The sequence below is a fragment of the Thalassospira sp. UBA1131 genome, from assembly GCF_002311515.1.
In the GTDB taxonomy this organism is placed as follows: domain Bacteria; phylum Pseudomonadota; class Alphaproteobacteria; order Rhodospirillales; family Thalassospiraceae; genus Thalassospira.
Genome location: NZ_DCAO01000132.1, coordinates 15,286 through 72,956, shown reverse-complemented (window position 1 = coordinate 72,956; position 57,671 = coordinate 15,286). Strand labels below are relative to the sequence as shown.

The window sequence follows — 57,671 nt, the reverse complement described above, 5'->3', positions numbered from 1 at the left end:
CATTTGATCAATCCGGCGATCAAATTCGTTGAACTCGACAATCGTCATCTCGTCTCGATGCTTTGACAAAAGACCGATTAGATGGCGCATCTGACTTCTGTGCGATGTACTGGCACGCGCGCTCGCCAGGGACACAACAAACCTTTCCATATCGCGGCGCAGCCGCAGCAGCAAATGTGTACGCGTAAGATCAATCGGCGCAATCTGAATACCTTGACGCGGCTGAATGATCATCAGCGTATCCGCGGCCAAGCGTGTTACCGCCTGATGGACTGGCGTGCGACTGATGCCGGTTGCAGTTTGCAAATCCTGTATTCGCAGATAACTGCCAGGCTTCAACTCACACGTAACAATAAGCTCTTCAAGCTTGTTATAGGCTACCTCGTTCAGGTTTCTTCCACTGCCGGAGCCTGCTTTACCCGGTTCGGAAGGAATACCCGAAATGACCTTATGTTTTTGTTTTGATGCCATTCTTTGTCTCTGTAATTTTATAAAAAGTCACAATATATTTGTTTTTATTCAATATCATATACACATTTTCCCACACACGAGAAAGCAAAACTATTGAAGTTATCGCGCATTGCATGTTACTGATGTTTCGTGAAATATCACGACATGTCACATAAGGGAGGAACCAACGACATGAAAAAACTAACAAAAACACTGACCGCCTTGGCCACCACCGGCTTTCTGGCTTTCACGGCATCACAGGCACTCGCGTCCGACCCGACCCCGCTGCAATTCCAGACACACCACAACGCCTCCTCGCTGCAGGGCAAAGCTTTGCTGCGATTTGCTGACCTTGTAAAAGAATATTCCGATGGCACGGTGCAGGTCGAAATGCACACCAGCTCGTCGGTCGTCAACTCGAACGAGGCCTTCGAAGCATCCAGCATGGGTATCATCGATGGTGACGCAACGGGTGCTGGCTATATCACGGGCAAGAACCCGGCCTTCCAGTTCTATGGCGACATCATGGGCGGATATAGCACCCCGGAGCAGCTTCTTGGCTGGTACGAGGATGGCGGCCTTGATCTTGCCAACGAGCTTTATCACAAATTCAACATGCATCTTGTCGGGGTGTTCATCGCAACCCCGGAATCGCTGAGCTCAACCACGCCGCTGGCGGGTATTGAAGACCTCAAGGGTTGGAAATTCCGTTCGCCCCCTGGCATGGAGTCTGAAATTTTCCAGAAACTTGGTGCAGGCCCGGTTGTCATGCCGTTTGGCGAGGTATTTACCGCCATGTCGACGGGCACTGTTTCCGGCGCAGATGCATCCACGCTTGCTGTGAACAAGAAACTTGGCCTGTATGATATCGCAAAATATGCGACCTATCCTGGCTTCCATTCCATGCCGATCGAACATATCGCCATTAACCTGGAAAAATGGAACGCGTTGAACGAGTCACAGCAAACGGCCATGGAAAACGCGATTGCAACCATTGCCCCGGAAGTCATTGCCGAATCAACCAAGCTTGACAAAGAAGCTGCCAAAGAGCTGACCGAGGCTGGCATCACCCTGGAAGATTGGAGCGACGCAGACCGCCAGGCATTCCGCAAAGCAGCCCAGGAGGTTTGGGCCGACTGGGCAACGCGCAGCCCAGAAGCCAAAGCGGCTTATGACGCACATATCGCGTATATGAAGAAAAACGGCATCCTCGACTAACCAGCAAGTCCATCATTTTGATCCTCGGGGGATATCCCCCGAGGGCTTTTCTGGAGGTCCGCGATGCAGGCAACCCCGAAACGCGTGCGCAGCTTTCAATTCATCGTCGCACTATTTTCCCTACTTCTATTGATTATTGTCGGGGTGACTTTTTACGAAGTCATCGCACGCTACATTTTCAAAACTCCGACAATCTGGGCCAATGAACTGGCTTTGTGGCTATCGGCAATCCTGTTTCTGGCCGCTGGTCTCTATGCCATGCAAAGAGACCAGCATCTCAGAATTACAGTCCTTTATGACGCGTGCCCCGCATGGCTTCAGCGCATATTCGATCTCATCACGCTGGCTTGCTGCCTGACATTTTGCCTTGGCATTGCGTGGTTCGGTGCGCCCAGTTCGTGGCAATCTCTGATGAATTGGGAACCGTTTGGTACCGCATGGAACCCGCCGATCCCGGCAACGGTGAAGCCCCTTATTGTTCTGACAACCGGATTGATGGCGCTTTACGCGGTCATCAACTGCGTCAAAAGATTCCTTGGCACTCCAGCCGACACCGCAGAATCAGTCACGGAGGACAACCGTGTCGATTGAACTTATATCAATTATCCTCGTCGGCGGTGTCTTTGCCCTAATGGCGCTGGGTGTTCCGCTGGCTTTTGCTGCGGGCTCACTGGCCGTTCTTGTCAGCTATCTGAAATTTGGCCCGGCGGTTATAGCACTTGCACATAAAACAGTTTACGGACTTGCGACCGAATACTCACTGCTGTCTGTGCCGCTTTTCATACTGATGGCAACATTGCTTGAACGGTCCCGGCTCGCCCAGGATCTTTATGATGCCCTGTTCAAGATTTTCGGGCATTTAAAGGGCGGCGTTGCGACCGTGACCCTGATCATTTCCGTTTTCATGGCCGCGATCAGCGGCATCATTGGCGGCGAAATCGTTCTGCTGGGTCTGATTGCCCTGCCACAGATGATGCGCCTGAAATATGATCGGAAACTTTCTATCGGGATCATCTGCGCCGGCGGGTCACTGGGCACCATGGTTCCGCCGTCAATTGTCCTGATTATTTATGGACTGACCGCTGACGTTTCGGTTCAAAAACTCTTCTTGGCATCCTTCGTACCGGGCTTCGCACTTGCCTTTGCGTACTTTGCCTATATCTACATCCGCTGCACACTCAACCCGGCGCTGACCCCAAAAGCACCGGAAAGAACCGAACCGTTTACAAAACAGGACTTTTTGCGCGGCATCCTGCCGTTACTTGTCCTGATCGGTATCGTATTCGGCTGCATTTACGGTGGGGTAACGTCAATTACCGAAGCCGCAGGCATTGCGGTCGGCATGTCCATTCTGATCATTGCCCTGCGCTCTGAACTGAACATCACAATGCTTTGGCAGGCCCTGACACGTACTCTGCAATCTTGCGGGATTATCCTTTGGGTCACGTTTGGGGCGGCATCACTGATTGCCATTTACAACCTGTCAGGTGGACAGCGCTTTGTCACTGGCATGATCACCGGTCTGGATATTGCGCCTGTTGTTACAATCATGCTGATGATGGCGATCTTCATCGTCCTCGGGTTGTTTATGGACTGGATTGGCATCCTGCTTTTGACCATTCCGATCTTTGTGCCAATCGTCACCCAGCTCGGCTATGACCCGGTATGGTTCGGGGTTCTGTTCTCACTGACCATGCAGGTGGCTTTCCTGTCACCGCCATTTGGCCCGGCCGCTTTCTATCTAAAAAGCGTCGCTCCGCCGGAAATCACCCTTCAGACGATTTTCGCATCTCTTTGGCCTTTCATGCTCATTCAGATCGCCTTCCTGGCGTTGATGCTGACATTCCCGTCCATCGCGCTATGGCTCCCGGAAATACTCAATTAATCTGAATTCGGATAAGAAAATGAAGATCACAGCTATCAAAACCTACCGCGTGGACGAATTTGCCAATGTACTTTGGGTCCATGTCGAAACAGACGCCGGGATCACTGGCCTTGGCGAAACCTTCTATGGTGCGGGTGCGGTCGAAGCCCACATTCACGAAACGCTGGCCGGGCGCCTGATCGGGCAGAACCCGCTTCATATCGAAGCCCTGCACAAGGAAATGGTCAATTTGCCGATGGCACAATCATCGACGGGGGCGGAATATCGTGCCGCCTCTGCCATCGATATTGCGCTTTGGGACATCTTTGGCAAAGTATGCGAACAGCCTGTCCACCAAATGCTGGGTGGTTTGTGCTGGGATAAAATCCGGGTTTACAACACCTGTGCTGGATATCGCTATGTCCGCACCAACAACATCAAGCCTGTCTCTAACTGGAACCTCGGCGAGCCGGAAGGCCCCTATGAGGATCTCGACGGTTTCATGAACCGCCCGGCCCAACTGGCCGAAAACCTTCTGGAATCCGGCATCACGGCAATGAAAATCTGGCCGTTTGACCCGATGGCTGCCGAAACACGTGGGCAGTACATCACCGCCGAACAGATGAAAAAGGCGATCCATCCTTTCGAAGAAATCCGCAAGGCTGTCGGCGACAAGATGGAAATCATGGTCGAGTTCCATTCTCAGTGGAACCTGCCGACCGCCAAAAAAATTGCCCGCGAACTCGAACAGTTCAGCCCGACCTGGTACGAAGACCCGATCCGGATGAACTCCCCGCAGGCCTTGGCAGAATTCGCGTCATCGACCGATGTCTGGACCTGTGCCAGTGAAACACTGGGATCACGCTGGCCCTATAAGGATATGCTTGATCGTGATGCAACCCATGTTGTCATGGTTGACCTGTGCTGGACCGGCGGCCTTACCGAAGGCAAAAAAATCGCCGCTCTTGCGGAAACATGGCACCGCCCGTTTGCCCCGCATGACTGCATCGGTCCGGTTGGTTTTGCGGCCGCAATTCACATGTCGTTTAGCCAGCCCAACACCCTTATTCAGGAAAGCGTCCGCGCCTTCTATAAGGGCTGGTATAACGAACTGGTGACCGCCGTTCCGAAAATCGAAAACGGCTACGTCTATCCGATGGAAGGCCCCGGCCTTGGTGTCGAACTGCTGAAATCCTTCTTTGATCGCAGCGACCTGACCGTTCGCGAAAGCAAAGCCTGAAAATAAAAGCCCGTTGGAGGAACCATGTCTCTCGAACTTTTCTCGCTCGCCGGAAAAACGGCGCTCATAACCGGCTCTTCACGTGGACTTGGCCGCGCCTTTGCCGAAGGCTTGGCCGCAGCCGGTGCCACAGTAATCCTTAATGGCACCAATGCAGACCGACTTTCACAGGCACAAAAAGAAATGTCGGCAAAGGGCATGAATGTCGATACGTCTCTGTTTGACGTAACCGACGAAGCCGCAATCAAGGCTGCTTTTGACCGCTTGGACGCCGCAGGTGTGCAGGTCGACATCCTGATCAATAACGCTGGTATCCAGTTCCGCAAACCCATGCTGGAACTGGACACTGCCGACTGGCAGCGCGTGATTGATACCAACCTGACATCGGCCTTCATGATTGGCCGCGAAGCCGCCAAACGTATGGTCAAACGCGGTTACGGCAAAATCGTTAATATCGGATCCCTCACAAGCGAACTGGCACGCGCAACCGTCGCCCCCTACACCGTTGCCAAGGGTGGCATCAAAATGCTGACCAAGGCGATGGCGGCCGAATGGGCCGAACACGGTCTTCAGGCGAATGCGATTGGGCCGGGCTACATGCTGACCGACATGAACGAGGCGCTCACATCCAACCCGGAATTCGACGCATGGGTCAAAGGACGCACGCCGGCACGCCGCTGGGGCAAGCCCGAAGAACTTATCGGCACGGCGATTTATCTCTGCTCGGATGCGTCGAACTATGTGAACGGTCAGATCATCTATGCCGATGGCGGCATGATTTCTGTTCTTTAGGGTGATCTTACATGTACTCTGTTGTCATACACTCACCCCATGATCTGCGGGTGGACCCGATCGATCAGCCCGGTGCACCGCAACCGGGCATGGTCACCGTCCAGATTGACAAGGGCGGCATTTGCGGTTCGGACCTGCATTACTACCATAATGGCGGTTTTGGGACGGTTAAAATCCGCGAACCCATGACGTTGGGGCATGAAGTCGCTGGCAAGATCGTTGCCATTGGCCAAAACGTCACTGACCTCTTTGTAAATGACAAGGTCGCGGTCAACCCCTCCATGCCCTGCAACGAATGCCAGTATTGCCGCGCAAATATGCGCAATCAATGCACGGACATGCGTTTCTTTGGCAGCGCAATGCGCTTTCCCCATCAACAGGGCCTGTTCCGCCAGCAGATCAACCTGCCCGCAGAACAGTTGGTCAAACTGTCCCCGGACATCAACATGGAACACGCCGCCTGCAGCGAACCGTTGGCCGTCTGCTTGCATGCTGTGCATCAGGCCGGGGCGCTGTCGGGGAAAAAAGTCCTCGTTTCCGGCTGCGGCCCTATCGGTTGCCTGACCATTTTGGCCGCTGCCCATTCCGGAGCGCACTGGATTACAGCGACGGACCTGTCACGGGCGGCCTTGGATATCGCCCAACAGGCAGGTGCAAATAGCTGCATTGATGTCACCCAGAACGCCGATGACTTTAAAACGCTTGGCATGAACAAGGGCACTCAGGATGTTGTGTTCGAGTGCTCCGGCAGTCCGCAGGCACTTGCCAAGGCCTTCGACGTGGTAAAACCAGGTGGCACGATCATCTCGGTCGGGCTTGGCGGCAACGGCGAACTGCCGCTTAGTCTTGCAGTCACCAAAGAAGTCAGAATGATCGGAAGCTTCCGCTTTGATGCGGAATTTGCCCAGGCCGCAGAACTGATTGACCGCAAGGTGATTGATGTTTCGCCGATCATCAGTTCGGTGCTCCCCTTCCGGGACGCGCAAAAGGCCTTTGACCTTGCATCGGATCGCAGCCAATCCATGAAAGTACAATTGGATTTCAGCTGATGAAAACCTCAAACAAAGTGCTTTGCATCGGCGAATGCATGGTCGAACTTTCTCCTGCTGAAACAGGCCTTTGGCAACAGGGTTTCGCCGGAGATACCATGAACACTGCTTGGTATCTCCGGCAATTGTTCGAAGAAACATGGGACGTCGAGTATTTTACAGCACTTGGCCAAGATCGCCTTTCTGACGAGATGCATGCATTCTTGCAACGTGCAGGATTTGCGGTGGATCACATCGTCAGGATCGCGAACCGTCAGCCCGGCCTCTATGCAATCCATTTGCAAGATGGCGAAAGGAGTTTCTCTTATTGGCGTGAAAACTCGGCGGCAAGACTGCTTGCTACTGATCCTGATATTTTGCAGCAGGTCATGACCGAGCAGGATGTGATTTACTTCTCGGGAATAACCCTTGCGATACTTCCGCCAAAAGACCGCGAAACTTTCCTTCGCCTCATCGGAAACGCCCGCAAAAACGGCCAGCAGGTTATTTTTGACCCGAACCTCCGCCCAAAGCTCTGGAAAACACAGAATGAGATGTGTGAGACGGTTGAGCGTGCAGCCGCTCTATCAAACCTCGTCATGCCTAGCTTTTCAGATGAGCAGGACGCGTTTGGTGATCCCTCGCCTTCTGACACCGCGCACCGTTACCTTGCGCTGGGATGCGAGGAAGTTGTCGTAAAGAACGCTGATTCAGAAATCATACATCGGGCTTTGGAAACTGCTGAAACACGTTTCGCACCGCAAAAAATCAAACCAATCGACACGACTGGAGCAGGCGATTCATTTAACGCCGGTTTCATCTACGCAAAATTCTCCGGCAAAAGCCTTGATGATGCCATTTCCCTTGCTCAGAACGTCGCAGGACATGTCATTCAAAAAAGGGGCGCGATTGTGGAGCTTCCTAAATTGGTAACTGCTAAACATTCATAAGGAAAATTAGAGAATATCCGTAACTCATAAAGCGGATTATGATAATTTGAGCAGCTATATCTGATGCGCGGATCTGAATAAACTCAGAGCCGCAAGCGATTGATATGCGGCATTTGAACACCATCAGTGCGCCGATCACCATGCAAGACGATGGCACCCAATCAAGCCGCACCAAGTGATAGCAATCGGGGATGACTTTTTTCAAAGCATGTATCTTCGAACGTTTCCCCTGAGCATTTTATCTGTCTCAAAATCGACATCACTTCGCAAGAAAAAGAGAATGACGCGGTATAGCGAAAACAAACGACTACCAAGCAGATAAATGGGTGCTTCCCTTGATCATAAGACCAGCTTTCACTTAAGCACATTATGGAATTTTTAGATAAACTTATCATATTATAAAAACACAGATAGAACATACCTTGCTCTTCTGTCATGCCTTGGAAGCACGTGTCACCGTGATCTATCCACGCCCCCATCGGCACAGTTTCAGTTGTTTTGCGTTCGCCGATGCGGCTATTTTGACAGGAAACCTCCATGAGCAAGTTTTCCCCTTTTGAGACAACGCTGTGGTATGTGACTGCGGCGCCCGCCCCTGAAACAACCACACTTGTCGGACGCAAACAGGCCGATGTTTGTGTCGTCGGCGCTGGATTTACCGGACTGACGACCGCCCTTGAACTGGCTAAGCAGGGCGTTCGCGTGGTTCTGGTCGAAGCACAAGAAGCTGGGTTTGGCGGGTCTGGGCGCAATGCCGGTCATTGCACGCCGACCTTTAGCTATTACAGCTTGCCATCCTTACACAAAATGCTTGGTGCGCCTTGGGCGGAACGGTTGATTGCACGTCAGCTTGGTGCGAATGAGCGCGTCAAGGATATGATCACGCGATATGACATCAAATGCGACTGGGTTCAGAATGGCTATGTCATGGGGGCGTTGCGCCCCGGCGCGTTATCTAAGCTTAAGGTCAAATCGGATAGCTATGTCGAGGCGGGCGCAAAATGCCGGATGATCGATTCCGATGAAGTCGGACAATTAACCGGAAGCCCGCGCTTCTATGGTGGCTGGTATCACGCCGAGGGCGGGCATATGAACCCACTTTCCTATTCGCGTGGTCTGGCGCGGGCGGTGCTGGCTGAAGGGGGCGAAATCTATACCGGATCGCCGGTTTCAAATGTCGTACCCTCGCAAGGCAAATGGGAAGTCAAAACGCAAACGGGTGAGGTATTGGCGGACAAGGTGATCTTTACCACCGGAGCCTATACCATCGATGGCTGGAAAGGGCTTGATCAGAGTTTCAAGATCATGAAGGTCTTTGTTGCCGCAACCCAACCGCTTGATCCCGAGACCCGCAAGAAAGTCCTGCCGCACAACACAACGATGCATGACGGGCGCGGCGATATTTACGTTTACAAATACAATCACGAAGGCCGCATCGTCGCTTCGATGTTCCCGATGGGACGTCGCGGGGCTGATCCGACCTATACAAGACGGGTGATGACAGATCGCCTTAAATTCCTGCATCCACAAATTTCCGAGGATATCCGCTGGGAATATTTCTGGTTCGGCGAGCTGGATATGCAGATGAAAACCATTCCACGGCTTTATGACCTGGCACCTGGTGTGGTTGCCTGTACCGGGCTTTCCGGGCGTGGTGTACCGACCGGATCGATGCTGGGGGGGATATTATCGGACTGGGCAATGGGTAAACCCGAAAGCGATCTCGATCTCAAGGTCGAGCCATTACACAAGGCACCTTTCTTTATGTCTTTCGCACCCAAAATGCGTTTGCGCTATTTCCGTTTTCAGGAAGCCCGTGCGGCCCGCCGCGAAGGTGTCGAACTTCCACCACATGCCTAACAAAAACAGGTTTGAATTTTATGTCTGAAACAAAAACCATTCTGATTTCCGGTGCCAACCGCGGTATCGGCAACGAAGTAGCCCGCACGTTTGCCAAGGCTGGCTGGAATGTTTCCATGGGTATGCGCAAGCCTACTATGCCCGATTGGGCTGGGACGGTTGATCCTGCAAAACTACAGGTCTTTGCATATGACGCGACTGACAGTGAAGCCCCAAAGGAATGGGTGAAAGCCGCGCGAGAACAGTTTGGCGGTATTGATGCCGTGGTCGCCAACGCTGGCATCATGGTACGTAAAAGCGCGGTTGATGTTACCGACGCAGAATTTGATTCCCTGATCGATGTCAACGTTAACGGCCCACGCCGACTGGTTCAGGCCTGCTGGAACTCCCTGCTTGAGAAGGGTCGCGGTCGGGTTGTGATTGTTTCTTCTCTGTCAGGGAAGCGGGTGAAATCAGCGATTTCCGGTGCCTATTCAGTTTCCAAGTATGCGGCCCTTGGCCTTAGCCATGCCTTTCGTCACGCCGGGTTTGAGCAGGGTGTACGTACCACAGCCCTGTGTCCAGGATTTGTCGCAACCGATATGGGCACACCGCTTGCTGGCGGAAATCCGGATGGGCTGACAACAGCAGGCGACGTGGCTGAATCTATCTTCCACGTCATAAACCTGCCAAACAGCGCCAGTGTTTCAGAGCTATGGATGAACTGCTCTCTTGACGATTCCTATTAGGGTGACGCCTATGCGGTAATTGCTGCAATTTCCTTCTGCAGCAATGCCGCATAATGCTCAAACATGCCTGGACTCATTTTGGCACAGAGCAAAGTGAAACCGAGCGACGCAGTCGGCTTCTCTCCATCTTGCATGATTGGCATGGCCACCCCGGCGATCCCGGGGATCAATTCGCCGTCATCAATGGCATAACCGCGCTCTCTGGTTCCAGCGATCAGGTCACGAATTTTTTCCCGCGTCAGGTTTTTGTAGGGAGCATAGCGCCCCATATTTGCACGGATGATGAAGTCCTGCTCGTCCTCGTCAAGAAAGGCCAGCATGGAAATGGATCCCGGGCCGACACCAATCGGTACCGAGCCGCCAATAGTACCGGTCAGAGTCGGAACGATACATTCGCCATCGCGACGATCCAGACAGACCGAGTCGTGATTGAAACGCGCCATCAGGTGAGTTGTATCGCCGGTTTCTCGACGTAGCCGTGCAAGAGCGATTTCGCAGCGACTGACAAGTCCTGGGCCACGCGCAGCGCGAGCACCGTAAACAGCCATACGTGCTCCCAGCCTATAGCTTCGACGTTTATCATCACGTGCCAGCAGCTTGTGACCAACTAAGGTATTGAGAATACGGTGACATGTCGCTGTGTTTAAACCGGAAAGTTCGACCAATTCCTTGAGCGAAACTCCCTCAACCTTGCCATTAGCGATCAAATCGATCAGCAAAACGGCCCGATCAAGCAGTTGGGCCCCCCCGGATGATGCTGCAGTTTTTTGAGTCATTTTCTCATATTGTAAAAAATAGAAACTACATCCCTTGTATTATGAGAAATACATCGGTTCAATGCTCAAAATTAAATCGCCATTAAAAACCTGATTACGAAATGAGCGATTTAATTTCGATGGGCAGGAACCCTTCTCGGAACTTGTCGCCACCAATAAAACGCACGTTTGTGTGTACTCTCTCAGGGAAGTAAAAATGAACAAATTTGGAAAGCTTGCTGTTTCGGCTATAGCCCTCGCATCCGCTGTTGCATCCAACACAGTTTTTGCAGACACGCTTGACGACGTAATCGCACGTGACAAGTTGATCGTCGGTGTAAAAAACGATTATCCGCCCTACGGATACCTGAACGATGCCGGTGAAACTGTCGGCTTCGAAGTCGAACTTGCAAAATATGTCGCAAGTGAACTGTTGGGCTCGCCCGACAAGATCGAACTTGTTCCTGTCGTTGCTGCAAACCGCATTCAGTTTCTTGAGGCCGGTCGTGTTGACGTCATTTTCGCAACCCTTGGCGTAACGGATCAACGTGACGAGGTCATCGACTTTACGGTTCACTATGTCAATGCCGCGGGTCCGTCGGTTCTGATGCCCAAAGCAGCAACCGTAGACAACTGGGAACAGCTCAAAGGTCAGTCGATCTGCGGCATTCAAGGTTCTTACTACAACAAGAAAATGACCGAAGAGTTCGGCATTAATCTTGTGAACTTCAAAAACCAGCCAGACGCCTATCGCGCACTAAAAGATAATCGCTGCATTGGCTTCGTTTTTGACGACATGACCCTCCAGAAGAAACTCGAGGAAGCTGATTGGTCTGACTACAAAATCGCTGTCACCCCTTATGAGTATCTGCCTATGGCCGGCGGCTTACGCGAAGACGACGCTGCATTTGCTGAGGCTGTCAACAAGGCGATCGTCAAAGCAGAAGGCGAAGGCAAGCTGATCGAGTGGGAAACCGTGTTCGGAATGCCGCATTCGGAATATATTGCCGAGCGCGCAAAAGCCGCTGCGGCACAGAACTAAGCATCGGAGTAGCCAGTTGTTCGGACTTGATTATTCCTGGCTCGCCGACCCGGCCTATCAAAGCTGGCTGGTCACCGGTGTGATCAATACCTTGGAACTTGCGGCGCTCTCATCGAGCGTCGCTATCCTCATCGGTATGCTTGGGGCCCTTGGCCTTTCATTACGTGTCTTCTGGCTTGATGCCCTGATCGAACTCTTTGTTGAAGTGTTCCGCAATACCCCACCACTTCTGCAAATGCTGTTTGCCTATTTCACCCTGTCGACCCTTGGGTTGGAAACAACCGATCCGGTCACAGGACTTAAGATGCCATTGCTCAGTGCTTTTGCCTGTGCGTGCATTTCGCTCAGTCTGTTTGGTGGCGCACTTGCTATCGAGGCATTCCGGTCCGGTCTAGAAACCATGCCAAAGGCCATCACGGAAGCCGGGCGGTCGCTTGGATATAGCCGTTGGGCCCGCTTCTGGCGCATCGAAGTACCGATTGCTTCGCGTGTTTGCCTGCCTTCTTTGACAAACATTCTGACCAACCTGTTCAAGACCACATCACAGGCATCGGTGATCACCGTGCCGGAGCTGATGTATTACGCAGGTCAGATTTATAACGATACGTTCAGAACGCTCGAGGTCATGATTCTCATCCTGATCATCTATGTGGTTCTGGTGTCCATCCTGTCTTATGGCATGAGTCGCCTTGAGGCCTACCTGACACTGCCCGGCTATGGAAAGGAACAATGAACATGACATTTGAACTTTCCTACGACAGCAAAAAACGTCTTGTGATCGGCGGTGTTCTGGTTGCGGTTGCCGGCTGGATTATGGTAGATGCCATGGCGGGTGGGGCAGAACATTGGGGACGTGTTTTAGTGCGTTTGCCCCTGCTTCTGACCGGTCAAGGCGATGGTTGGCCGATCACGGGCGGTTTTGCTCTTAACATTCTGCTGTCAATTGCATCAATGGCCATGGCAACGGTTCTTGGCACGCTGCTTGGTATCTCGACCCTTGCCCAATCACCCTATTTACGTTTGCCGGCGTTCTTCATCATGAACTTCCTGCGCAACTCGCCCTGGCTTGTCTTGCTGTTTGCCATGCTCTTCATCCTCCCGTTCCAGGTGGAGATCTTTGGCCTGCGCATTCCGTTCCCGCCCTTTGTCAAAGCGGTGATTGGTCTTGCGTTGCCGACCGCTGCCAACCTTTCGGAAGTCGTGCGCGGTGCGGTTCAGTCCATCCATAGCGGCCAGTGGGAAGCGGCACGCGCACTTGGTTACACGACGCCGCAAATCTATCGCCATGTCATTCTGCCACAAGCATTGCGCCGGATGATCCCGGGCTGGATGAACCTTTATGCCCTGCTGACCATTGCAACAGCACTGGCAACCGTGACCGGTATTCAGGACGTGCTGACGATCCTCAACACGTCGCTCGCAATGGAGAGCGAACGCGTGCTGGTCTACTTCTATCTTACAACTCTCTTCCTGTTCTTTGCCTATTGCTACCCGATCGCGATCTTCGCGCGCCGGCTGGAACGTGCTGTGAAAGGTGACAACATATGAAGCGCTCCGAAGCTTTGATCGAGATCGATAACATCCATAAGTCGTTTGGTAACTTCGAGGTTCTCAAGGGCATCTCTCTTTCGGTCAACGAGGGTGAAGCTGTCTGTATCATCGGACCGTCCGGTTCGGGAAAGTCGACCGTGCTGCGCTGTATCAATGGCCTGCTTCCGATCGATGAAGGTTATATCCGTGTTGGCAAACATCGAGTGCATGAACTGCGTTCCGAAAAGGAAATGCGTCCCTTGCGCCACCAAGTCTCGATGGTGTTCCAGCAATACAACCTATTCCCGCACAAGACGGCCCTTGAGAATATCATGATGGCACCGATCCAGGTGCTGGGCCATGAGCGTGCCGAGGTCGAAGATCGCGCGCGCAAATTGCTCGAAAAGGTGCGTCTTGGCAACAAGGCGGACTCGTATCCCGGCATGCTTTCGGGTGGTCAGCAGCAACGTGTTGCGATTGCCCGGGCACTGGCGATGCAGCCGGAAATCATCCTGTTTGACGAAGTCACAGCCGCCCTTGATCCGGAAACTGTCAAAGAGGTCCTGCTGACCATTCGCGAACTGGTTGATGATGGCCTGACCTGTATTCTCGTCACTCACGAAATGAAGTTCGCCCGCGAGGTTGCCGACCGGGTCTGCTTCACCGATCGTGGACTTATTGTCGAGAATGCCCCTCCGGCAGAACTGTTCGACACCCCGCAAGACCCACGCACGCGCGAGTTCCTCGGACAAGTTCTCTAAGATCTTAAAGCCGGGTCATTGAGGCAAGTTTTGACCCGGCAATCCTTTCAAGAAATCTGCAGTGCCAGATGGCGCTGACGCCACCCTGTTATCCACAGAAAGGCGGGCAACTGCCCGACGCATCATGCCTCGTTTTGACGATATCTATGCCCCAGACTTTAAGGAAAAGCCATATTGGTGGGAAGTCGGAGAACCGGAAACCAACTTGGATCCGCTTCCAACCCGAGCTGATGTGGTGGTCATTGGATCGGGTTATGCCGGCCTGAATGCCGCAACCCATCTTGCCCGTGCCGGGCGTGATGTGGTGGTGATTGACGGGGACCGTATCGGCGAAGGGGGCTCGACCCGATCAGGCGGCATGGTATCAAGTGGGCAGAAACTCGTCGTTGGCGGTGCCTTGACCGGGGTTGATCCCGAACTGATGTCGCGCCTGATCGGTGAAAGCAATGAAAGCTTCGATTACCTCAAGACCCTTATCAACACCGAAGGTCTTGATGCTGGTCTGGCTGTAACCGGGCGCTTCTTTGGTGCGCATTCCAGTGCGAATTTTGAAATCCTGAAACACCATGGCGCCTTGCTTGCCGAAAAGACCGGTGTAAAAGTTAACTTCCTTGATCGTGATCATCAACGCGAAGCCATCGGATCGGATTACTATCATGGCGGCATGGTAGTTGATGATTATGGTGGACTTCATCCCGGCATGTATCACAAAGCATTGCGTGAACGTGCTAAGGCAGCTGGTGTTGTCTTGCGTTCACACGCGCGTGCCGGTGTCATCCGCGAACTTGATAACGGCGAGAAAATGGTTCCAACCGCGCGTGGTGAAATCCGTGCAACCCAGGTAATCACTGCCACAAACGGCTATACTGGGGCTGATGCCACGCCAAGTGTGGCCCGCCGCGTTGTGCCGGTCAAAAGCTATCAGATCGCAACCGAACCGCTTCCGGTCGATCTTCTGGCGGAACTGATCCCCAATGCGCGCATGGTGTCGGATACCCGCCGTGATCTGATCTATACCCGTCCGTCACCGGATGGCACGCGTTTGCTGTTCGGGTCGCGTCCTGGCGCATTTGATATGTCGGACAAGGCCGCAGCCAAACGCCTTTATGCCCGCATGATCACGATCTGGCCACAACTGCGCGGCACCAAGATCACCCACGCTTGGAGCGGCCGGGTCGCCATGACGGTAGATAAAATCGCCCATCTTGGTGATCGCGACCAGAGCAGCTTTGCGGTTGGCTGCAACGGTAACGGCGTGGCTCTGATGACTTATCTTGGCTATCAGACCGCGCGCAAAATTCTGGGTGAACAGAACCAACCATCCGCCTTTGACCGCGACAAGTTTACGCCGGTTCCTTTCTATAACGGCAAGCCGTGGTTCGTTCCGGTTGTTGCCGGATGGTACCGTCTGCGGGATTTCATTGAAAGATCGCGCGGTTAATCAACCAGTAGCCAAACGCACGCTTCACTGTCGAGGCGTGCGTTTGGCGTAAAATCTTCTTTTATCAATAGCTTGGTGTTTAATGGCGATCGTGACTAGCATCACGATTGTGACTTGATGATCCCGGCAGATTACCAATGCACTTTGGCAAGGAGTTTTCAAAGTGTCCGTACCCCATCTCCAGGTATTTGAAACCATTCGCCCATTTCCTGAAAAAGTCGATGTCGCCATTATCGGGGGCGGCATCGCTGGCATCACCACCGCCCTGTTTCTGGCCGAGGCTGGTGTTTCGGTCGCAGTTCTGGAAAAAGGTCGTGTCGCGGCCGAACAAAGTTCGCGCAACTGGGGATGGACGCGTCAGATGGGGCGCGATCCGGTTGAGCTGCCCTTGACGATTGAAAGCCTTAATCTCTGGCGTGATCTGGATCGGCGTTTCCAGATTGACACTGGCTATAGAGAAACCGGCATTACATATGTTTGCCGGACAAAGCGCGAAATCGACGAATTCACCAAATGGGGAGAGTACGCCAAAGCGGCCAGGATGCCGTCGAAAGTGCTCAATGGGCACGAACTGCAAGACCTGCTTCCGGGACTGTCGCCAGATTTCAAAATGGCTCTGCATACCGCCAATGACGGGCGAGCTGAGCCGGGCCAAGCCGTGCCGGAAATGGCGCGCGCAGCAGATCGACTTGGGGCGACCATCGTACAGAATTGTGCGGTACGTGGCATCGAAACCACAGCCGGTCGCGTCAGTGCTGTTGTCACTGAAAAAGGAACAGTAGTGGCATCGTCGGTTGTGGTTGCCGGTGGCGTTTGGTCACGCCTATTCCTTGGCAATCTGGGGATCAATCTGCCCCAGCTCAAAATTCTTGGCACGGCTTGCCGTATTGAAGGTGTCGGCGATGTTTCGGAAATGCCGGTTGGTGGTGGAGACTTTGCTTTTCGGAAACGCCTTGATGGCGGGTATACGGTGGCTGAACGCAGTGCCAACGTCTCTCAGATTACCCTGGACAGCTTACGGCTCTTCCGCGATTATATCCCCAATCTGAAAACCAGTTGGCATGAACTGCGCATTCGCATTGGCAGAACGTTCATAGACGAATGGAAAATGCCACGCAGTTGGCAGCTTGATGAAATGAGTCCGTTTGAAGAAGTCCGTGTACTTGATCCGGAACCGCATCAGCCATTTGTGCGCAACGCATTGGTCAACCTGACCCGCGCCCATCCGGGGTTCGCCAGCGCCAAACTCACCCATACCTGGTCCGGGGCCATGGATGTCACTCCGGATGCAATCCCAGTTATCAGCAGCATTGACAAGATACCAGGGCTTTTCGTTTCAACTGGCTTTTCAGGCCACGGCTTTGGCAGCGGCCCGGGCGGCGGGCGGTTGATGTCGGAACTTGTCCGCGGCGAAACACCCTGCGTTGACCCAACCCCGTTCCGACTGACTAGATTCAGAAACACAGCCTAACTGTCACGTGTCATAAAAGGCGACATCCGACTTCCCTGATGCAAAACGCAAGAGACGCATGAATACGGGTAACAAAATAAAACTCAAATACACATCACAGGTTAGTTTGCGCTTTTAAAACACGTCCATAATGAATTTTCCAAAATGAGAAAAAATCAAAAATCAACCAAAGGAAAATCACATGTTTGGATTTACAGGTGGCGAGACGCCCGAAACGCTTAAACGCAAAAAAGGCTACCTTGCCGACGCCAAAAACAATTGGAACTTCCTGACCCACTATGACCTATCAACTATCAAGACCAAGGGGCAGCTGTGTAACATGATCAAAGTGCGCCGCGCCATTTCCGAGGAAGAAGCCGTTGCTGACGTAGAAAAGTGAATGATTGGCAAAGATTTCTCGTAAGCATCACGATTGGTCAGGATGACTTACGATACAAGTACCGGGCCAACCTGATCGAGGTATCCCATTTCAAACTCAGCAAGTTCGGTCAGTTTTTTCAAATCGTTGAACTGGACAATTCCCTTTTGGAAAGTGACCAAATTCTGTTCGCGCAGTTGGCGCAAAACGCGATTGATGTGGATCGCGCTAAGGCCAAGCGTATCGGCCAGTTGGTATTGCGATAAAGGACACGGATAACCTTGCGCATCACCGACACCGATTGATCTGAGCCGCGCACCTAGTTCCAGAAGGAAGTGTGCAGTTCTTTCAATCGCCGAGCGTCTGCCGATATTGACGAGATGCTCCACAACCATCGCCTCGTCGCAGGACACTGACCACAATATCGACATCGCCAAACGCGGTGCTGATGAGAAAGCTGACAACATGTCTTGCGCTTTGACTTCGCCAACCAGAACATCCGTTACCGCCTCAAAGCTATGGTCCGACGTGCGAAGCAACAAACTTCGCAACCCGAGGAAGTCACCGGGCACCTGAAAGTCAATAATCTGGCGCGCACCTTCGGGAAGCAACTTGTAGGACATCACCCAACCGTCCTGCAAAATGAAGGCACGGTGCCCGCTTTGCCCCTCGTGAACGATTTCTCCACCTGCAGAAATCATCCGCGACGGACCAATCATCCCTGAAAGGGTATCGAGCTCCTGCTCTGTCAGGTCGATATAGTTTTTCAGTCGCTTTGAAACAGCCGCCGTCGAGGAAACCATCAAACCTGTCCTCTCCATTGAATATCGGCACCCCTCATTGTCGCACGGATGTCAGCAACCCCTGTTAAGGCCAACCTGCCGATGCTGCGCCGGACCGAGGGGCGATAGGAAAAGCTGAACCTAAAACACGGCATTGCGTACCGAAGCGCACAGAAGAAAGGGCGAACCATGAATTATTCTATGGATATCCAGGGATCTGCAGCGCTGTCGATTTGCGAATCTACTCTAATATGCTTGAGCGATCTTGGAATTCTCAGCACAGAGGATATCACCGGTATTCTTGAAGATGCGAGAGACGCACATAATCCCGCAACCGCAGGCACTCCATCCCAAACAGATCATCAGGCTGTCCACAGCCTGATCGACAGGATCATCAAGGGTGGGAATGCGCTGAAACTCAAATAGATCACGTTCGCTGGGTAGATTAGCAAAAACAAGTTTACTGAACTGGCGCGGGATTTAAGTGATGGAGACGGCAACGTTCATGTCAATAAGTGCGCCCCTGCCCCCCGTGAACTCACCGGCAACCGGAACTGCCTGCGTCATTTCACGAACCACCGCCACCGAAATAAGATTGCCCGATCCCACACTGCGGTTTGTCGGATCAAAGGCAACCCAACCGGCACCAGGAAGAAAGACCTCCGCCCAGGCATGCGTTGAACCTGACCCATCTGATCCTCTTAAGCTGCTATCTGTATTCACCAGATACCCGGACACAATTCTTGCCCCGAAACCAAGGCAACGGGCTGCCGCAACGAACAAAACAGCAAAGTCGCGACACGATCCTTCCTGATTGTCCAGAGTTTCCAGCGGCGTTTGAGTGCCTTCGCTCTCCCGCCTTCGGTAGGTCGTGCGTTGCGATATCCCGAAGCTAATGTCCTTTAACAATGACAGCGTGTCTGTCGGGCTACTGAAAATAAAACCATTCACCCAGTCTGATAACCGCCCGGTCGGGTCCGGGTAATGCTGTGCTGTCAAAGCACCGAGATCAATCCATTCATCGTCTGAATATGAGAACGGAAAGGTACACGCCGTGGCCGAGATTGTAAAAACCGGCCATTGCGAAGCAGCCATCTCGATTTTGGACCGGCTTTCAATTTTAAGATAGTCGGTCTTGTCCTTGAAATTTGCTGTTGCGATCGCGTTGCCCGCAACATCATGAGTCCAGACCAACTCTGCGTCCGGGTTAATTGTGACCTCAAAGGACACCAACCGGGTATCGCGCGCCTCTCGTGGGCGGAGCATCAAACGATGCGGCCCAAGTAAAACCGGCCAGTGATAGCGGTAGATCGTTGAATGGACCAGATCAAGAGACAGCATAAGCTGGCCCCGCTATCTCTTGAGCGGCTTTTTGGAACCCATCATGAAAAAGCATCACAATTCTTCCGTCCAAACGCGGAAGTCTCGCAAAATGCTTTCGCCAAAGGTTTGCAACAATGGCACATCGGCCGCATCCCGTCCTCTGGCGATCAATACACGACCGACCCGCGGGGAATTGTTTCTGGGATCGAACACCCACCATCGGCCAGAGAGGTAAACCTCCATCCATGCTGCAAAATCGCCGCTCGGATGGGGCAACGGTTCGCCGATATCACTGAGATATCCGGTGCAGTAACGCGCCGGAATATTCATACAGCGACACAGTGCGATGGCAAGATGCGTGAAATCCCGGCAAACGCCACGTCGCTCCTTAAGCGCCTCTGATGCTGTCCGGGTCGCGCGTGCATCAAGATATCCAAACGTAATGTGATCGTAGACAAAATCACAAATCGCCTGGACTCTTTCCGAACCCGGCGGTGTGCGTTCAAAAAGTCGCCACGCTTCGTTTGACAGCAGGTCCGTATCGCAATAGCGACTGCCAAGAAGGTAAATGATCGTATCAGACGGCAAATCCTCGACCGCATGCTGTTTGGCATCCCGGCATGGCTCATCCTCAGTCCCGTCGTCGAAGATAACGCCGTCTGATTGCAAGACGAATTTACCGACCGGCGCAGTCCAACGCGTACAGATGTTGCCAAACCCGTCGACATAACGTGTTTGCGCCAGTTCCGGTACTGTCTGCAGGCGGTCGTCGCCCTCAAGATCATGAACGCGGGAGTGATGAACATTTAGCAGCGCGATCATTGGTGTGATTTGCTGCAATTGATACTGGAAATAATATCCGATGCTTAAACGCATTTAATCTGTCCTGACCGAGTTGAGTGGGACAATGCAACAGCCGTGCAAAGCGCCCTCAAGATAGTGAGAGCTTCGCAAGGGCCTCGGCTGCAAGGGCATGCTCGCGGTCGTGATAGTGCCCGCGAAAAACGCCATCCACACTGATTTCCCAGATGTTGTTCTTTTTGATCAATTGCACACGATCAACCCGGCCGCCGCGCTCGATACGCTGTGCATAGGGTGCATGGACAAAGTCGACACCGCCCTGCTGCCTGACCGACGTGCTCTTGTTCAGCGTGGATTTGTCACGATCGGTCAGACCTTTCGCCTCAAGCAACATCACAGCGCGAATGAAATCTTCGGCATATTCGTCTGTTTCTTTGTAGCGATGCTCATGAGGCGCCCGCGACATCGGCACAACAAACCTGTCTTGCAGATGCTCAACAAATCGCGGATCACTTCGCGACATGTAGGCGATAAGCGATTGCAAAATCCTCTCATGGGCAAGAACCCGCCGCTCCAAGGATGTTGCCTCAGGCGGCAAAGGAGAAGTCGTCCTCTCGTCTGACACTATCTTTGTCTCCTTGGGTTTTGCAATTATGACAACTCCGGCTCAAGCGCTTTGACGCAAGCCTGTGCAAGATCGCGGTTTGGAATTTCAGTGCCTGGCATCGTTGCCCAGCCTGCTTCCATCAGGGCTTCTCTTTGCTGATAACTTGACACCCCCCGGATCGTTTCGAGTTTTGCCGCACGATTTAAATCCGCACTCGCCTTGGCAACACAAACAGGCACCAACGCGGCGATCACTTTGTCATCGGACATTGTCTCTGACATCTGACGCGCGTCACCGCCCGTCACCCAGCCGCCCCAGGTAAAGCCGACAACCGTTGCCAAAGCCGCACCGGAAACCGCACCAAGAACATAAGGCTTCAACCAATCGGGATAGTTCATAATCTTGTCCTCCAAAAGGGCAGATAAAGGGCTAAAATGTCTGGATTGTTTCGCGCAAAGAGGGCTTGATAAAACACCGCTCTTTGCTTTTCGAAGCACGCATAACGACGCGAACGAACATGCGTCTCGAATTTTCAAATGATTGGAAAATTGCGGATTGATACAGCGATCAAATCGGCGCCTGCCAGCAACCCGCAGGCAGAGACCGGCCTTGATGTTAATCCAAGCTGACCGGTTACGAGATGCGATCCAACATCGCAGAACATTTAATGAAGACTACTCTTTTACACCGATTGTGTGCCTGCGAAGCTAACCTCGGTTAGTTTTGGCAAAATGGTCCGTCTGCAATTGAAAGAAATCCGTTCAGATGCGAGATCGATTTTGGCAAAGGCGAGCAGCCATTCTATCCGTGCGCTAAATAGCGTCATGAACGCTCAACTAATCCACATTAGCTCCGCCCCGCATGGGTTGATCTATAATGTCAACCACATGGCATTTCGCCAGGGCGGTTAAATCAGGCTTCTTGCCAAAGATCGAACACCGACATTTGCATGGATTGGTCTATCATGATGGAAAACTATCCAAACGGCCTCGACACGCGATACGACAGGTTTCTGCAAACAAGGATCGGTGCAGGTTTGAACGGAACGCCTGTGACGACACTTTCAATGTTGGCCAGACTTGGACTGGATCCATGGCAAGTCGCACGCGAGCTCAGCGCGATGTCAAAAGAAACCGCTTGGGCAAAACTTGAAAAAGTAATGATCAGTTTCGCAGACCTGACGCACTCACCTAAAAATCGTCAGAACATTGTGACAGGCTTGATCGCGTCCTTGCACTAAACGACATGATCCGGTCCTACGGCACAAATTCTGTGACCGGCATGTTTTTCGAAGGCTGCGATATCAGACTGATTTTTGCGCGAAGATTGAGAGCGATGGAGCAGTGGTTACGTTCTGTAATCACTTGTTAGATGCCACAGAAGATGACAAAAACCTGCAGAATTGACAGAAAAGCTGACAATTTTCTCATCGCATCAAAGTTTCGCCTAGCAATCACCGTCGAATGCACGCATACGTCCAGATTGGTGTAGCATTTCGATAAGGTGGGTTATGCCGAACACGGGCAAGCCTATCGACTTTTGAACTGCGCGGGCATAAGGGGGTAGATTGGTGCATTCAAACAGGACAGCGCCCAGTTCGGGGTTATCCTGTTTGAGCTTTTTGCACTGTGTAACAACCTCCTGTTCGATCAGGTTGATATCGAACCCAGAGGTTCCGCTTGCTGGGAGCCCCAAAATTGCAGAGCGGAAGTTCGGGCAGTCCTCCAGACCACACAACGCAATTCGGTCATGTGAAACACTCTCACCAATCATCAGGTGGCGCTTTGACAAAACGCTGGCATTAGCTGTAACCACTCCGACCTTGCGCGTACCGATCATGTTTAAAATCATCGGAAGCAGAAGCAAGCTTGAGGTCGCCACTGGGATTGATACCGCGGCGGAGAGCTCTTCCTGAACCACTGAAAGAAATCCGCAACTGGTTGCGATCGCGGAAACGCCTTCGCGTTCAAGTTCTTGAGCAGCCTCGATGAAATGAGGCAGCAACACACGCGCTTTATCCGCACCGGTTACAACAGTGCCCTGGGTTGCTTGGGTCACGATCTTATAGCGTACCGGAAAGTCAAATGTTCTGGCGTTTGCTATGTCACCATGAACACGTGGAAACGTCGTGTTCAACACCAGAACGCCAATGCTTTCGCCGTATACCGCTCGCCCTTGGAGCAAATATCCATCTGTCAATTCTGCCCTCCGACAACCGCTAGCGTACTGGCATTACGCACTGTTGCACCGATGCTGTCCTTTTCAAACTTGCTTGCCAGCATCACGCTGGATTCCACCCGCTCAACAGAAGGTAAAAGCGCAATTTCGTCAAGCAGCGCATCGAGATCTTCTAAGTGACTGAATTCGGCCCAGCACACCAGATCGCAAGTCCCGCTTGTCGAGAAGCAACTCCGGACTTCCGGAAAGCTTTCCAATACATTCAAAAGATGCGAGGAGCGTTTCTGCGTTGTATTGAGATATATAAGCGCCCGAGTATTTTCCGTGTCATCGGTTTTGCGCACAATCGCCGAATAGCCAAGAATAATGCCTTTGCGCTCAAGCCGCGAAATCCGTTCGTGAATTGTTGAACGGGCGAGCCCAGCACGTTTTGCAAGTTCGGTTGCAGGCATCCGGGCGTTTGTTTCCAAAAGCGCAACCAGTTGCCGGTCAACATTGTCCAAAGACCTGTACATAATTCCCACTAAGCCTCACAGATGCGTTCATTGTGATCATTTTTTGATTTTGAAAGATTTTTGCACATCGCGCGGGCACTGAAAAATGTGTAAAAATGATCTCATCATGACTAAAAGTCATGATGCCACATTTACGCTAGGTTCCTTATGCGCCGATTTCTTCCGACATTATCCACGCTTCAGGCCTTCGAATCCGCTGCCAGACAGCTCAGTTTCACCAAGGCTGCGGATGATCTTGGCATCACCCAAAGTGCCATAAGCCGTCAGATCAAAAACCTGGAAGAATTTTTGGGAATACAGTTATTTGAACGCTATGGCTCGCGGGTTGTCCTGACGGATTCCGGCAAGGCCTATGCCGAAACCATCCACACTGCCATCGACAAGCTTGAAATCGCATCCATCGATATCGTGCGGGGCAGGCGCGCAGAAGATGCCCTGAAAATCGGGACATTGCCGACATTCGGCTCTCGCTGGCTGACCCGCTATATAGATGCCTTCAGCCGTAATTTTCCGAACGAACATCTGGAATTCACGCGTACCTATAATGATGTGGATTTCAGCAACACCAATATGGATATCGCAATCCTGCGCGGCGACGGCAGTTGGCCCGCCGCCAAATCCTATCCGCTATTTGCCGAAAAGATCGCTGTGGTGTCGTCCCCCGGGCTCATCGCCCCCGGAACCCGACTGGATCAAACAGGCTTTGCAAACTATCGGCTGCTGCAAAATGCCAGCCGGTCAAGCCTGTGGCTGAAATGGCTGCGCGCTTCTGACATCAATTATCGCGGCACCCTTCAGGGGCCACGATTTGATAATACCGGAATGCTGATCAATGCCGCGATTGCCGGTTATGGACTGGCGGTAATTCCGGTTTGCCTGATCGAAAACGAACTCTCCGAGGGCAAGCTCCATACCCCCTTTGGCGCGCCCGTGCCATCCGGCGAAAGCTATTTTGTGGTTTATCCCGAACGCAAAGCCCATTCCATCGCGGTCAAACGGTTCCGTGACTGGGTATTGCAGCTTGCCAAACAAGTGGGGTAGCCCCCGATCGGAAACCGGGGGCTAAGCTGCATCAATTCTGTAATGCCTTCGGAAGCCAGGTCGCAATTTCCGGGAACGCGACAAGCACCAGCACGAATGCACACATCACAAGGAACATCGGCACGGACGCCCGGGCGATGAAGCCTATTCCCTTGCCGGTCATCGCCTGAAGCATAAACAGGTTAAAGCCGATCGGCGGCGTGATCTGCGCCATTTCAACAACGATCATCAGATACACGCCAAACCACAGCATGTCGAAACCCGCCGCCCTGACCATCGGCTCGATCACGGCCATCGTCAAAACAATCGACGACAATCCGTCCAGAAAACAGCCAAGGAATATGTAAAAGACCGTCAGGAAAATGATCAGCGTAAACGGCGAAAGCTCCAGCCCCGAAATATGATTGGCCAAAGCAGCCGGAATACCGGTAAAGCCCATCGTCAGCGACAGAAACCCTGCCCCCATCAGGATCAGCATGATCATGCAGGTCGTTTGAACGGACTGCATGACACTCTCTGAAAAACTCTTCCAGGTCAGGCTTTTTTGCACAAGCGACAGAACCAGCGATCCCAGAACGCCAAGTGCCGCGGCCTCGGTCGCTGTCGCAAAGCCGGAATAGATCGATCCGATCACCGCACCAATCAGACACAGCACCGGCAACAGATCAATCAGGTTCCGAAAAAGGCTGCCTTCCGACTTTTCATTCTCGATCTCGGCAACCTTTTTCGCATTCAGCTTGGACCAGACAACCACATAAAGGCTGAAACATACCGCAAGCAAAATACCCGGGACCATTGCCGCGATGAACAGGCTGGAAATGCTTTCGTTCACGGTCACGCCATAAACAATCATCGAAATGGATGGCGGTATCAAAAGACCAAGCGTCCCGGCCCCGGACAGGGTGCCGATGATCATTTTTTCGGGATATTTACGTCTACGCAGTTCCGGAATGGCCATTTTGCCGACGGTGGCAACCGTTGCGGCAGACGACCCTGAAATCGCGGCAAATACGGCAGACGCACCGATATTGACATGCAACAGCCCGCCGGGCAAACGACCAAGAAAGGGCGAAAGCCCCCTGAACAATGTTTCGCTCAGCGACGTTCGAAACAGGATTTCCCCCATCCAGACAAACAGCGGCAGCGCCGTCAGGGTCCATGAAGATTGCCCCGCCCAGATGTTGATCGCCATCGAATCCCCGACCGGGGCCGATGTGAAAATCATCATGCCGATCACGGCCGTTCCAAGAAGAGCGGCACCAACCCAGACCCCCATGCCCAGCATAAGGAACAGTGATGCCAGAAAGACAATTATCGAGATGGTTTCAATCATAGCTCTTGCGGGCTTTCGTTAGATGAGGTCCCCGACAGCTCGCTCTGCGGATTACGGCCTTCGATCAAAGCCTGAAAAAGGCTATGCACCGCGGCCAGCGCAAACAGGCATGAACCGGCGGCAACAAAAGACTGCGGGATCCAAAGCAACATGCCATCAGCACCCTGGCTACGATCCTGAAACTCATGGCTAAGCAGGGTCATCTGAACCATGTACCAGGCTGTAAAGCAGGTAATCACCGCCAGAACAATCAGACACAGGATTTCAAGAAAATGACGCCCGCCACCGTTTAGTTTTTCGGCAAACAGCGAAATGCGGATATGGCGTTTCGCACGAAGGGTATAGGCCAATGCGGTAAACGTTCCCGTTGCCATTACATACCCGGCAACATCCGATGCCCCCCCGGCATAAAGCCCCAGCGATCGGGCAAATGTGCTGTATAAAACCAGACAGCATAACGCCACCAACAAAACACCCGCCGCAACGGCACCGGCCTTGTAGACCCTGTCTAGCGCCTTCGAAATCATGACAAACATGTCGATCTCCAAAGAGAAACCCTGCCGTTCCCGAAAGGAACGGCAGGTAATCATTCGGACTTACTGCGCACCATAGGCGTCAATAACAGCCTGCCCTTTCTCGCCGGCACGTTCCAGCCACTCCGCGCGCAGCTTCGCACCGACCTTTTCAAAGGCGGCGCGCAACTCCGGGCTCATTTCGGCGACCTGCATACCGTTCTTTTTGAACTCTTCGATATACCATGCATCAAGTTCTTCGGCTTTTGCCCAGCACTTGCTTTCTGCATTTGCCGCGGCACTTTCAAAGACAGCCTTGGTTGCATCATCCAGACCAGCCCAGGACTTGGCATTGGTAAACACCATGTTCCGCGGCAGCCAGGCTTTGACATCATAGTAATATTTCACATGTTCCCAAAGCTTCTGATCATAACCGGTCGAACCCGACGAAATCATCGATTCAGCCACCCCTGTGGCAAAGGCCTGCGGCAGTTCGGCTGCTTCGATTTTGGTCGGCACCATGCCAAGCTCTTCGGCAAAGGCAGAAGTCGTCGCGTTATACGCACGGAATTTCAGTCCCTTGATATCGTCCGGTGTTTTGGCTTCCACCGACGAATAGAACCCCTGTGGTGGCCACGGGCAGGAATACAGGAAGTGCAGACCTGCACCGTCCAGGGTTTCCTCAAGGGCCGGTTTCGATGACTGATAAAGTTTCATCGACGCGTCAAAACCCGTCGCAAGGAACGGGACCGAATCAACGCCATAGATCGGGTCTTCGTTCGCCAAAGCGGAAATCAGCCGCTCGCCGATCGGGATGATACCGCGACGGACCGATGTATAAATCTGATCCCCCGGGAACAGGGAACCACCCGGATGAGGGATCACTTCAATATCCGTACCGGCGGTGATTTCGGCGGCAAACTCGGCCGCGATTTCCGAATGATAGTTCGACGCCGAATAGGCAAGCGCCATATCCCAGGTTTCTGCATTTGCCGCGGAAACCACAAGCGGGAACGCAAGAACGATCCCGGTAATGACAGTATTCTTCAACTTCATAAAAGCCTCCGATGATAGATGTTGTTTTGTTTGTTTTTTATTATCTCAGGTAACGCTCCGCACAGAAGGGCTTTGCGTCGATTGGTGGTGATTGACCGGTCATCAGATCGGCAAGAACCCGGGCCGTACCGGGCCCGGTGCAAAAACCGATATGCTGATGACCAAAGGCAAGCCAAAGACCTTTTCTTTTCGGGGCGGCACCGATGATTGGCCTGCTATCAGGAAGCGTCGGGCGACGCCCCATCCACGGGCTGTTTTCAACCGGGCCGGACAATGGAAATGCCTCTTTGGCAGACGAAACAGCTTGCTCGAATTGATTAAGTTTTCCCGGTGCATCACACGCATCAAGCTCGACACCGGTTGTCAGTCGAAATCCCTGCTCCATGGGGGCAAGGACATATCCACCACTGGCATCACAGATCGGACGCTGCAAATGCCCGCCATTGGCTGATCTGAAATGCATGTGATACCCGCGCTCATACCCCATCGGAACATCAATACCGATGCTCTTTAAAATATGCGGGGTCCATGGACCGAGGGCGACGACCAAATCGTCACTGACAAAACTGTCACCGCCGTCCGCAATGACTTTCCAGCCCCCTGACGTAGTAGACAAGTCTGACAGCGACTGCACTGTCTTCTGAACAAACTTGCCGCCCTTGGCGAGGAACAGTTTGCCATAACCCGCCACCAGAGCACCTGGATTATCAATGCTTTTGGCATCCTTGATCCAGGTTGCTGCAGTAAAAATCCGGTTAAGCGACGGTTCGAGATCGGAAATCTGGTCCGCATTCAGAATTTCGGTATCAAGTTCGAAGTGATCGAAGATATCCCGCGCGAACTGAGAAGCCTCGAACCCTGACTGAGTGCGATATAAGAACATCCAGCCCTTTTCGCTGAGGCGCTGTTGCTCACCAGAAGCTGCAAGCAGGCGCATATGCTCTTGCATGGAAAGCGAGATCAACTGATCAAGGGCGGCAGCCGTTTCAAGAACTTTGCTCTGACGAGCATTCATCAAAAACCGGAATGTCCAGTTCAGGTTACGCATCAGAAACGGCAGATAATATCGCAGCGCCGTCGTGCGGTTTGACACAAACTTTGGCAGGTTCTTCCACAGCGTCGGATTGTTGATCGGCACCAGCGATGAACGGGTCCACACCCCGGCATTGCCATAGGATGTTTCCTCGCCGGGAAACTTGCGATCCATCAGTGTGACATCATAGCCCCGATCAAGAAGCTCCAACGCAGCTGAAACGCCGACAATACCTGCTCCCAAGACAACGACCTGACGCGCCATCTAGCCCCTCCAGTTTTGATTATTCTTCATTGCCGGACTGTCAAAGAAAAGGGACACAATGTCCGGTTTGAGGTGTGATTTCCGACGAAACGTCGGAATCAGATATCCATGACGTTCCCAAACGGGTTGCATGAGGGTTGGCGGATGCCCCCGACCCGCAAGGTCATCTGGGGGCACCCGCCGTGGCACAAACGACTACAGGTAGGGAACCCGCTTCGTTTGCAACTCGAGTGGATCTTCGCCCTTTTTGGTCAGCCACGAGTAAACCGGCGGCACACGATCAGCCAGTGACTCAACATGGATATCGATGAAGCATGGCCCCTGTTTGTGGGCGAATGCCTTTTCGAGGGCGACTTCAAGTTCTTCGGGGGTTTTGGCGGTCCAGGCTGTCATGTCAAATGCTTCGGCTATCGCCTGACCACGCGGCGGCAGGAAATCAACACTAAAGCACTGATTGTGGCCTTTGAGACGGTGCAACCCTTTAATCCAGCCAAAGATACCGTTATTGAACAGCAGCAGGATCGCGGGCACCTGCAAGCGCACAAGGGTCTCAAGTTCGCCGACCGTCATGCCAAATGAACCATCTCCGAACATTCCGATCGGACGGCGGCTTTCATCTGCACACCATGCCCCGACCGTTGCCGGCAAGGCAGAACCAAGTCCGCCAAACGCACGTGGAATGGCAAATCGCGTCTGTGGATCGTTGATTTTCAGGAAGCGGGTCATATAGGGGGTCGGTGTGCCGGCATCCGAATAAATCAGGGCAGGTTCACCGGAGTTTTCCAGCGCTTTGTTAAACTCTCGCACCACCCGCTCGGGACGCAACGGAGAGTCTTCCGCACTCATGTAGGGCTCGGCGCCCTCCCAGAACTGACGGCGCAGTTCGTTGAGATAATCAATCCACGACTTATGATCGCTCCCATCCCTGCCATCGGGGATCATCTCGACGAGTTGCTCGACAACCAGTTGGGCATCACCAATAACCGACAACACATTTTCATAGTTGTTGGCCATGATTTCGGGATTGATATCAATCTGGGCCAGACGCTTGTTCAGCGTCACCTTCGGGAAAGTCCAGCCAATGGTCACAACCGACCCGATCCGTGACCCGATGAACAGGGCGAAATCGGCTTCTTCCAGGGCACGGTTTGCATGGGGATGATAGCCGTTATCGCCGATAACGCCAACCGCCAGCTCATGATCATCGGGGATCGTGCCTTGGCCAGTCATCGTTGTGCACACCGGTATATTGAGCTTTTCGGCAAGCTTAAGAACAGCATTGCCCGCGCAGGCGCGGTTGACACCGCCACCCGATACAATCAACGGCTTTTCGGCCCTTTTCAACAGAGTGAGCAGTTCTTCAAGCTTGCCTGGTGCAGGCAAGGTCGCAAAGGATGGGAAGGTCTTGCATTCCTCTTCGACATGAAGGGATACCTTTGCCGGATCGACTTCGTGTTGCAGGATATCTTCCGGGATTTGCAGGTGAACCGCTCCGGGTTTTCCTGATGTCGCGACCCGAAATGCTCTCCGGATGATCTCGGGCAGCTTTTCGACCGACTTGACCTGAACCGACATTTTGGTGACTGGCTCAAACAATTTGGCGCAATCAAGTTCGGTCAGAACGCCTTTCCCTTCACCCGGGAGCGGAATGTCAATCGTCAAAAGAATGACGGGAACCGAGGACGCATTTGATTCAGCGACAGGTGGCAGCGAGTACATCGCCCCAGCGCCCGACGGGCATTCGAAAACCCCGGGCTTGTCGGTAAAGCGACCATAGGCATCGGCCATAAAACCGGCAGAACGCTCATCCCGGGCCATCACATGACGAATTTTCCCTTCACGCTCCTGAAGCGCTTCGTAAAACGGCACGTTTGTATCACCGGGAACACCAAAGACGGTCTCTACGCCGTAAGCGATCAGCATGTCAGCAAGGATATCTGAACCGCGCATGTGTCTTCCCTTTCGTTGCAAAAAGGCAGAATGGCGGTCTCATCCGTCCGGTAACAACAGACACCCTGTCGGCATTCACGTCAAACAACCGACGAAATGTCAGCAGCGTGCGTAACATCGAATATCGAGGTTCAATTTCGGATCAGAAACACAGATTGGAAATCAAGATATGGCGGCTTGGAACATCCCGCATGTCCCATGCCCCCCGAATTATGACAAACCCTTGGCGGCACCGACGCATATATGCGTCGGTCTCAGGCGGCATAAATTTTTCGGGAAAAGTTGTCAGGTGCCACAAAAGATGACATTCAACTTCCAGCAAAATCAATGCCTTAACATTTTTGATTGCCAGATAAGCTGTCATCGATTGTCACAAAAGGTGACAAAAATCTGCAGAATTGACAGAAAAGCTGACATTTTTCATTTTCCAGCGAAATGCTCAGATCAATCCCCTCTCATCAAATCTTTTGAAGAGACGGGATTGATCTGGTCTAAATGCGTACTAATGTCCTAGTCGGTAATATCGCTAGTTCTGCCAATTTGCGGCAATCACAGTTTGCACATTCGAGAACGCTTCACTGTTACGATCAATTGTATCTGCAATTACATCTCCGACGCCGAACACTGACATGGCATCAACCAAGGCCTGAACATTTGCTCCATCAAGCGATGCACCTGAACCAAGTTCGATGTAATTGACCAAATGGTTACCAGTTCCGTCAAACCAATCTGAGACCGTCAAATTGTCTTGGTGGCCAAGCAATTGGATCACCAGATCTTCACCATTTTGCAGGAACCATACATCTTCAGCATCCACCCCCGATGTCATCTCGATATGGTCGCTGTTGTCTGCGTCCAAAATTACATCTGCGTCGCCACCATTACCAAAGATGAATGTATCAGCGCTATCATCTCCTGACATCATATCATTTCCTATCGGCGTATCGTTTCGATACTGACCCCGTGTCGCCGTATCGCCGGTAAGCGAAGAGTTGACGTGGATCCTATTCAGGCTCGAAGCCGATCCATCTGCGTTGAGATAGGTAACATAGGCGCCACCATCTTCTGCAGGTTCAAGCCGCACAGACATTTCACCGCTAAACCGATCAAAGACCAACTCTTCACTTATCGGCTCTCCATTCGCATCGTAACGTTGCCCATAAACTTCATACTCCGCACCATCTTTGCGTATCATCACCGCAAAGATGCCGCCATCCTCTAATGCAACCATATCTGAAACCAAAAAATCTCTCGGCCCAACATCTCCGGTGTTAATGTCGATCGAAAAATCAAGCGTAATAGCGTTATCTGCATCGACGCTATAAACATGAAATTGGTTTCGAACAATCAAGGCCACTCGCCCATCAACAAGTAGAATCGGCGTTGCATCATAGTTTTCAACTGAGGAATTGCCTACAGGCTCTTGCCATACCGTTTCTGCATCCCCGAGAGCCTCTCCAGCGAGAGAAAATATTTGCGCTGTTACAGACCATTCATTCAGTGCCGACACTACAAACAGCATTAAACGCCCATCAGGCAGCTCAATGCCATTCGATTGATAGTCATGAGAAGATGAGGAAATTTTAAACCCATCCCCCATAGCGTTGCCGTCTGCGTCATAACGCTTCACCAGGATATCATAATCTATCAAGTTTTCCGGCCGCTTGTCGGAGAGCGTCAACAAGAACCCACCACCTCTTAGGGCAATGATTTCAGGGTCTCTTTGCGAATATTCACTGTATATTTGCGCAGGATCTTCACCAGTAGCAGTTTGCCAATCGCTCGTCATATTCCCCGACGCGTCATAAATCGAGAAAGTGACGATATCATTAGTCCTTCCAGCTACAACAAAACCACCATCGGCAAGACCTTCCACATGCAATTGCGTGAGAACTCGAGTTGTTTCTGAAAGAAGTGCAGCTTCCCTCTCGTAAGAGCCATCCGCTCGATAAATAGTGGCGTAAATACCTTCGTCACCAGATGAACGCCATACTGAAACTTCATTGCCATTCGCCAACTGCGCGACGTCCCAAAGATCAATGGTGGTGTCGACCGCTGTACTATTGATTTCTAATGGAACAACATCGACGATCACAGTTGCCCTATCCAGACCTCCGGCTCCATCGGAAACAGTGTAACTGAATGAAGCTCCGCCTGTGTATCCGGCGTTGGGCGTAAAAACGACATTCCCGTTCTCATCCAGCGATACCGCGCCATGTTCGCCAGCCTCGACCGACACAATCTCAAGCGTATCTCCGTCCGCATCCTGATCGTTGGAAAGAAGGTCTGATGCTGAGATCACTGTCGTTAAATCCGCAGTCACCTCTACCGCGTCGTCAGCCGCGACAGGAGCATGCTGTTCGTCTCGGAACTGCGCACGATCAACCGTTTCTCCGGTAACTTCCGGCTCAACATGGATCCGCGTGAGATGGGTACCGTTACTCAGGTAGACAACGTCAGCCCCGCCATCCGTCGAAGGCTCCAAACGCGCCATCGTCTCAGAGCCTACCGACAGCTCTCCGAATACAACTTCGTCACCGACAAGGTTGCCACTTGCATCATAGCGCTGACCAAAGACCTGATATTCATCCCCTTCCTCCCGGGTATAAAGGACAAACACGCCGCCATCAGCCAAGGCAACCAGATCAGAAATGGCACTGCCACCGAGTTCGCCAAACGATACTGTTACATCTTCAACGACACTGTTAGTGCCATCGACACTGTAAATGTGGAGTTCCCCACCAACCGTGAGCGCAATTCGCCCGTCATTAAGGCGGATCGGCGCAACGACAAAATCGTCAATCCCGGAGGTCGAGGAAGCGACGTCAAACGCTTCACCCAATGCTGAACCTTCTGCAGAGAAGACCTGACCCGTAACCTGCCAATTATTGGGAAGCCTGTGGACAGAAAACAGCATCAACCTACCATCGGCGAGCTCAATTCCATTCGCGTGAGTATCGCCATTAATTGGTGCATTTATTTCAAAGACATCACCTAACGCATTCCCATTTGCGTCATAACGGCGTCCCAAAGTGTCCCAGCGTGTAGAGGTGCCTCGATTTCCATGCATCACCAACGTAAAACCACCACCTTGCGTGGCGATGATATCAGGCACTCCATGCGGATAACTCTCGGAAATTACCGGCTGCCATGAACGCGAGAGCAGACCCTCATTATTATAGACGGCAAATACAACGCGATTGTTACTGTTTAATCCCGCAACAACAAAGCCACCATTGGCGAGGCCTTCGACCTTCAATTCCGCAAGATTGGTCGGATCACCTGGCAATCTGTAATGACTTTTGACAACGCTGCCGTCTCCGGCATAGATGTTTGATCCCGTCAGCCCCTCACCATTGTGCCAGATAACAACCTGACCACCGTTGGACAGCTGTGCCGTGTCCCAGACCTCGGAGGCATTCGGGGTGACATTGCCGCCCTCATCCTGGACTTCCGTAACAGAAACCTGCACCGTCGCGCTATCTGTTCCACCTTGTCCATCTGAGACCGTGTAACTAAAGGACGCATCGCCCGTGTAGCCATCTTCCGGCGTGAAGACCACATTCCCGTCCTCATCCAGCGCCACCGTGCCATGCGCGCCAGCCTCAACCGACACAATCTCAAGAGCATCACCATCAACGTCTTGATCATTGGCAAGAAGGTCTTCTGCTGAAATCACCGTCGGCGCATTCGCAGATACATCTACCGTGTCATCACCGGCAACGGGTGCTTCATTCCCCAGAAGCACATCGATAGATGCCGTTCCAGTGGTTTCCGCAGTGCCGTCAGAGACGACGAATTCGATCTGTACATCATCCTGAACATAACCCAGTTGGGGGACAAAGGTCCAAGTCCCGTCACCATTGTCATAGACCGACCCTGCTTCGGCAGCGATAGAGACGGAAACAACCGACAGAGCATCACCATCAATATCGCTGCTGTTTGCCAATAGCTCCGCTGCGGTAATGATACGGGTTTCGTCATCGTCAACCTCACCAAGGTCAACGCCTGCAACAACAGGACTGTCATTCGTTCCAACCACTGTGACTTCAACTGAAGCAATGGCTGTTTCGCCATGTTCATCACGGATCTGATAGCTGAAACTTTCGCTAACAACCTGCCCTTCGGCCAGTTCCTGAACAGCCTGACGCGCATTATCAAGAACATAGCTGTAGCTGCCATTCGCACCGATTGTGATCAGGCCATAAACACCATTGATCTGCTGCCCGACATACCCGGCCTCCCCATTTACGGAAATGACCTCAAGGGCATCGCCATCCACATCTGTATCGTTCGACAGAACATTGCCTGTAACCGGTGAGGTTGTCGTATCTTCGGTTGCCAGCACCACATCTTGAACGGCGACCGGACCATCATTGCGCCCTTCTATGACGATAACCGCAGAAGCCGGCACCGTCGCCGATCCATCGGTCACATTATAAGAAACGGTGATTGTTACGCTTTCGCCTTCCGTCAGGTAATTGAACTGGCCGGGATCAAAGGCCAGACCACCTGTTTCCGAGCTCAGGGAATAGGCCAGAGGACGTCCATCACTTACGCTGATCGACGCATTGTGAACATCAAGGTCATCCCCGTCGCTGTCGCTTGCGTTGGCGAGCAAATTGATAATCGTCGGTGCATCATCTTCAGAAAGAGCAGCACTGATGTCGGCTGAAATGACCGGGGCTGCGTTTTCCGGCGCGCTCAATGTCACGTTCACAGACGTCAGGACAACACCACCGTGTCCATCATCGATCTGCAGCAGGAAATTCTCAATAAAAGTATCGCCAGACGACAGATCGTCCAGTGAACCATCAGAAACGACATAGCTCCATTCAATCACCCCCGTGCCGTCACCTGTTGCGGACTGCACGATGTTGGCAACAAGCTCGCCTCTGTGTCCATATGGCGAAAAAACGGTCAGGGTATGAGAGTCTGTGAGGTCAAGATCATCGAACTCAACAGAACCCGTCGCAGTGTGCGTAGCCTCACCTTCCCCTTCTGAACCGTCAGCCAATGCGGTAATCGTTACATCAGGGGAGTGCGCGATGATTTCCGGCGCATCGTTTTTGCCAGTAACCGTAACAGTTACGTCCTGCGTAACTTCTTCGCCCTGATCATCTGTCAAATGCATGGTGAAGACCTCGGTTACGGTCTCACCTTCGCCAAGATGCTCTGTCGCCGCATCTGGAACAGAATATTGCCAAAGAACCGTCCCTGAGCCGTCACCCGTCGCCGGGTCAGCAACCATAGCGGTAAATCCGCCAATAGCCCCATCAGGACCTGTCACGGTGATACTGTGATACCGGTCAATGTCGACATCGGAAAAGGAAATGAGCCCCAACGCTGAATGGGTAATTTGCGACTCACCTGTGACGTTATCCATCAATTCATTGATGGCTCCGACAATCCCACCAGAACCCCAGTTCAAACTGCTCACTGACATCGACCATTCTCCGGTTAGCAAAGGAAATTTTACATCTCTGATATAAGAACCGTAATTGGTATCCTTTAGACAAAAACCGCCTCCGCCTTCCGGAAAAGCCATATCTATCAGAAGGATAAAAGATACTACGACCTGTAATTAAAGGAGAGTCAAGTTAACAATTAAAGATTGCATTTGAAGTTATGGCTATGCTTTAGGTTTATTATTAGTATAAATAAACACTCATAGGTATAGCGTGAGTTTCTGGCAAATAATAACCTCTAATACTCCTCGCTATGTCAAAATAGCCGGAGCTTAGCAGACCATTGCAATGGGAATTTCTGGTAGCTCCAAAACCACCACATCCCCATATCCCCTAACGTTCACGGAGGGACTCATCCCCGTACTTCATCACGGGCGAAAGCAAGAACTCGATGATACGACGTTTACCGGTTTTCACCTCAACCGACGCTGTAGCAACGAAATAAAGCGTCAGCACGGTAGTGACTGAAATGGGATGCTCGGTGCATAATATCATGTCGGTGCAAGACCAACGACTATCTGAGCATGTCCGCGTCCAATCGGGATTTCCATGTCGCAATCGCAACCGCCGGCGGAAACCCATACTTCAAGCAAGGCTATGCCCGCATGCTCGATGAAGGGCGACGTCTATTGCACATGCATTTTGACTACCTGTCGTCATCACCAGAAGAAGCTCTGCTGACATCAGAACATGCCGACATGATCGAAGCCATCCGCATCAAGGATACAGAAAAGGCCGATCAACTCGCACACGCCCATACCCGCTAGTTTCATGACCGTTTCATGCGATTCATTCAGGCAAAATATCTGGACGGGTTCGATTATTCGAAGAGCCTTCTGACGTAGCTCCAGCAAACGCAGTCACTGCAGGCCCCCGAACTATGACAGGCACTCGGGGAGGAACGGTGCATTAAAGTATGATGATTGGAATGAGGATAAAGGTTACCACGGGAAATAATCATATTATATGACTGTCAGGTGCCACAAAAGGTGAAATTCGACTTCTTGAAAAATCAGTTGGTTAGCATTTTCGATTGCCAGATAAGTTGTCATCGATTGTCACAAAAGATGACAAAAACCTGCATAATTGACAGAAAAGCTGACAATTTCAAACATACGGTTCGTCATACCCTCTAAATTGAGCGAAATGACAAACTGCCGTTGTGCCTCATGGCGTTTAGAGTAGGGAGCGTTTTTGCAGTTCGGCTCAATACTGCATAGATAAATTCTTATTCGTTTTGAGATGTAGTTCTACGCGTTAGTCAGAGCTCTGCTCTCAATTTTCAGCCCTCCCCCGAAGACACGGATTTTGTTCGAGATGCTCAATCAGCATTTCGGTAAGCACTTGGATTTTTCTCACAGGGTGCTGGCCGGGTGGTCGGACAACATACGCCGCGGCAGGCGGCGGAGGATACCCAGTCATAACTGTAATGAGGGCGCCCGACCTCAAATATTCACAGATCAAGCTGTCGGGAAGGTAGGCAATACCAAGCCCGGCTGTTGCCGCAGCGGTAAGAGCGATGCCGTTGTCGGATTTAAAGCGCCCCTGTGGCTGGACCGTGACGACCCTGTCACAATCCATAAATTTCCAGGACTCTGTTCCCTGCATTAGAGCCTGGTGCGCCATGACTTCCTTGGGCGTTTCTGGCGCTCCATGTGTCTCGATATAAGACGGGCTTGCGACCAGTTTCAAATAGACGGGCCCAATGCGTTTAGCGAGCAAATTGGAATTTTCAAGGTAGCCGACCCGGATCGCGCAATCAAAACCTTCGGCGATAAGGTCAACAATGCGGTCGCTATAGCAAGCATGTAGCTGAAGCTGGGGATAGCGTTGCGCCATCTTCGCAAGAACGGGGGCGAAGTGTGTTGGTCCCAATGAGAGCGGCATGGCAATTCTCAGGCGCCCTCGAAGATCCCCCGTGGGCATGATCGTATCCCTCGCAATTTCGATTTCGGCACTCACCTTTGCGGCGTGCTCACGAAATGCAACCCCGGATTCAGTGAGGGCAGCACCACGTGTTGTTCGAGCAAGAAGCTGAACACCAAGCGCTGCTTCAAGCCTAAAGAGCCTGCGACTGACAATTGATTTGGATACACCTAGCCGTCTTGCAGCGGGAGAAACTCCGCCCGCATCGGCAACCACGACGAATGTTTCTAAGTCTTCTATATTCAACTTGGCATTCTCTATTTCACGACACAGCAGCACGACACGGTATGTTGGTTTACTCCGCGCGAAACTGAGCGTATCCATCTCATAGATGTACAGCGGTTACTGGTTGTGATCTCAGAAAAAGACATTTCGAAATGAGTGCTAAAGCAACCCCGGACCGACTTGGCTGTCTTTGAGGTTTATCCTCGACGCCGCTCAATCAGGCATGGGGATGTACTCATCACGATCATTGATAGGCAGATCGAAACGTCCTTTGCCCCAGTTTGCTGCGCGCCATTCGACCTTGGCTTCTTCGATACGCTCTTTTGACGAGGCAACGAAGTTCCACCAAATGTACCGTGGACCCTCAAGGGTGGCGCCGCCGAGGATCATGATACGAGCACCTTTCTCACCAGCCGATACGGTGATTTTGTCTCCGGGGCGGAAAACCATCATTTGAGATGATTGATACTCCTGTCCGGCGATCAATATAGAACCTTCGACGATGTAGATGCCTCTGTCCTCGTGATTGTCGGGCAAAGGCAATCGACCTCCTGCTTCGATCATCACATCGGCGTAAAAGGTCTCGGAGAGCATTGTCGCAGGTGCAACCTTGCCATAGGCGTTGCCGAGAATAAGTCGAAGCTTGACGCCGGAATTCTCGATTATTGGCAGCGTCTCTTGATTATGGTGTTCGAATGTCGGGGCCATATCCTCGTACTGATCGGGTAGTGCGAGCCAAGTTTGTATTCCGAACAAACTGTTGGGCCCGGACCGGGCTTGCGCTGACGTACGCTCTGAGTGGGATACACCGCGCCCGGCAACCATCCAGTTCAACTCGCCGGGACGAATGATCTGGTCTGCCCCTGTACTATCCCGATGATGAAAATCACCGCGGAAAAGGTACGTGACTGTGCCAAGACCGATATGCGGGTGTGGTCTTACATCAACACCTCGGCCGGTCAGAAATTCTGCCGGTCCAGCTTGATCAAAGAAGATGAAGGGGCCGACCATCTGCCGCTTTGGTGCAGGCAAGGCGCGACGAACCTCAAAATCGCCAAGGTCTCTTGCACGCGGGACAATAAGTGTCTCAATCGCGTCAGTATCTACATCATCGGGGCAGCCCGGTTGCAATGCGGGGTTCCAACTCATACGCGCACTCCTTACTTGTCCTTAGCGCCCTTGCAGGCCGAGCAGGCAAAATTGCACTACCGATCAGAAAGATACTCCACACTGGCGGATGTTTTTTCGCTGCGCTAGTCACGCTATGCGCTTAACTGTGTCGCACGAAGTGGAATGTCTGCTCGGAATAAGACTGACCGAGATGACCGGGTTGGCGCTTGCTGGCTTGTTAGGGCTATTTTTCCCAGAGATGGGGATTGGCCTGAACATGCTCAATCAGCATTTCAGTTAGTATGCGCACCTTGCGGTCCGGGTAACTTCCCGGTGGTCGCACCACAAAGCCCCCTCCGGATTTTGGGGGATATTGTGGCATCACCGGAACGAGGGCTCCGGAAACCAAGTATTCGTGGGTAAGGCAATTGGGAAGACATCCAATGCCAAGACCTTCTGCCGCAGCGGCGGTCAGTGCTATGCCATTGTCCGACTTGAAACGCCCTTGCGGCTGCACTGTGACGATTTTGTCACCGTCCATCAAATGCCATGACTCCGTACCCTGTAAAACGGCTTGGTGAAGTACAATATCTTCGGGCGTTTCAGGTGCACCGTACATCTCGATGTACGAGGGGCTCGCAACGAGCTTGCCATGAATAGGTGCAAACCGCTTTGCAATCAGGTTGGAGTCAGGAAGGTGACCCAGCCGGATCGCGCAATCGAACCCCTCGGCAATAAGGTCTACGAAACGATCACTATAGCAGGCATTGATTTGAAGCTGGGGATGGCGTTGCGCCATTTTTGCAAGAACAGGGGAAAAGTGGGTCGGACCAAATGAAAGCGGCATGGCGATACGAAGCCGTCCGCAAAGCTCACCGGTTGGCAGCAGTGTGTCCTTCGCCAACTCTAATTCATCACGAATCCGCGCAGCATGTTCACGAAACGTCACTCCGGCCTCGGTAAGTGCAGCACCTCGGGTCGTGCGCGCCAGAAGCTGGACACCAAGCGCAGATTCCAGGCGTGAAAGTCTCCGACTGACGATTGATTTGGAGAGACCCAGTCGACGCGCGGCAGGAGAAATCCCCCCGGAGTCAGCAACTTCTACAAATGTTTCTAATTCTTCTATGTCCAATTTCGCGTTCCCTGTGCTGCGACACAGCATATCATATACGGGCACTAGTGTCTTATCCAGAGACCTGCGACTGTCATTTCACGGGGCGCAAAATACAATAATTCGAGCAATCAAGCCCTGTTTCGAATATCGAAAGGGACAGTCTATGCGCATTCGTAATGGCCTTGATTCGCTACTTCGCCCTGAAGACTCGGTACTTGTGCTGATCGACCACCAACCTTACCAGCTGGCAAACCTCAATAGCCACGATCCCCATATGGTGGTTAACAACACAGTCGGACTGGCAAAAGCTGCCAAGGCGTTTGGCGTACCGACCATCTTAACTTCCGTGATCGCACGTCAGGGCGGGAACATTTTCCCCCAGATTACCGATGTTTTTCCCGGACAGGAAATTATTGACCGTACTTTGATCAACACCTGGCAAGACCCAAAAGTGGTAGATGTCGTCAAGGAAACGGGCCGCAAGCAACTTGTTATAGCGGGTCTGTGGACCGAAGTCTGTGTTGCCATGCCAACCATTCAGGCCCTTGGCGAAGGGTGGGATGTCACGGTCGTAACCGATGCATGCGGCGGTGTTTCAGTCGAGGCACATGAAGTTGCTATCCAGCGGATGATCGCAGCAGGCGCGAATATGATGACATGGCTGGCTCTGGCCTCCGAGTGGCAACGCGACTGGGCGCGCGAAGAACATATTCCCGAACTTGCCGAGATACTTAAGCAACATGCCGGGGCGAGTGGTGTCGCATTCCAATGGGAACAGCAACTGCTTAACACGCCAGTCCCTGGCTAGGGATAAATAATGGACTGATCAGATTCCAGATGAACGCCTGAGGATTTGTCACGGCTCTTCATCACTTCTTGAGAGTCAGAATGGAAATGGCGCTCTGCTTTACAAAAAAGGCAGGAAAACTATTGGGTTACTTTAACCATTTCTGTTTCGTTGAACAAATTATTGTCTTGGGTGCGCAATGGAATTATCATCATATCTTGCTTTTATCTTGATCAGCGCAGCTCAAAGCGCGACGCCTGGTCCGTCGACATTGTTTCTCGTTAACAATGCTCTTGCCTTTGGGTGGCGTCGCGCATTGGGTGCACTGAGTGGCGATCTTGTCGCAATTGCACTGCTGGCGACACTTTCGGTGGTTGGCTTGGGTGCTTTACTCGAAGCGTATCCACTGATTTTTCTCAGCCTGCGCTTGCTTGGTGCGTTCTATGTCCTGTGGCTGGGGTGGACGTATCTCAGACCCGTCGTCCAACCGAAAGAGGCCGATGGGACTGCTGAGATAGCACGTGGACGCGACGGTTTGGCTCTCTGGTTTCACTCATTCGGTGTCGGGATCAGCAACCCAAAGGCCGTTCTGTTTTTTGCGGCATTGTTCCCGCAGTTTATTCCCGCCGAGAGCGGCCCAGCTGTTCTGGCACTTCTGGTTTTGACGTTTGTCGTTGCAAAGCTTGTTGTTCTGGGCGGTTACGCAATTGGTGCGCGGCACGTCGTAAGGATGTTTCAAAAACCGGAACATGCCCGGCGTGGGCGTGCGTTGACCGGCGTAATCTTTGTCGTTTTTGGCGTGCTGATGATCGTGTCTGCGATCCCAACTTCCTAGTCCCCGGCCCTTCCCCCTGCGCTTGTTGCATGCAGGCAATGTCGTTTTATCAAACAGGAGACCTAAAATGGAAAAGCTTGAACTTCTTACCCCGAAAAATTCGCAGATCATCTTCATCGATCACCAGCCTCAGATGGCATTCGGCGTTCAGTCGATTGACCGTCAGGTCCTTAAAAACAACACCGTTGGCCTTGCAAAGGCTGCCAAGATTTTCAACATCCCGACCACGATCACAACCGTCGAAACCGAAAGCTTTTCAGGCCATACCTATCCGGAACTTCTGGCCGTCTTCCCGGAAGCGCCGCTTCTCGAACGGACCTCGATGAATTCCTGGGATGACCAGAAAGTGCGTGATGCACTCGCTGCAAACGGCCGCAAGAAAGTGATCGTTTCCGGCTTGTGGACCGAAGTCTGCAACAACTCCTTTGCGTTCTGTGCAATGCTTGAAGGCGGATATGAAATCTACATGGTCGCCGATGCTTCGGGGGGCACATCGGTTGATGCGCATAATTATGCGATGGATCGCATGGTTCAGGCTGGTGTGGTGCCGGTAACCTGGCAGCAGGTTCTGCTCGAATGGCAGCGCGATTGGGCACACCGTGAAACCTATGATGATGTCATGGCGTTGGTGAAAGAACATTCCGGTGCTTATGGCATGGGTGTCGATTACGCCTACACCATGGTTCACAAGGCGCCGGAACGCGTCGAACATGGTCCTCGGATTGCGCCGAAAGCAGCTTCCTGATCGATAAAGGAAACGCGGCAGATACAAAATATCTGCCGCGTTTTTTTTCGTTCCGAAGCCCTCTGTCACGCCAAACTCTCAGTGCCGTTTCGAAGTCAAGTACCTCACTGAACGGGCGTACGTGAGCGGCAGGTGCGGGGCTTGGTGTTGAAAGGTCACACGCATGAAACGCCGGACATTTCTTCAAGGTGCTGCTGCAAGCACAGCACTCATTGCGCTGCCAATCAGATCAACTGGAAGTACCGAGATGAGCAAGACAGCCGAAACAATCATCCACAACGCCCGTATCACGACGCTTGATCCCAAAAAACCCGAAGTCGACGCCATTGCGATTGCCGGCGGCAAAGTACTGGCAATCGGCGCCGAAGCCGATATGCGCAAGCTTGCCGATGGCAAAACCAAAATGATCAATGGTGGCGGTCGTCGCATCATTCCGGGACTCAATGACAGCCATACCCACCTTATTCGCGGCGGGTTGAACTACAACATGGAACTGCGATGGGAGAACGTGCCCTCTGTGGCCGATGCCCTTCGCATGCTTAAGGCCCAAGCGGCCGTTACGCCTGCACCGCAATGGGTGCGTGTCGTTGGAGGCTGGTCGGAATTCCAATTTGCTGAACGTCGTTTGCCGACGCTTGATGAAATCAATGCTGCCGCCCCCGAAACCCCGGTCTTTATCCTGCATCTTTATGGGCAGGCCCTGCTTAATCAGGCCGCCATCAAGGTTCTTGGTTTTGATAAGAACACGCCAAACCCGCCCGGTGGCGTGATTGAAAAGGATGCCAAGGGCAATCCGACCGGACTCCTGGTCGCCAAACCATCCGCCCTGATCCTTTACTCCACGCTGGCCAAGGGACCGAAGCTGCCGATCGAAGATCAGATCAATTCCACCCGCCACTATATGCGTGAGATGAACCGGCTTGGCATCACCAGTGTGATTGATGCTGGCGGCGGCGGACAAAATTATCCCGACGATTATGACGTCATTCAACGTCTGCATGACGACGGGCAAATGACGGTTCGCATCGCCTACAACCTTTTTGCCCAAACAGCGGGCAAGGAATTGAACGATTACGAACGCTGGGTCGAACTGACCGAACCGGGTGCTGGAAGCGACATGCTGCGCATGAACGGGGCGGGCGAAAACCTGACCTGGTCGGCTGCGGACTTTGAAAACTTCCTTGAACCGCGTCCGGATCTGGCACCAGTGATGGAAAGTGAACTTGAACCGATTGTCGAACTGCTGGCTGATCGTGAATGGCCGTTCCGTATTCACGCAACCTATGACGAAACCATCGACCGTTTCCTTGGCCTATTTGAACGCGTCAATGGCAAGAACCCGTTCAAAACCCGGTTCATCATCGATCACGCCGAAACCGTTTCCGAACGCAATATCGAACGGATCAAGGCACTGGGCGGCGGCATTGCCATTCAGCATCGTATGGCCTTCCAGGGCGAATATTTCGTCAATCGTTACGGCAAAGACGCCGCCATGGCGACCCCGCCCATTGCCAAAATGCTTGAGCAGGGGCTGCCCGTCGGGGCGGGAACGGATGCAACGCGTGTCGCGTCTTACGATCCGTGGGTTGCCCTTTACTGGCTAACGACCGGTAAAACGGTTGGCGGCATGCCACTTTATGACAATGACAACGTTATTGATCGTGAAACGGCCTTGATGCTCTGGACCAAGGGTTCGGCATGGTTCTCGGGCGAAGCGGATGTCAAAGGATCGCTTGCGCCGGGGCAATATGCTGATCTGGCAGTTCTGTCGGCGGATTATTTGGCCGTTGCGCCCGAAGAAATCCGGCGGATCAACTCGGTCATGACCATGGTTGGCGGCAAAGTGGTTTACGGCGAAGGCAACTATCAGTCCCTTTCACCGAACCTGCCACCGGCATCGCCATCCTGGAGTCCGGTTTTGCATCAACAAAGCCCGGCCCAACGTCCTGAAGCCTCGACACATGAACGTGCATGCCACGATGGTTGTTCGCACGGTTGCGGCGTTCACGGCCACGACCATGGCATTGCATGGAACAATCCAATCCCGGTTGCAGACAGCAAATCTTTTTGGGGTGCGCTGGGTTGTTCCTGCTTCGCGGTATAGCAAAGGAGAAGAGAATGACTGTTTCCCCTTATGTCGTTTCACTTGGAATCGGGCTTGGTGTTGGTGTGATTTATGCGCTGTTGGGAACCCGATCCCCGGCCCCACCCGTCATCGCACTCCTTGGACTGCTTGGTATGCTGGCTGGTGAAACTGCGGTGAACTGGGCCAAAGACAGAATGTCTGTCCAAGAAGCCGCTGCACACTGCCTACATGGCAAATCATTTGGTGTAGCAAGTGATGTCAAAGGTGCTCAAACCAAGTGTGGCCCAGCATCGCCTGAAACAAAGTCATAACCCCCCTGGTGCGCCGGTCAATTCCATTTGGAAACCGGCGCACCGAACCGGGTTTGTTTCGGCATAACTGACAATTTCCGTTTCCTTTACCATGAGAACAATGTCATGACGCCAGCCCCCATCTCGAAGTTGTTAAACAGCGTTATATTTGAATTGGGTATCCGGGTTGCTCTGACCTGTCCGTTCTGGCTTTCTGGTTTGACAAAACTGTTCAACTGGTCGGCAGCGATAGGTGAGATGAACCATTTCGGACTTTCGCCCGCGGCACCACTTGCAGCGGGCATTATCCTTCTCCAACTGGGCGGTTCTATTGCCATCATCCTGGGGCGCCAAGTGTGGCTGGCCGCTGGCGCACTGGGAGTATTTACCGCTGTTGCGACACTCACTGCACATGCGTACTGGACTTTTCCAGAGGCGGAGCGCGCCGCACAAAGCAACATATTTTTTGAGCATGTTGCGATCATTGCAGGGCTCGCTCTTGTGGCAATTCTGTCCGAAAAGACATCCCGACGCATTTAGGGCGCTTTGCGGCATTAGGGAATCAAAGCGCATTGCCATCTTCATCAGGAAGAGGAAAAATGAACGAAACCAAACCAGTTGACACAGGTCCATGGGCACCGTTTCGGCATAGGGCATTCGCCTTTTTGTGGGTGGCAACCGTCATATCGAATATCGGCACCTGGATGCACGATGTCGGCGCAGGCTGGCTCATGACAGAGCTGTCCCCCTCGCCTCTGGTCGTCTCGCTGGTGCAGGCGGCGACCACATTGCCCGTATTCCTGTTTGCAATCTTTGCCGGGGCGCTTGCGGACTTAATGGATCGCAGAAAATTACTGATTTCCATCAATCTGGTAATGGCCGGCTTGGCTGCAGCACTCTCTGCGATGGTTTACCTGCAACTGGTGACGCCTTCGATCCTGATCCTGTTTACATTCTTGATGGGAACCTGTGCAGCATTGATGGCACCTGCATGGCAAGCGATCGTTCCGGGGTTGGTTGATAAACCACGCCTGGGCGCTGCGATTGCGCTCAATTCCATGGGCATCAACGTCAGTCGCGCGATTGGTCCGGCATTGGCCGGTTTTCTGATTGTCAGCGCAGGTCTGGTATCTCCGTTTGCACTCAATGCACTCAGCTTTCTCGGAATTCTTGGCGTTCTGTTCTTCTGGAATCCTCAAGAGAATGTCCAGACCATGCCACGAGAACGCATGGCCGGGGCCATGCGTGCTGGTCTTCGCTATGTATTTAACAGCCCGCCGGTGATCGCCACCTTGATCCGGGCTGTTGCGTTCTTTTTGTTTGCCAGCGCCTATTGGGCGATGTTGCCACTGATAGCGCGCAACATGCTGGACGGCGGTGCGCAGCTATATGGAATTCTGCTCGCCAGTGTTGGCACAGGCGCTGTCGCCGGCGCCATTGTTCTACCCAAAATCAAGTCACGACTTGGTCCAGACAAAACCGTTATGGCCGGTACAATCGGGACAGCTCTTGTGATGTTGAGCTTCGCTTTGGTTCAGCATCCAGTCGTGGCAGTTATGGCCTCCTTCATTGCCGGGGCGTCATGGATAGCGGTTTTATCTTCGTTGAATGTATCCACTCAAACCGCTTTGCCTGACTGGGTGCGTGCGCGGGGTTTGTCGGTATTTCTGACGCTATTTTTCGGCTCGATGTCAATTGGTAGCGTGGCATGGGGCTGGCTTGCCGAACAGTTCTCGATTGAGACGGCTTTGCTGACTGCTGGGGTTGGAGCAATCATTCTGATGATCGCAACAATGCGCATCCGGCTTAATCAGGGCGCCGATATCGATCTGAGCCCGTCAATGCACTGGCCCGAACCAATCCTGTCTGAAAGTGCCGAACAGGATCGCGGCCCTGTCATGATCAGGATTTCCTATCGGATCAACTCGAAAGATCACGAGACGTTCCAGCAGCTCATGACTGAAATGCGCAAAGCCCGCCAGCGCCATGGCGCATACCATTGGGGGCTTCATCAGGACAGCGCTGATCACGACCTGTTTGTCGAAACATGGTCGGAAGGTTCATGGATAGAACACTTACGTCATCACAAACGGGTGTCTGGCGCGGATCGCGATATTCAGGAAAAGGTTAACCGCTTGCATCTGGGCGAAACACACCCAAAAGTTGATCATTTGATTGCAGTTAAATGATATGACCCCATTCCTTCAGAAAGCCAAAAATCAGTTAATTTCCAATTGGATTGGGAAAAATGCTGCAATCTTTGCCGCATTAACGATTACGTTTATCAGCACATTGATCGGTGCGGCACTGGCAGATAATTCATTTGGCTCATCCGCCAGTGAACGCAAGACCGTGACACTTGCCTGCAATCCGTTCCCTGCCGCGATGATCGCTGACAACAACGTCATGCCCGGATTTGATGTTGAAATCTTGCGTGCCGCATTTGCCACACGCGACATCACACTCCTTACACCGTTCTATCCTTGGAAAAGGGCTTATTTGCTTGCCAGTGCAGGTCATGTTGATGGGCTTTGTTCTTGTAGCTACCTGCCAGAAAGAGACGCAGAATTCCTATATTCTGATCCACTTGGCGACGGAGAGATCGCCATGTATAGCACCAATGAACAGGTTTTTGACATGATCGACACCGAAGACGCGTCCAAACTGACCGTTGGTGTTGTGAATGGATACAGTCTGGAGGTGTACGCGCGCAAAGCAAAGTTTGATGTCATGATTGCCAATAGCGAAAAAGCGCTGGTCAATCTTTTGAACTCAAATCGAATTGACGCAGCCTTAACGTTTCGCCCCCCTATGGACTATTACCTGCTCAATGGAGATGAGGACGGGCTCCCTGACGTAGAAAGAATAAGGACCAAGGTAATATCGACCAGTTCCCATTACTCCTGCATTTCCCGCAAGACCGAGGCCCCGGAAATTATTCTGGATCATTTGAATGCTGGTCTGAAGACAATCCGCCAGAGTGGTCTTTTTGACAGCATTTTGGCAAAGTATCGAACTGGCCAAAATACTTCTGATGCGGCGCCAGAGCAAAACTAACAGCTTTGTCGTTCACCGGACTGGTATGGGGACATGCCCCATACCATAAGTTACGACTTTCTTGCTGTATCCTCGCGATACGCCAAGCACTGTTCTTGGTTTACCCAAAGGATCGTGATGCTTGGCAAAGGCTGCCGACCTTACAGATGGCACCCAATATCCTTGCAATTAAAAGCAACGCCCCGGCCCTTTTTGCAATCAATCCTGCAATGTCATCAGCCCCGATGAAGACCTGGTTTCAGGGCGATATGCTTATATTCGATAAAGTCGTCGAGTGCGGCGAGGCCGTTGAGCCGTCCAAGGCCAGACTGTTTAAAGCCGCCTTCCTCGGTATTGTCATAGACCTTGGCCCAGTCATTGATCCAGACGGTGCCGACATCAAGTGCCTGTGCCACCTTCAATGGACGGTCGACGTCACGCGTCCAAACACTTGCGGCAAGACCAAACTCGCTGTCATTTGCAAGCTGGATGGCTTCTGCCTCGTCCTGAAAACGCTGAATAGTTAGGACAGGACCAAATGTCTCTTCCTGAAGAATCGACAGACTATTGTCATTAACTTCCAACAATACAGGTCGGAAAAAAGCACCTTTCGCAAGCGGTCCGGCACAAACAGGCCCCCCGCGTACAACAACGTTTGCACCTTCAGAAATGGCCTTCTTGACCACCCCGTCTACCCGCAAGACATTCTCTCGATCAATCAGTGGCCCCATATCGCTTGAGGGGTCACTTGCCGGACCAACTTTCACGTCGGTTAGTTGCTGGGCAAGCGCATCGCGCACGTGTTCAAAAATGCCGTCTTGAACAAGCAGACGTGAACCGGTCATACAAAATTGACCAGAAAATACTGTCAGCGCCTTCTCAATCACGGGCAGGGCCGCATCGATATCGGCATCATCGAACAGAATGACAGGCGTCTTGCCGCCAAGCTCCATACCGAACCGTTTCATCCGTTTGGCGCCGACAGCGCCAATCGCACGGCCTGTACCGGTACTACCTGTGAAGCTGATTGCGGGAACATCCGGGCTTTCGACCAAATAGGCAGACCCTTCCGGACCGCTTTCGAAAAAGAGGTTGATGACACCGTTGGGTAGGTCTTCGGCCTCGGCCATGATTTCTGCCATCACACTAGCCGTTTGAGCGACTTGCGACGGAAGCTTGATCACAGCAGTACATCCCGCAGCAAGTGCCGGGGCCAATGAGCGAACCGTCAGAACCGCAGGAGAATTCCAAGGTGCAATAATCCCGGCAACGCCCATTGGCTGCTTTAGAATGACAGACAGGCTTCCGGGTTTCGGCGTGACCGCACGGCCACTCTCCAGCAGTGCTGTTGCCGCCGAATAACGCAATTTGCTTGGAATCATATCAACTTCGAAGGCGGCCTCGCCCGACACTTTTCCGTTTTCAAGCGACAGGATCTTTATCAGGCGATCACGATTGCGCTCGAATGCATCAGCAAGCTGATTGATGACATGAGCCCGCAATTCATGATCATGCGCCCAGGGCGTTTCACTGAAAGCCTTGGCCGCCGCCGCAACGGCAGCTTCAGCTGCTGGTAGCCCATTTTCTGGATAATAGCCAATGATGTCGTAAGTTGCAGGATCGATTGACGGCTTTAATTCCCCGTCAGTGGTCTGAACACCGTTGATCCAGTTAAATGCCGTCGCCTGAACTTTCATGCCAGATGTGCCCGGGGTAGTGATAGCGGTCTTGTCATCTTTGTTCGTCATTGCATTTATCCCTTTTAATTGTCTGATTGAGCAGATCGTTCAGCTGGCGCGGCATTGTTTTCCAAGGGCGTTGTTGCGCAGGTATGACCGGCTTTGCGAAAAATGCTCCCCAAATGGTAAAAGGCCTTCCCGACAAGGGGTTCAGTGACATTTGAGACAATGATGACGACGATCAGTGTCGAGACGAAAATGCCTAAAGCGAGCGGGAGTTCCCTGATCGCATCACCAAATATCGTCAAAAAAACAAGCACAGTTGGATAGACTGCAATCCATATGCGCGTGGTCTTTTTCAGCCGCGCCATAAGTGAATGGTTAAGCTGCGTTTTCATCAAGGAAACTCTCCAATACGGTCGGCTGCGGTAGCCCAAATCCAGTGACACTGGAGATGACAGCCGATGAAGTTTTCATCCACTTTCTCCTTGGTGCCATTGATCGCGCGCCGTAAACTATCGAAGAAGCACGACCTTGACGGAAGATGTCTCTCTGTCCTATTATTCCGGACATTATGTCAGCAATCACTTCCTTGGAATCCTTGAGCGGCCTTGTCGCCTTTTCCGTCACGCTGGAGCACGGGAGCTTTGCCGCGGCAGGGCGGAAGCTTGGTCTTTCAGCATCTGCAGTGGGAAAAGCAGTCGACCGCCTTGAACAGCGGCTCGGTGTCAAATTGCTGACACGCACGACACGCTCACTCACCCTGACGGACGAAGGTGAGATTCTTTACCGATATGCTTCGCGGATCCTTAGCGATCTGCAAGAAGCAGAACAGGAACTACTGAGCGCACAAAACACGCCTCAGGGTCGACTTAAAATCAGTGTGCCTACGGTCATGGGAAGATGCATTATCTTGCAAGCCGTGAATGCATTTTCGGCCGAATTTCCGGATGTGACGCTTGACATTTCTCTTGATGATTTGAAGGTCGACCTGATTGAAGGCGGATACGATCTGGTCGTTCGCCTTGGAGAACTGGAGGATTCCAACCTATATGCCCGCAAGATCGGGCCTCATGCTTTCACGACTTGCGCATCACCAAGCTATGTCAAGGAATATGGCACGCCACAAACGCCCGCAGACCTCGCTGATCATCGCTGTGTCCTATACCGGTTTCCGACCACAGGCCTTACCGAGAAATGGGCCTTCAAAGGCGCGTATCGCGGGACAAGAGTCAAACCATGGCTTGTGATTAATGATGGAGGCGCCCTCGGCTCTGCCGCGCTGGCCGGACTTGGCATAGTGCAGGCACCGCGCTACCTCGTTGCCGAGGATATCAAAGCGGGGCGTTTGATATCCTTACTCGATGAATTCACTGATGACCGTGGGACTGTTTCAGTTGTTTGGCCGTCATCGCGAACGAGAGTGGCCCGTGTACGCGCTTTCGTCAATTTCATCTCACAATGTCTGGCAGAGAAGATTTAGCACAGACGCCCTTTTCGCACTCGCAGCGTCCTGCATAACCTTGTTCGGAATGCGGATCATCTAAAGCTGCCGGTTCTCATCGCAGTATTCCGCCCATTTTCCACGTGACGAAGCTTCATTCTTTTACTTGGGTATTTATTCAAGACATATCGTCTTGAATAAAGCGACAAACACCCTTCTACAGCACCAACGTGACTTACAATACTTCTAGGATGTCGGAGATTTATCAAAACCGTCATTCGAAGGGGTATGCTTTTAGCGATGTCCCGCGAATGGCATATCGATGCATACGCGAGGACGAAATCATGAGCGACACGCAGAAGAAAGAAGGCATTAATAGACGGGATTTCATCATTGGGGCATCCGGCGCTGGTATCGCCGCAGCCACTCTTGGAAGTGCTTTTGCACAAACGAATGACAGTTCATCTCATTTTGATGTCATCATCGTCGGAGGAGGATCGGCCGGGGCTGTAATCGCCAGCCGCTTGAGCGAAGATTCCTCAAGACGCGTGCTCCTCCTCGAAGCTGGTAAATCATATGCGCCTGACAGTTATCCCGATGTTGTTCGCCTCCAAAGTATCATTGGCGGTGATCCCGAACATGATTGGGGTTATACCTCTGAACCGGGATGGGCTGGTGCATCTTTCCCGGTACCCCGTGGAAAGGTTCTTGGCGGATCATCCGCAGTGAACGCGGGTGTCGCGATGCGAGCGACCGCGTCTGACTTTCACCGTTGGACAAAGGCCGGACTTCCCAACTGGTCGCCCACTGATGTCCTGCCATTCTATAAAAAAAGTGAGCGCACGGTACATGGTTCAGATGAATTTCACGGCCGCACTGGTCCGTGGCCAATCCATCAGCTGCAGGATGACGAAGTTTCAGACATGCAGCGTGCTTTTATAACATCGGCCCAGATGGCAGGTTTCCCCAAAGTCGATGACTTTAACGGGGACAGGCCCTTGGGTGTCGGTCCATATCCAATGAACAATCGTATGGGACAGCGACTTAATACCGGCATGACATATTTGTCGAAAGCGGTTCGGGCGCGCACCAACTTGACCATTAGAAGCGAAGTGCTTGTGGATCAGGTAGACATCCAGAAAGGACGTGCAGAGGCTGTTATTCTCGAAAATGGCGAGCGTATCACCGGTGACGAAATTGTGCTTTCGGCAGGTGCCTATGGCACACCAGCCATTTTGCTACGATCAGGTGTTGGTCCCGCCGAAAGTCTGCGTGCAATGGATATTCCTGTGATGGCGGATTTGCCAGTTGGGCAACGGTTGCAGGAGCATCCGTTTTTCTTCACAACATGGGCTGCAGTACCTGAGCGCCTTGGACTTCCAGTACCCCCTGTTGGAGCTATTCTTTGGGCACAATCATCCACTTCAGCCCCGGGAGAAGGCGATTTCCACGTAAGCGCGGTACATTATGGCGATCCGGCCTCGTCACCGACCGGCGCCATTTTCATGCTTGCACTGGCACTGACTCGTCCGAAATCTACCGGCACGGTGACATTACGAGATCGCAAGGCACGCACATCACCTCGTATCGCACTTAACATTCTTGGTGAAGCCGAAGATCGGCAAAAAATGGTCGAAGGTGTCGAGATGATCCGCCGGATCACCAGCCAAGGGCCCCTCTCTGACATTATTGTTCGGGAGCTCGCTCCAGGGGCATCGCTCGCCAGCTCCGAAGATATCATCGCCGCGTTGCCAACGGCACTTGATATCTATCATCATCCGACATCAACCGCCCCGATGGGGGGTGACAACTCTCCGCATGGGGTAACTGACTATCAGGGACGTGTAAAAGGTGTCAGAAACCTGCGGGTTGCCGACGCCTCGAGTTTCCCGGATGTTCCATCGGTTGCGACCAATCCAACCGTTATCATGCTGGCTGAACGCATCAGCAGTTGGATGCGCTCGTAAAACGATATAGCCACTCCTGCGCTCCGCCAATAGGCCATCTTAATGAACTAAAGTCGCCCGCGCGCACCGCTCATGCGGAGCCCGAGCAACCGGCTCGGGCTCCGGTAGATGAAAAAACTTAACCGGCACGAAAATCATCATCGTTGCATTACCATTTGCTAAACAGCACAATAATCTAGCTTTCGGCAATTGAACCTGGCCAAACCAGTTATGTCACGAAAGATGCCGTTGCGTTTTATGCGACACAGCTTTCCTTCTCGCCCGACTACCGCCCCTTAAAATCAAGTGATATCAATAGTCTTATAGACCTTGCGGAAATTTACGCATGACCATTTGCCTGCGTTTCGCACCTAAATCGGAACTTGATTTTGAACCATTTTGGTTCGCGTTTCCGATCTCTGAAGTGACCATCACAGACGGTTCTTAGACGGTTAGGTATCTTCTCCAGATTGCAAAAGGTCAGAAATCCTCCCGTCTACTTTTCAGCCTTTGAATTATTCCGGGAGTTATTTCATGCCAGCTCACGATCCCATCTTCACGTTAAACCGACGCGATGCACTTATCTCTGCCGCAGCTCTCGCCGCAAGTTTAGCCATTCCGTTGGGCACATCGCATGCAGCAGCCGCCACGCTTCAACCTCTTCCCACAGGAGAAGACACCATGGGCTACATTACAACTGACGACGGCGTACAGATTTTCTACAAGGACTGGGGCCCAAAAGACGCCCAGCCAATAGTGTTTCACCATGGTTGGCCTCTCAGCTCAGATGACTGGGATGCCCAGATGATCTTCTTCCTGTCTAAGGGATATCGTGTTGTGGCACATGACCGTCGTGGGCACGGTCGATCCGAACAGGTTTCCGAAGGCCACGATATTGACCATTATGCCGCCGATGCCTTCGCCGTCGCCAATGCCCTTGATTTGCGCAACGCTGTTCATATCGGCCACTCCACGGGCGGCGGCGAAGTTGCCCGGTATGTAGCACGACATGGTGAGCCCGCAGGCCGGGTGGCTAAAGCTGTTCTTGTTGCTGCCATCACACCGCTGATGTTGAAGACTGCACAAAATCCCGAAGGCACGCCATTGGAAGTTTTCGATGGATTCCGGGCCGCCTTGGCAGGCAACCGTGCTCAGTTCTTCCGCGATATTCCATCCGGTCCGTTCTTTGGTTTCAATCGCGAAGGCATGGCTGCAAGCGAAGGCGTGATCCAAAACTGGTGGCGCCAAGGCATGATGGGCAGTGCCAAGGCACATTATGATGGTATCAAAGCATTTTCGGAAACAGACCTGACTGACGATCTCAAAGTGATTAACGTGCCAACTTTGGTGCTACATGGTGAGGACGATCAGATTGTTCCGATTGCTGCCTCCGCTTTGAAAGCCGTTAAGTTGCTACCGAACGGATCCTTGAAAACTTACCCAGGATTTTCGCACGGAATGTTGACCGTAAATGCGGATGTACTTAACGCCGATCTTTTGAAGTTCGTTGCCAACTGATGTGACAAACGAATTTGCGGACAGGAAACGGGTGGCTGTTAGAAAATCCAACAGCCACCCGATTGTTTTATGCCCACAACTCACCGGAGCCACTATTCCTCAAGTCATCTCCGTTGTTTGAGATAAAAGCTTCGCCTTCGACATGATAGACTTTTGGCTCTTCCGAAAAATACTGCTCCAGGCCTGTCATGAACGTCTGATGGTCCTCACTTTCCTCAAAGCCCGGTGTGTGGTCTTCGAGTGAGCGCCACCGCACAATCAGGTGGAACAGTTCGGGTGTTTCGATCCCTTGCGCCAGCAAGTGACCGCGGTACCCCTGTGCACGTGCAAGCAACGGAACAACTTCGGCGAATGCATGCCGGAAAGATTCAGTTTGCTCCTTGTGCACGGGCAACTGAGCGATCTCATAAATCATGGTTGCACCTTTCAACGTATGTTCAGCGGTCGGGAGTCCTAACTTGCGCGATGAGCTGACGGATCAACTGCAATCGCGATCTTTCCACGGACACCGTTGTTGCGGGTTTCAAGCCGCGCATGGGCGAGTGAAATGTCTTCAAGCGAATAGACCGCGCCAACGTGTGGTCGAAGCTGACCGCGCTCAACCAACGTGCTAAGCTCATCAAGCTTTCCGCGGTTTTGACGTGTGAAAACGAAGTGGAAACTTGCGTTCTTTCCCCATGCTTCGATGAGGTTCTGTGGCTGTGCGATGTCCACGATCGAGACAACGCGGCCAAGTTGCGCCAGAACGTCCGGACTGCGGGACAATGTGTCACCACCAAGGGTATCAAATACGACGTCGACGCCCTGGCCATCCGTTTCACGCAAAATGGCGCTGGCATAGTCTTCTTTGGTGTAGTCGATAACCACATCCGCGCCGATGCTGCGTGCGAATTCGAAGTTCTCTTCGCGTACCGTCGTGAAGACCTTGGCACCGATGGCTTTCGCGATTTGGATTGCAACGTGACCGACGCCACCAGCACCGCCATGAACCAAGATGCTTTCGCCCACTCTTAAGGCGACACGCCCGATCAAGGCTTCCCATGCCGTTCCGCCAACCAGGCTCAGGCTTGCTGCCTCGAGATGGTTGAGCGAGCTGGGTTTCCTACCGATGATGTTTTCGGACGCGACGTGGTATTCGGCGTAGCTGCCGTCGCCGTCAAATATTTGCGGGGTGTACCAGACTTCATCACCCGGAACGAAGCTGGTCACGCCCGGTCCGACGCTTTCGACAACACCGGATACGTCATGACCAGTAATGGCAGGCAAGGGAACCAAGTCGCTATAATCGCCGCGCCGAACCTGATAATCCAGCGGATTGATGGAAGTTGCATGGACACGGACAAGGACTTGTCCAGCCTGCGGGACTGGTTTGGCGACATCCTGAAGTTCGAATGCTTCTGGACCGCCAAAGGATTTGAGTATCTGGGCTTTCATTTTGGTACCTCATTTCGGTAAAAAGGGATATCGCAATTTATCGATATATTGTGGCAAAAAAACTACAGCTCTTTTCCGATGGCATCGGCAAGAGCGCGGATGGTTGCTTCGTTCCGCTTGTAGTAGGTCCACTGCCCGATGCGTCTGACCTCGACCAGACCCACCCGTTGCAACGTCGCAAGGTAATCGGACACTGTCGATTGCGACAGTCCGACACCTTCCTGAATGCTGCTAACGCAAACTCCAACCGTATCAACGTCACCTTCATCCTGCGGAGGAAAGTTCTTCGCAGGCTCTTTCAAGCCTTTGAGGATCTCAAGGCGTGTACGGTTCGAGAGGGCTTTGAATATATCGATCATTTCCATGATACGAAGATATCGGAATTTACCGATATGTCAATATGCGATGTAATCAGAACAGATATGCGTTGATGCAGGCCTCGGATCAGCGCATCGGCAAAGTGGAAACATTGCTGCATAACCCGAAGTTACAAAAATTCGGGTAGCTGCCGGATCAGACTGCTTTTTGCGGGAATATATAAAGCGATGGAGCAGTGAGTACGTTCTGTAATCACTGCTCCACGGTAGACCCGGAGGGACTTGAACCCCCAACCAGACCGTTATGAGCGGTCGGCTCTAACCAATTGAGCTACGGGTCCCCAAGACAAAAGTCCGGGTAAAGAAAAGACCGCACCGGTGGTCCGGTGCGGTCCCGAAAACTAGCGATTTTCCGGCCAAGGTCAAGCCCGAACGTCGCGTAATTTCTTAATAATCGAGGAACGAACGCAGTTTGCGCGAGCGCGACGGATGCTTGAGCTTGCGCAGCGCTTTTGCTTCGATCTGACGGATACGTTCGCGGGTCACGGAGAACTGCTGACCAACCTCTTCGAGGGTGTGGTCGGTGTTCATGCCAATCCCGAAACGCATACGCAGAACACGTTCTTCACGCGGGGTGAGCGATGCCAGAACGCGCGTGGTGGTTTCACGCAGGTTGGCCTGGATCGCAGCATCAAGCGGCTGAACGGCGTTCTTGTCTTCGATGAAATCGCCAAGATGGCTGTCTTCCTCGTCCCCGATCGGGGTTTCGAGCGAGATCGGCTCCTTGGCGATTTTCAGAACCTTGCGGACCTTCTCAAGCGGCATCTG

Annotated in this window: 55 protein-coding genes and 1 tRNA gene (1 of these 56 running past the window's edge); 31 read left to right on the top strand and 25 right to left on the bottom strand. The window is 52.5% G+C overall.

Going from position 1 to position 57,671, the window contains the following annotated elements; all coding sequences use genetic code 11:
• On the bottom strand, nucleotides 1-471 hold the 5' portion of the coding sequence (locus tag B3Z49_RS21690) for a GntR family transcriptional regulator (RefSeq protein WP_296994874.1). It extends 291 nt beyond the left edge of the window; only the first 471 of its 762 coding nucleotides appear in the window; it begins with the start codon at nucleotides 469-471; the stop codon falls past the left edge of the window.
• Nucleotides 472-642: 171 nt separating this feature from the next.
• Between B3Z49_RS21690 and B3Z49_RS21685 the strand changes: the two genes are divergently transcribed.
• The 9 genes from B3Z49_RS21685 to B3Z49_RS21645 all read left to right on the top strand — a co-directional run bounded on the left by B3Z49_RS21685 (nucleotide 643) and on the right by B3Z49_RS21645 (nucleotide 10,130).
• The gene (locus B3Z49_RS21685) at nucleotides 643-1,668 is read left to right on the top strand and encodes a TRAP transporter substrate-binding protein (protein WP_296994872.1); all 1,026 of its coding nucleotides are present in this window, start codon (nucleotides 643-645) and stop codon (nucleotides 1,666-1,668) included.
• Nucleotides 1,669-1,731: 63 nt separating this feature from the next.
• Nucleotides 1,732-2,259 carry a TRAP transporter small permease subunit gene (locus tag B3Z49_RS21680; RefSeq protein WP_296994870.1) on the top strand — a complete coding sequence of 176 codons (528 nt, stop codon included), beginning with the start codon at nucleotides 1,732-1,734 and terminating at the stop codon, nucleotides 2,257-2,259.
• Entirely contained in the window at nucleotides 2,249-3,553 is a 1,305-nt protein-coding gene (locus B3Z49_RS21675) for a TRAP transporter large permease (RefSeq protein ID WP_296994868.1), read from the top strand. The genes B3Z49_RS21680 and B3Z49_RS21675 overlap by 11 nt, the downstream gene beginning before the upstream one ends.
• 19 nt (nucleotides 3,554-3,572) lie before the next feature.
• Nucleotides 3,573-4,772, top strand: coding sequence for a mandelate racemase/muconate lactonizing enzyme family protein (locus B3Z49_RS21670; protein ID WP_296994865.1), 1,200 nt, complete (start codon nucleotides 3,573-3,575; stop codon nucleotides 4,770-4,772).
• Between the two features lie 24 nt (nucleotides 4,773-4,796).
• Nucleotides 4,797-5,564, top strand: coding sequence for an SDR family oxidoreductase (locus B3Z49_RS21665; protein WP_296994861.1), 768 nt, complete (start codon nucleotides 4,797-4,799; stop codon nucleotides 5,562-5,564).
• Nucleotides 5,565-5,575: 11 nt separating this feature from the next.
• Entirely contained in the window at nucleotides 5,576-6,613 is a 1,038-nt protein-coding gene (locus tag B3Z49_RS21660; RefSeq protein ID WP_296994858.1) for an L-idonate 5-dehydrogenase, read from the top strand.
• Nucleotides 6,613-7,542, top strand: a complete 930-nt coding sequence (locus B3Z49_RS21655; protein WP_296994857.1) for a sugar kinase — start codon at nucleotides 6,613-6,615, stop codon at nucleotides 7,540-7,542. Before B3Z49_RS21660 ends, B3Z49_RS21655 begins: the two co-directional genes overlap by 1 nt.
• Before the next feature lie 537 nt (nucleotides 7,543-8,079).
• On the top strand, nucleotides 8,080-9,402 hold the full coding sequence (locus B3Z49_RS21650; protein WP_296994855.1) for an NAD(P)/FAD-dependent oxidoreductase: 1,323 nt from the start codon (nucleotides 8,080-8,082) through the stop codon (nucleotides 9,400-9,402).
• Nucleotides 9,403-9,422: 20 nt separating this feature from the next.
• Nucleotides 9,423-10,130: an SDR family NAD(P)-dependent oxidoreductase gene (locus B3Z49_RS21645; RefSeq protein ID WP_296994852.1), complete on the top strand. Its 708-nt coding sequence runs from the start codon at nucleotides 9,423-9,425 to the stop codon at nucleotides 10,128-10,130.
• Between the two features lie 8 nt (nucleotides 10,131-10,138).
• Here B3Z49_RS21645 and B3Z49_RS21640 read toward each other — a convergent pair whose 3' ends face one another.
• Nucleotides 10,139-10,906, bottom strand: coding sequence for an IclR family transcriptional regulator (locus B3Z49_RS21640; RefSeq protein ID WP_296994849.1), 768 nt, complete (start codon nucleotides 10,904-10,906; stop codon nucleotides 10,139-10,141).
• A 196-nt stretch (nucleotides 10,907-11,102) separates the two neighbouring features.
• Between B3Z49_RS21640 and B3Z49_RS21635 the strand changes: the two genes are divergently transcribed.
• The 7 genes from B3Z49_RS21635 (at nucleotide 11,103) to B3Z49_RS21605 (ending at nucleotide 17,509) form a co-directional block, all read left to right on the top strand.
• Nucleotides 11,103-11,927 carry a transporter substrate-binding domain-containing protein gene (locus tag B3Z49_RS21635; RefSeq protein WP_296994846.1) on the top strand — a complete coding sequence of 275 codons (825 nt, stop codon included), beginning with the start codon at nucleotides 11,103-11,105 and terminating at the stop codon, nucleotides 11,925-11,927.
• A 16-nt stretch (nucleotides 11,928-11,943) separates the two neighbouring features.
• Entirely contained in the window at nucleotides 11,944-12,660 is a 717-nt protein-coding gene (locus B3Z49_RS21630) for an amino acid ABC transporter permease (protein ID WP_296994843.1), read from the top strand.
• Nucleotides 12,661-12,662: 2 nt separating this feature from the next.
• Nucleotides 12,663-13,475, top strand: a complete 813-nt coding sequence (locus B3Z49_RS21625) for an amino acid ABC transporter permease (protein ID WP_296994840.1) — start codon at nucleotides 12,663-12,665, stop codon at nucleotides 13,473-13,475.
• A complete protein-coding gene (locus B3Z49_RS21620) occupies nucleotides 13,472-14,218 on the top strand; it encodes an amino acid ABC transporter ATP-binding protein (RefSeq protein ID WP_296994837.1) in 747 nt (248 codons plus the stop codon). The genes B3Z49_RS21625 and B3Z49_RS21620 overlap by 4 nt, the downstream gene beginning before the upstream one ends.
• Before the next feature lie 205 nt (nucleotides 14,219-14,423).
• Nucleotides 14,424-15,659: an NAD(P)/FAD-dependent oxidoreductase gene (locus tag B3Z49_RS21615; RefSeq protein ID WP_296994835.1), complete on the top strand. Its 1,236-nt coding sequence runs from the start codon at nucleotides 14,424-14,426 to the stop codon at nucleotides 15,657-15,659.
• A 163-nt stretch (nucleotides 15,660-15,822) separates the two neighbouring features.
• Complete coding sequence (locus B3Z49_RS21610; RefSeq protein WP_296994833.1) at nucleotides 15,823-17,130, top strand: NAD(P)/FAD-dependent oxidoreductase; 1,308 nt, start codon at nucleotides 15,823-15,825, stop codon at nucleotides 17,128-17,130.
• Between the two features lie 181 nt (nucleotides 17,131-17,311).
• Nucleotides 17,312-17,509 (top strand): hypothetical protein, encoded by a 198-nt coding sequence (locus tag B3Z49_RS21605; protein ID WP_296994831.1) that lies wholly within the window; start codon nucleotides 17,312-17,314, stop codon nucleotides 17,507-17,509.
• 47 nt (nucleotides 17,510-17,556) lie between these two features.
• On the opposite strand, the gene B3Z49_RS21600 is transcribed toward B3Z49_RS21605, so the two are convergent.
• Nucleotides 17,557-18,291, bottom strand: a complete 735-nt coding sequence (locus B3Z49_RS21600) for a Crp/Fnr family transcriptional regulator (protein ID WP_296994828.1) — start codon at nucleotides 18,289-18,291, stop codon at nucleotides 17,557-17,559.
• Between the two features lie 168 nt (nucleotides 18,292-18,459).
• Between B3Z49_RS21600 and B3Z49_RS21595 the strand changes: the two genes are divergently transcribed.
• The gene (locus tag B3Z49_RS21595) at nucleotides 18,460-18,696 is read left to right on the top strand and encodes a hypothetical protein (protein ID WP_296994826.1); all 237 of its coding nucleotides are present in this window, start codon (nucleotides 18,460-18,462) and stop codon (nucleotides 18,694-18,696) included.
• A gap of 54 nt (nucleotides 18,697-18,750) precedes the next feature.
• On the opposite strand, the gene B3Z49_RS21590 is transcribed toward B3Z49_RS21595, so the two are convergent.
• From B3Z49_RS21590 to B3Z49_RS21575, 4 genes are all read right to left on the bottom strand, one after another.
• The gene (locus B3Z49_RS21590; RefSeq protein ID WP_296994825.1) at nucleotides 18,751-19,611 is read right to left on the bottom strand and encodes a transglutaminase family protein; all 861 of its coding nucleotides are present in this window, start codon (nucleotides 19,609-19,611) and stop codon (nucleotides 18,751-18,753) included.
• A gap of 54 nt (nucleotides 19,612-19,665) precedes the next feature.
• Complete coding sequence (locus B3Z49_RS21585; protein WP_197145680.1) at nucleotides 19,666-20,469, bottom strand: transglutaminase-like domain-containing protein; 804 nt, start codon at nucleotides 20,467-20,469, stop codon at nucleotides 19,666-19,668.
• 55 nt (nucleotides 20,470-20,524) lie between these two features.
• Nucleotides 20,525-20,860, bottom strand: coding sequence for a hypothetical protein (locus tag B3Z49_RS21580; RefSeq protein WP_296994821.1), 336 nt, complete (start codon nucleotides 20,858-20,860; stop codon nucleotides 20,525-20,527).
• Nucleotides 20,861-21,045: 185 nt separating this feature from the next.
• Complete coding sequence (locus tag B3Z49_RS21575) at nucleotides 21,046-21,537, bottom strand: hypothetical protein (protein WP_296994818.1); 492 nt, start codon at nucleotides 21,535-21,537, stop codon at nucleotides 21,046-21,048.
• A 428-nt stretch (nucleotides 21,538-21,965) separates the two neighbouring features.
• Between B3Z49_RS21575 and B3Z49_RS21570 the strand changes: the two genes are divergently transcribed.
• Nucleotides 21,966-22,241 carry a hypothetical protein gene (locus B3Z49_RS21570; protein ID WP_296994815.1) on the top strand — a complete coding sequence of 92 codons (276 nt, stop codon included), beginning with the start codon at nucleotides 21,966-21,968 and terminating at the stop codon, nucleotides 22,239-22,241.
• Between the two features lie 206 nt (nucleotides 22,242-22,447).
• Here the strand turns inward: B3Z49_RS21570 and B3Z49_RS21565 are convergent, their stop codons facing one another.
• Complete coding sequence (locus tag B3Z49_RS21565; RefSeq protein WP_296994812.1) at nucleotides 22,448-23,200, bottom strand: aspartate/glutamate racemase family protein; 753 nt, start codon at nucleotides 23,198-23,200, stop codon at nucleotides 22,448-22,450.
• The gene (locus B3Z49_RS21560) at nucleotides 23,197-23,682 is read right to left on the bottom strand and encodes an Lrp/AsnC family transcriptional regulator (RefSeq protein WP_296994809.1); all 486 of its coding nucleotides are present in this window, start codon (nucleotides 23,680-23,682) and stop codon (nucleotides 23,197-23,199) included. Before B3Z49_RS21560 ends, B3Z49_RS21565 begins: the two co-directional genes overlap by 4 nt.
• Nucleotides 23,683-23,841: 159 nt before the next feature.
• On the opposite strand from B3Z49_RS21560, the gene B3Z49_RS21555 reads away from it, so the two are divergent.
• Nucleotides 23,842-24,735 (top strand): LysR substrate-binding domain-containing protein, encoded by an 894-nt coding sequence (locus tag B3Z49_RS21555; RefSeq protein ID WP_296994807.1) that lies wholly within the window; start codon nucleotides 23,842-23,844, stop codon nucleotides 24,733-24,735.
• 31 nt (nucleotides 24,736-24,766) lie between these two features.
• Here B3Z49_RS21555 and B3Z49_RS21550 read toward each other — a convergent pair whose 3' ends face one another.
• From B3Z49_RS21550 to B3Z49_RS21525, 6 genes are all read right to left on the bottom strand, one after another.
• Nucleotides 24,767-26,068: a TRAP transporter large permease gene (locus B3Z49_RS21550; protein WP_296994804.1), complete on the bottom strand. Its 1,302-nt coding sequence runs from the start codon at nucleotides 26,066-26,068 to the stop codon at nucleotides 24,767-24,769.
• A complete protein-coding gene (locus tag B3Z49_RS21545) occupies nucleotides 26,065-26,604 on the bottom strand; it encodes a TRAP transporter small permease subunit (RefSeq protein ID WP_296994801.1) in 540 nt (179 codons plus the stop codon). The genes B3Z49_RS21550 and B3Z49_RS21545 overlap by 4 nt, the downstream gene beginning before the upstream one ends.
• Nucleotides 26,605-26,664: 60 nt before the next feature.
• A complete protein-coding gene (locus B3Z49_RS21540; RefSeq protein ID WP_296994797.1) occupies nucleotides 26,665-27,636 on the bottom strand; it encodes a TRAP transporter substrate-binding protein in 972 nt (323 codons plus the stop codon).
• A gap of 40 nt (nucleotides 27,637-27,676) precedes the next feature.
• Nucleotides 27,677-28,933 carry an NAD(P)/FAD-dependent oxidoreductase gene (locus B3Z49_RS21535; RefSeq protein WP_296994793.1) on the bottom strand — a complete coding sequence of 419 codons (1,257 nt, stop codon included), beginning with the start codon at nucleotides 28,931-28,933 and terminating at the stop codon, nucleotides 27,677-27,679.
• A 195-nt stretch (nucleotides 28,934-29,128) separates the two neighbouring features.
• Nucleotides 29,129-30,883 (bottom strand): thiamine pyrophosphate-binding protein, encoded by a 1,755-nt coding sequence (locus tag B3Z49_RS21530; RefSeq protein ID WP_296994790.1) that lies wholly within the window; start codon nucleotides 30,881-30,883, stop codon nucleotides 29,129-29,131.
• A 526-nt stretch (nucleotides 30,884-31,409) separates the two neighbouring features.
• Nucleotides 31,410-36,329 carry a cadherin-like domain-containing protein gene (locus B3Z49_RS21525; RefSeq protein WP_296994787.1) on the bottom strand — a complete coding sequence of 1,640 codons (4,920 nt, stop codon included), beginning with the start codon at nucleotides 36,327-36,329 and terminating at the stop codon, nucleotides 31,410-31,412.
• Between the two features lie 486 nt (nucleotides 36,330-36,815).
• Here B3Z49_RS21525 and B3Z49_RS21520 point away from each other — a divergent pair, with 486 nt between their 5' ends.
• The gene (locus B3Z49_RS21520) at nucleotides 36,816-37,118 is read left to right on the top strand and encodes an FCD domain-containing protein (RefSeq protein ID WP_349676409.1); all 303 of its coding nucleotides are present in this window, start codon (nucleotides 36,816-36,818) and stop codon (nucleotides 37,116-37,118) included.
• A gap of 508 nt (nucleotides 37,119-37,626) precedes the next feature.
• Here the strand turns inward: B3Z49_RS21520 and B3Z49_RS21515 are convergent.
• The 3 genes from B3Z49_RS21515 to B3Z49_RS21505 form a co-directional block, all read right to left on the bottom strand.
• Nucleotides 37,627-38,601 carry a LysR family transcriptional regulator gene (locus B3Z49_RS21515; protein ID WP_296994785.1) on the bottom strand — a complete coding sequence of 325 codons (975 nt, stop codon included), beginning with the start codon at nucleotides 38,599-38,601 and terminating at the stop codon, nucleotides 37,627-37,629.
• A 114-nt stretch (nucleotides 38,602-38,715) separates the two neighbouring features.
• Entirely contained in the window at nucleotides 38,716-39,651 is a 936-nt protein-coding gene (locus B3Z49_RS21510; protein ID WP_296994782.1) for a pirin family protein, read from the bottom strand.
• 205 nt (nucleotides 39,652-39,856) lie between these two features.
• On the bottom strand, nucleotides 39,857-40,744 hold the full coding sequence (locus B3Z49_RS21505) for a LysR family transcriptional regulator (protein ID WP_296994780.1): 888 nt from the start codon (nucleotides 40,742-40,744) through the stop codon (nucleotides 39,857-39,859).
• A 145-nt stretch (nucleotides 40,745-40,889) separates the two neighbouring features.
• Here B3Z49_RS21505 and B3Z49_RS21500 point away from each other — a divergent pair, with 145 nt between their 5' ends.
• From B3Z49_RS21500 to B3Z49_RS21465, 8 genes are all read left to right on the top strand, one after another.
• Nucleotides 40,890-41,534, top strand: a complete 645-nt coding sequence (locus B3Z49_RS21500) for a hydrolase (RefSeq protein ID WP_296994778.1) — start codon at nucleotides 40,890-40,892, stop codon at nucleotides 41,532-41,534.
• 178 nt (nucleotides 41,535-41,712) lie between these two features.
• Nucleotides 41,713-42,348: a LysE family translocator gene (locus tag B3Z49_RS21495; RefSeq protein ID WP_296994775.1), complete on the top strand. Its 636-nt coding sequence runs from the start codon at nucleotides 41,713-41,715 to the stop codon at nucleotides 42,346-42,348.
• 67 nt (nucleotides 42,349-42,415) lie between these two features.
• Entirely contained in the window at nucleotides 42,416-43,093 is a 678-nt protein-coding gene (locus B3Z49_RS21490; RefSeq protein ID WP_037987393.1) for a hydrolase, read from the top strand.
• 247 nt (nucleotides 43,094-43,340) lie between these two features.
• Nucleotides 43,341-45,197, top strand: a complete 1,857-nt coding sequence (locus tag B3Z49_RS21485; RefSeq protein WP_296994767.1) for an amidohydrolase — start codon at nucleotides 43,341-43,343, stop codon at nucleotides 45,195-45,197.
• Nucleotides 45,198-45,211: 14 nt separating this feature from the next.
• Nucleotides 45,212-45,490 (top strand): DUF1427 family protein, encoded by a 279-nt coding sequence (locus B3Z49_RS21480; protein ID WP_296994763.1) that lies wholly within the window; start codon nucleotides 45,212-45,214, stop codon nucleotides 45,488-45,490.
• Nucleotides 45,491-45,595: 105 nt separating this feature from the next.
• Entirely contained in the window at nucleotides 45,596-46,009 is a 414-nt protein-coding gene (locus B3Z49_RS21475; protein ID WP_296994760.1) for a DoxX family protein, read from the top strand.
• A gap of 59 nt (nucleotides 46,010-46,068) precedes the next feature.
• A complete protein-coding gene (locus tag B3Z49_RS21470; protein ID WP_296994758.1) occupies nucleotides 46,069-47,658 on the top strand; it encodes an MFS transporter in 1,590 nt (529 codons plus the stop codon).
• Between the two features lies 1 nt (nucleotide 47,659).
• A complete protein-coding gene (locus tag B3Z49_RS21465) occupies nucleotides 47,660-48,526 on the top strand; it encodes a substrate-binding periplasmic protein (RefSeq protein ID WP_296994755.1) in 867 nt (288 codons plus the stop codon).
• Between the two features lie 215 nt (nucleotides 48,527-48,741).
• Here B3Z49_RS21465 and B3Z49_RS21460 read toward each other — a convergent pair whose 3' ends face one another.
• On the bottom strand, nucleotides 48,742-50,253 hold the full coding sequence (locus B3Z49_RS21460; protein ID WP_296994752.1) for an aldehyde dehydrogenase family protein: 1,512 nt from the start codon (nucleotides 50,251-50,253) through the stop codon (nucleotides 48,742-48,744).
• Nucleotides 50,254-50,267: 14 nt separating this feature from the next.
• On the bottom strand, nucleotides 50,268-50,582 hold the full coding sequence (locus B3Z49_RS21455; protein WP_296994749.1) for a hypothetical protein: 315 nt from the start codon (nucleotides 50,580-50,582) through the stop codon (nucleotides 50,268-50,270).
• 203 nt (nucleotides 50,583-50,785) lie between these two features.
• Between B3Z49_RS21455 and B3Z49_RS21450 the strand changes: the two genes are divergently transcribed.
• The 3 genes from B3Z49_RS21450 to B3Z49_RS21440 all read left to right on the top strand — a co-directional run bounded on the left by B3Z49_RS21450 (nucleotide 50,786) and on the right by B3Z49_RS21440 (nucleotide 55,092).
• Nucleotides 50,786-51,667: a LysR family transcriptional regulator gene (locus tag B3Z49_RS21450; RefSeq protein ID WP_296994745.1), complete on the top strand. Its 882-nt coding sequence runs from the start codon at nucleotides 50,786-50,788 to the stop codon at nucleotides 51,665-51,667.
• Nucleotides 51,668-51,972: 305 nt separating this feature from the next.
• On the top strand, nucleotides 51,973-53,595 hold the full coding sequence (locus tag B3Z49_RS21445) for a GMC family oxidoreductase (RefSeq protein ID WP_296994743.1): 1,623 nt from the start codon (nucleotides 51,973-51,975) through the stop codon (nucleotides 53,593-53,595).
• A 660-nt stretch (nucleotides 53,596-54,255) separates the two neighbouring features.
• A complete protein-coding gene (locus B3Z49_RS21440; protein ID WP_296994930.1) occupies nucleotides 54,256-55,092 on the top strand; it encodes an alpha/beta fold hydrolase in 837 nt (278 codons plus the stop codon).
• Between the two features lie 67 nt (nucleotides 55,093-55,159).
• Here the strand turns inward: B3Z49_RS21440 and B3Z49_RS21435 are convergent, their stop codons facing one another.
• From B3Z49_RS21435 to B3Z49_RS21415, 5 genes are all read right to left on the bottom strand, one after another.
• Nucleotides 55,160-55,507, bottom strand: a complete 348-nt coding sequence (locus B3Z49_RS21435; protein ID WP_296994741.1) for an antibiotic biosynthesis monooxygenase family protein — start codon at nucleotides 55,505-55,507, stop codon at nucleotides 55,160-55,162.
• 38 nt (nucleotides 55,508-55,545) lie between these two features.
• A complete protein-coding gene (locus B3Z49_RS21430; RefSeq protein ID WP_296994739.1) occupies nucleotides 55,546-56,526 on the bottom strand; it encodes a zinc-dependent alcohol dehydrogenase family protein in 981 nt (326 codons plus the stop codon).
• Nucleotides 56,527-56,588: 62 nt separating this feature from the next.
• The gene (locus B3Z49_RS21425; RefSeq protein WP_296994735.1) at nucleotides 56,589-56,891 is read right to left on the bottom strand and encodes an ArsR/SmtB family transcription factor; all 303 of its coding nucleotides are present in this window, start codon (nucleotides 56,889-56,891) and stop codon (nucleotides 56,589-56,591) included.
• Between the two features lie 219 nt (nucleotides 56,892-57,110).
• Nucleotides 57,111-57,184, bottom strand: a tRNA-Ile gene (locus tag B3Z49_RS21420).
• A gap of 106 nt (nucleotides 57,185-57,290) precedes the next feature.
• On the bottom strand, nucleotides 57,291-57,671 hold a 381-nt coding region (locus B3Z49_RS21415), incomplete at its 5' end, for a sigma-70 family RNA polymerase sigma factor (protein ID WP_296994732.1).

Coding starts and splice junctions, on each gene's coding strand:
- B3Z49_RS21685 (WP_296994872.1), top strand. CDS start 643: ATGAAAAAACTAACAAAAACACTGACCGCCTTGGCCACCACCGGCTTT.
- B3Z49_RS21680 (WP_296994870.1), top strand. CDS start 1,732: ATGCAGGCAACCCCGAAACGCGTGCGCAGCTTTCAATTCATCGTCGCA.
- B3Z49_RS21670 (WP_296994865.1), top strand. CDS start 3,573: ATGAAGATCACAGCTATCAAAACCTACCGCGTGGACGAATTTGCCAAT.
- B3Z49_RS21665 (WP_296994861.1), top strand. CDS start 4,797: ATGTCTCTCGAACTTTTCTCGCTCGCCGGAAAAACGGCGCTCATAACC.
- B3Z49_RS21660 (WP_296994858.1), top strand. CDS start 5,576: ATGTACTCTGTTGTCATACACTCACCCCATGATCTGCGGGTGGACCCG.
- B3Z49_RS21655 (WP_296994857.1), top strand. CDS start 6,613: ATGAAAACCTCAAACAAAGTGCTTTGCATCGGCGAATGCATGGTCGAA.
- B3Z49_RS21650 (WP_296994855.1), top strand. CDS start 8,080: ATGAGCAAGTTTTCCCCTTTTGAGACAACGCTGTGGTATGTGACTGCG.
- B3Z49_RS21645 (WP_296994852.1), top strand. CDS start 9,423: ATGTCTGAAACAAAAACCATTCTGATTTCCGGTGCCAACCGCGGTATC.
- B3Z49_RS21640 (WP_296994849.1), bottom strand. CDS start 10,906: ATGACTCAAAAAACTGCAGCATCATCCGGGGGGGCCCAACTGCTTGAT.
- B3Z49_RS21635 (WP_296994846.1), top strand. CDS start 11,103: ATGAACAAATTTGGAAAGCTTGCTGTTTCGGCTATAGCCCTCGCATCC.
- B3Z49_RS21625 (WP_296994840.1), top strand. CDS start 12,663: ATGACATTTGAACTTTCCTACGACAGCAAAAAACGTCTTGTGATCGGC.
- B3Z49_RS21620 (WP_296994837.1), top strand. CDS start 13,472: ATGAAGCGCTCCGAAGCTTTGATCGAGATCGATAACATCCATAAGTCG.
- B3Z49_RS21605 (WP_296994831.1), top strand. CDS start 17,312: ATGTTTGGATTTACAGGTGGCGAGACGCCCGAAACGCTTAAACGCAAA.
- B3Z49_RS21600 (WP_296994828.1), bottom strand. CDS start 18,291: ATGGTTTCCTCGACGGCGGCTGTTTCAAAGCGACTGAAAAACTATATC.
- B3Z49_RS21595 (WP_296994826.1), top strand. CDS start 18,460: ATGAATTATTCTATGGATATCCAGGGATCTGCAGCGCTGTCGATTTGC.
- B3Z49_RS21590 (WP_296994825.1), bottom strand. CDS start 19,611: ATGCTGTCTCTTGATCTGGTCCATTCAACGATCTACCGCTATCACTGG.
- B3Z49_RS21585 (WP_197145680.1), bottom strand. CDS start 20,469: ATGCGTTTAAGCATCGGATATTATTTCCAGTATCAATTGCAGCAAATC.
- B3Z49_RS21580 (WP_296994821.1), bottom strand. CDS start 20,860: ATGTCGCGGGCGCCTCATGAGCATCGCTACAAAGAAACAGACGAATAT.
- B3Z49_RS21570 (WP_296994815.1), top strand. CDS start 21,966: ATGATGGAAAACTATCCAAACGGCCTCGACACGCGATACGACAGGTTT.
- B3Z49_RS21555 (WP_296994807.1), top strand. CDS start 23,842: ATGCGCCGATTTCTTCCGACATTATCCACGCTTCAGGCCTTCGAATCC.
- B3Z49_RS21550 (WP_296994804.1), bottom strand. CDS start 26,068: ATGATTGAAACCATCTCGATAATTGTCTTTCTGGCATCACTGTTCCTT.
- B3Z49_RS21545 (WP_296994801.1), bottom strand. CDS start 26,604: ATGTTTGTCATGATTTCGAAGGCGCTAGACAGGGTCTACAAGGCCGGT.
- B3Z49_RS21540 (WP_296994797.1), bottom strand. CDS start 27,636: ATGAAGTTGAAGAATACTGTCATTACCGGGATCGTTCTTGCGTTCCCG.
- B3Z49_RS21535 (WP_296994793.1), bottom strand. CDS start 28,933: ATGGCGCGTCAGGTCGTTGTCTTGGGAGCAGGTATTGTCGGCGTTTCA.
- B3Z49_RS21530 (WP_296994790.1), bottom strand. CDS start 30,883: ATGCGCGGTTCAGATATCCTTGCTGACATGCTGATCGCTTACGGCGTA.
- B3Z49_RS21525 (WP_296994787.1), bottom strand. CDS start 36,329: ATGTCAGTGAGCAGTTTGAACTGGGGTTCTGGTGGGATTGTCGGAGCC.
- B3Z49_RS21515 (WP_296994785.1), bottom strand. CDS start 38,601: ATGGATACGCTCAGTTTCGCGCGGAGTAAACCAACATACCGTGTCGTG.
- B3Z49_RS21510 (WP_296994782.1), bottom strand. CDS start 39,651: ATGAGTTGGAACCCCGCATTGCAACCGGGCTGCCCCGATGATGTAGAT.
- B3Z49_RS21500 (WP_296994778.1), top strand. CDS start 40,890: ATGCGCATTCGTAATGGCCTTGATTCGCTACTTCGCCCTGAAGACTCG.
- B3Z49_RS21495 (WP_296994775.1), top strand. CDS start 41,713: ATGGAATTATCATCATATCTTGCTTTTATCTTGATCAGCGCAGCTCAA.
- B3Z49_RS21490 (WP_037987393.1), top strand. CDS start 42,416: ATGGAAAAGCTTGAACTTCTTACCCCGAAAAATTCGCAGATCATCTTC.
- B3Z49_RS21485 (WP_296994767.1), top strand. CDS start 43,341: ATGAGCAAGACAGCCGAAACAATCATCCACAACGCCCGTATCACGACG.
- B3Z49_RS21480 (WP_296994763.1), top strand. CDS start 45,212: ATGACTGTTTCCCCTTATGTCGTTTCACTTGGAATCGGGCTTGGTGTT.
- B3Z49_RS21475 (WP_296994760.1), top strand. CDS start 45,596: ATGACGCCAGCCCCCATCTCGAAGTTGTTAAACAGCGTTATATTTGAA.
- B3Z49_RS21470 (WP_296994758.1), top strand. CDS start 46,069: ATGAACGAAACCAAACCAGTTGACACAGGTCCATGGGCACCGTTTCGG.
- B3Z49_RS21465 (WP_296994755.1), top strand. CDS start 47,660: ATGACCCCATTCCTTCAGAAAGCCAAAAATCAGTTAATTTCCAATTGG.
- B3Z49_RS21460 (WP_296994752.1), bottom strand. CDS start 50,253: ATGACGAACAAAGATGACAAGACCGCTATCACTACCCCGGGCACATCT.
- B3Z49_RS21455 (WP_296994749.1), bottom strand. CDS start 50,582: ATGAAAACGCAGCTTAACCATTCACTTATGGCGCGGCTGAAAAAGACC.
- B3Z49_RS21445 (WP_296994743.1), top strand. CDS start 51,973: ATGAGCGACACGCAGAAGAAAGAAGGCATTAATAGACGGGATTTCATC.
- B3Z49_RS21440 (WP_296994930.1), top strand. CDS start 54,256: ATGGGCTACATTACAACTGACGACGGCGTACAGATTTTCTACAAGGAC.
- B3Z49_RS21435 (WP_296994741.1), bottom strand. CDS start 55,507: ATGATTTATGAGATCGCTCAGTTGCCCGTGCACAAGGAGCAAACTGAA.
- B3Z49_RS21430 (WP_296994739.1), bottom strand. CDS start 56,526: ATGAAAGCCCAGATACTCAAATCCTTTGGCGGTCCAGAAGCATTCGAA.
- B3Z49_RS21425 (WP_296994735.1), bottom strand. CDS start 56,891: ATGGAAATGATCGATATATTCAAAGCCCTCTCGAACCGTACACGCCTT.